The sequence below is a fragment of the Mesorhizobium sp. SP-1A genome (assembly GCF_032460275.1).
GTDB lineage: Bacteria > Pseudomonadota > Alphaproteobacteria > Rhizobiales > Rhizobiaceae > Mesorhizobium.
The window spans coordinates 1,129,154-1,183,986 of the sequence record NZ_JAVXZD010000002.1 but is presented as its reverse complement, the minus strand read 5'-3'; the positions used below and the strand labels follow the sequence as shown (position 1 = coordinate 1,183,986).

Below are 54,833 nucleotides of genomic sequence, written 5' to 3'. Positions count from 1 at the left end.
TTTGATGTTGGCTTCCTCGATCAGAACCTTGTCGTAGTCACGATCATCAATCGTGAGCGCCAAGCGATCTTTCAGCTCTTCATATTCTTCGCCGGAATTGCCGATCTCTGCCTTCTGACGGGCGATATCAGTCTTGGTTCGCTCAACCGCTTTCAGCGCAGAAGCCAAAGCCGCCTTGGCAGCCTGCGCTTCTTTCCGAACGCTCTCTACCTTGGTCCTTGCAAGAGCAAGCGCAATTTCGGCGTCGGCCTTAGCCTTGATTGCCGGAGCCGCTTCCGCCTCTGCCTTGGCAAGCGCCGCCTCAACAAGCTGCAGAGCCAGCATTGCCTGCTTGACCTGTTCCTCATTGGCTTCAAAGTTCGCCTGTCCAGTCGCAAGCCGACCTTCAACCGCGTTCCAACGAACAAGCAGAACGGCGGCCTCTGCCGCACGGATCATCCCGTCGATATCGCGGCGACGCTTTGCCTGTCGCGCCTGACGACGAAGAGAGCCAAGCTGATCATTCAGATTTTTTTCCAGATCGTCAGCGCGTTCAAGGTTCTGTTCGGTTCCCTTGAGCCGAAGCTCGGCCTCATGTCGACGCGACGACAGACCAGCCACGCCCGCAGCCTCTTCGAGGATATTGCGTCGCTCAGTTGGCTTTGCGTTGATGATCGCCGCAACCTTGCCTTGGCTAACGAGAGCAGACGAGCCAGCGCCAACGCCAGCATCCTTGAAAAGCACCTGCACGTCTTTGGCGCGAGCTGCCTTGGCGTTGACCTTATAGGAGCTACCCTCACCACGGCTGATCCGACGCGAAACCTCAAGACGAGCGTCGCCATTAAATTCGACCGGAGCCTTGCGAGCGGAGTTATCGATGGAAATCGTAACCTCTGCAGATGCCCTCGGCATTCGCTTGTCTGTACCGCCGAAAATGACGTCGTCCATACCGTCCGCGCGCATGCGCTTTGCGGAAGTCTCACCCATTGCCCAACGAAGAGCTTCTATCAGGTTCGACTTCCCGCAACCATTCGGACCAACAATGCCCGTTATCCCTTTGCCGATTGGAATCTCGACAGGGTCAGCGAAGCTCTTGAAGCCCACTATCTTAAGCGCATCAATATCCACGCAGATCTACCGCCCAATTAGATGCTTATTTCTTGCTTCGTGCAGCGTTGATGAATCCAAGCAACTGGTCATAAGCGTCCTCACCAGCGCCACGCATCACAGCGTCATTCTGAAGGACGTAGACAAACGGAGTACCCGTGACGCCAGCTTTCTCGGCGAGGCTCAAATTCTCCTGCACCAGCTTGGTGGCCTTCTTCATGATTTCACTGTTCTGGTTTGAAGCTTCAGCCAAAACAGCCATGGCATCCGTCGCACCCAGGACCTCAGACAATTTCACTTCGAGAATGTCGTCGGTAAGAGAACCCTGATTGGCCATCAAAGCATCATGAAATTCGCCGTATTTTCCAGGAAACATCTGCCAAACGATGTTTGAAAGAAGAGCGGCAGATCGGCTACTTTCAGCCAAAATCGGGATTTCGCGATGAGAAACGCGGATATCCTTGTTTTCCTCGACAATCCGTCGCATGGCTGGGTCCAGACGTTTGCAATAACCGCAATTCACGTCAAAGAAATAGACCAGCTCAACGGCCGCTTGTTCCGCACCAACAAACGGTCTCCCGGCAGACGCGGCGATTTCATCACGGGCGACAACCGCCTGACCATCCTGCTTCTGACGTTCAAGAGCCTGCTGCTGCTCGACATGCTTATTGATCGCATCGAGAACAAAGCCCGGATCACGAGCAATCTCAGCTCGAATAATCTCGATGACAGCTTTTTCATCCAAGACCTTCGTATCCGATGCCTTTGCCTGAGCACCCAGCAGGATTAAAGCACCTGCTACCGACACAAACGAAACGTCTGCAAGAGCGCGCAAAGAAGGCATTCTGATTTTGCGTTTAATGTTCATTCCGATTAGCTCCAGTTCTCTTATCTACAATATTGCGTGCTCAGTTATGAGAATGCAAATTTTTAAACACCAGTTTAGTCAGCACTGAGATTAAACCAATAAAAAAGCCCTCCCAGAAAAACTGGAAGGGCTTTGGAATCCGTGAGGATCGAATTAGCCGTTGACGGAATCCGCCAGCGACTTTGCAGGCTTGAACTTCACGACGGTCTTCGCCGGAACCTGGATCGTGTCACCCGTAGCCGGATTGCGAGCTTCGCGTGCAGGCTTGTTCTGAGTGGAGAAAATACCCACATCGCTGATGGTCACCTTGCCGTTGGCCGCGAGCGCATCCTTGATACCTTCAGCAGTCGCATCCACGACCTTTTTAACATCGACCTTCGTCATGCCAGTCTTCGCGGCGACAGCTTCGATCAATTCAGCATGCTTCATAAAACAACTCCTATTTGTTGGTCAGGATTATTTTGATTCCACAAAAACAATAACCCTGCAACAAGGATTTTTCTTATTAATCAGAAGTTGTCAACCATTTTTCTACATCGAGAGCAGCCATGCAACCCATAGCGGCTGCGGTCACTGCTTGACGGTAATGACGATCCGCAACGTCTCCTGCTGCATATACACCGGGAATCGCTGTTCTTGTGGAACCCGGTGATACAGCAATGTAGCCATAATCATCAAGATCGACGTGCCCATGGAAAGGCGCTGTCATCGGATCATGCCCGATTGCAACAAACATCCCGTCGACTTTCAGGTTGCGGCGAGCACCGCCATCGACCTTATCGATGACAATGTGAGTGATCGGGTCCATAACGCCCGCACCGCCAGCAACCTCCTTAACTACTGAATTCCAATGATAAATTATGTTCCTCCGCCCCTTGAGGCGCTCCTGCAGAATCCTTTCAGCCTTCAGACTGTCACGACGATGGATGAAGTGCACTTCCTTGCAGATTGACGAGAGATAGAGAGCCTCCTCAACCGCCGTATTGCCACCCCCGACCACTGCAACTGATTGACCGCGATAGAAGTAGCCATCACAGGTCGCGCAGGCCGAAACACCGCGTCCACGATAAGTCTCTTCACCTTCAACACCCAGCCAGCGAGCCGTCGCGCCAGTCGCGATAATGACAGCTTTTGCCTGATAGTCGCGCAAGTCGCCCCGCAGGATCAGCGGCTTTCCGGTGAAGTCCACGCCCATGATGAGATCGTTCTCGATTCGCGTACCTACTGCGAGCGCCTGTTGTCCCATTGATTCCATCAGAGACGGGCCGTCGACAGCCTCAGGGAACCCAGGGAAGTTCTCGACCGAGCCAGCGATAGTCATCTGACCACCTAATTGTTCCCCGGTGATCAGAAGTGGCTTAAGACCTGCACGCGCTGCATAAATTGCGGCCGTCCAGCCCGCTGCACCAGAACCTATGATAATAAGATTTTCGATTTCCATTTATTTCTCCAAAGAAAAAAGACCATGCATGATGGTCTTGTATTTTAATTAAACGGACAAGCGATCACATGCTCAACCCGCTCGAATATTCATCTTCAGGTCCTGTGTAAACCTCAGGCAATTCAGGGGCATAGGTATCAAAATCATGATTCCATTTCTTCATTCTTTCGATGGCCTCAGAGGCAAGTATCGGCTGGAAATCCCACGCATCTACGCCGACGTCAATTGAGCGGCCGACACCAGGCAATTTCCCATGAGTGTGACCATACAGGTGGAATGCACCTCTATACATCTTATCCCAAGACCGCTCTGGATAGTGCCCAAGAATGAATATCTGCCCATCAACTTTCAGTTCGCGCCGATGAGCCACCTGAGACGACCACCCCAGACGCAACACATGCTTATTGTCATGATTGCCGACAATCAGGTGCTTGCGACCTTTCAGCTTGTTGAATATGTGTGCGAGATATTTTGGGTCATTAGACCCACTGAAATCACCAATAAAATAGGCATCATCCGAACGCTCAACGCGATCATTATGACGCCTGATCATTAACTCATCCATCTCTTCGGCGGACTCAAATGGCCTTTTACACAGGTCAATAATGCCATGATGACCAAAATGATGGTCCGCCGAATAGAATATTGTCATTTCGTCTCCAAAATCCGCTTCGCAATTGGCACCATGGTGCTGCCGTCGAAGGCATCACCAAAGCGCTCTTTCAGTGCCTTGTTGACCATGCCAATCGCAGATTTTGCCTTCGGATCGTCCAAACCAGCCACGATTTCCTCGACGGCCTTCTCGACTTCACCGACTGGCACAGCAGCAGGCAGGTATGTTGCCAAGATTGCGATCTCGTTCTGAATAGAACCAGTGTCACGGCCATACTTCGTGAGGTCAACAAGCGTCTGCTCCGCGTTTTTCACGAATTTCTTAACTACAGCCATGGTTTCAGCATCAGTCGTCTCGCGATTACCGGCATCTTTACCGACGCGGGCGGCTTCGCCGACGAGCGTATTCAGAAGCATAATCTTCGCATTGTCAGTGCGAGCCTTACGAGCCTCAACGAGGTCAGAGCGGATTTTTTCCAAAAGCGACATCTTACTTTTCCTTTCTATGAAGGCGACCTAAATGCCATAGCAATCTAACTTTGAAAAGCTATTTATTCCTGTGGTTCGATATTTATTCATTTCAAGCCAAGCCTGATCGAAAACAAAAATGAGAACTCGGGCTACCCCCTTGCTCCTTCTTCTGCGATATATGGTTTAACGGAGACCTCCATGAACGAAGACATCAGACACTGGCCCCACACTGAACAATTTAGCGTAATGGATATTGAAGGTGACGGTCACCTTTACAACAGGCCCGTCGAAATCTCGGTCCTGGACTACGATAGGGGTCAGATCGTCGGCCGCCACTATTGGCTGATCAATCCAGAAAGGCCAATTCAGCCATATGTCCGCAAACACATCCACGGCATCACCGACAGGATGGTGAAATCTTGCCCGACCTTTGCCGATATCGCGAATGAGTTCAGAGCGGCTATCGAAGGTAAGACGCTTGCGGGGCATGCCATCAAGAATGACATGCGTATCTTGGCGTCCGTCATGTCGGAACCTCACCTGCTACCAGCGCGCATGGTCGACACAGCTACGCTCGCCAAGCTGACTTTACAAACCAACACCAAAGTCAGCCTTGAGAAGGCCTGCATCGTCTTAGGCATCAGGGTTCCTGACGAATACAGAAGCCCCCGCCCGCAGTTTCACGCAGCCGAAGAGGACGCCTATGCCACTGGCCAGCTTCTCCTCGAACTTCCCAAGCTCCTTCCAGACAACCCTTCAATCGTGAAGCAAGTCTCGCACAACGTCATGGTGAAGACCCAACTCAATCCAAAGCGTGATCGTAACATTGAAACCGAGACTTCATACGGAATGAAGCCATGACCGAGCCGAAATCCTTTGTCACCGACCGTACAAAGCTGTGGGCAAAGCGCTCGGCTGTTCACTATCTTGGAACCTACTCATCGAGCGTTGAAAACCTGCGCCAAACGGTGGAGAAGAGGGCGCTTCGCAAGTACGAGGGCATTAGTGAGGATGAGGCACAGGACCTCGCCAACCATGCTGTCGACTTCTGCATCCAGAACCAGTTCATCAGCGACGAGAGTTACGCAGACACCAAAACGGCCGCAGGAATCCGCAAAGGATACTCTCGCGCGCGCATCCAGATGAAGCTTGAACAAAAGGGCGTCGACCGCGAGATTGCCGTCACTGCACTCCAAGACGTCGACGACCTGCAGAACGCCATCATCTTCGCCAAGCGCAAACGACTTGGCCCATGGCGAACCAAGGAACTGGACATCAAACAGAAGCAGCGTGAGCTTAGCTCGTTTGCCCGCAACATGTTTCCAGGTGGGGTCGCCAGCAAAGTGATCCACATGGACCTGGACGAGGCCGAGGAGATTCTTCAACCAAGCGAACCACGGCCCTAATTAAAGAAAAACCATTTCTCCAAATTAATTTGTCCACAAATTACCATTTTCCCTTGATTTCCCGCATAAATCCCACATTTAATATGTGCGGCATGAATGAACTCACTTTGTTCATGGAGAGAAAGGGCACAAATGGAATTTTTCACGAACCCGAGCTTCGCACCGTTTGCGATCTCTTTTTACATCCTTGCTGGCCTACTCGCGATTGAAGTTTTAATGGCAGTTTCTGGCGTCGGTGGATCGTCGTTTATCGATGACTTTATGCCGGAAATTCCAGAACCGCCAGCTGGCGTGTTCTCGTTTATCGGGGCATTGCATTATTTCGGGATTGGCAAAGTTCCCGTCCTTATGCTTGTGGCGATCTTCTCTGGATTTTTTGCTGCGTCTGGCCTCGTAATCCAATCCCTGGCAATCAATATCCTCGGAATTGCTCTTCCTGTCTGGGTTGCAGTTATTGCCAGTATTCCAGTAGCCCTGTCTCTAACACGTCCGACAAGCAAGGCACTTGGAAAGCTCTTGCACTCTGAAAAGGGGCACGCGACCTCCAGACAGTCATTAATTGGCCGCGTCGCAACGATTACCGATGGCACTGCATCAATCACAACTTCAGCCTCCGCAAAGGTTTACGATGCCGAGGGATCGGCCATCGACATTTACGTAAAAACCTCGAAGGAAGAGCACCTGTTCACCAAAGGTGACAATGTTCTAATCATCTCCATAATCGACGGTTTTTACCTGGTTTCACATTCCGATTAATCCGCAACAATTAAACACCCTGAAAGGAAATAATTATGGGTCTTATGGTAACCATCGCTCTAGTTGCAGTGGTTGGAGTGATTGGCACTCTGGTCCTTGCACTGATAATGACGCGTTTCTACAAGCGTGCTTCGAACGAAACTGCTTTTGTCCGCACTGGCATGGGCGGTGAAAAGGTCGTCCTTCGCGGCGGCGCAATCGTTTTCCCGATTTTTCAGGAATACACCCCAATTAATATGCGGCCTATGAAAATCGTCGTTGATCGTCGAGAAGAAAGCGCCCTCTACACGAAGGATCTTCTCAAGGCAGACGCCACCATCGAGTTTCACGTTCGCGTGGGCCGCGAAGCTGAATACGTCAGCAAGGCCGCCTCTCTTGGCCGCCTGACCGAAGACTCCAACGCCCTCAGCAATCTCATCGAAGGCAAGCTTATCGGCGCAATTCGCTCCGTTGCCGCTCAGATGGACCTGAATGATCTGCATCAGTCTCGCGCCAAATTTAATAGCGAAGTTCGGGAAGCAGTCTCGGCCGAGCTAGAGAAGAACGGCCTCGAACTAGAATCCGTTCAGTTGACCAACCTCAACCAGACCGCAAAGCAGTTCTTCGACCCCAACAATTCGATGGACGCTGAAGGCCTCACCAAGCTTACCGAACTGACGCAGGAACGCCTCAAAACGCGCAATGAAATCGAGAATAATACCAAGGTTCAGATGAAGCGCACCGAGGTCCAAGCCAACAAGGAAGCTCTCGCCATTGCCCGCGACGGTGAAATCGCCGCCATCGAGCAGAAGAAGGAGCTGGACGAACAGCGCGCCAAGACTGAATCCCTGATCGCCATCACGCGCTTCGAAGAAGAGCGGAAATCCCAAGAAGCTGAGATCGCTCGAAACAAGGCGATTGAAGACGCGACCATCGCCAAGGATCGTGACATCGAACTTGCGAAGCAGGATCGCGCCATCAAGCTGCACGAAAAGTCGCAGGAAGAAGCTGCGGCAAAGGCCAAGGCTGAAGAAGCTCGTGCCAAGCAGGTTCAGGCGACCGAATCCGTCGAAACGACGCGACTGACCGAAATCGCCAAGCGCGAAAAGGAAATCGCAGTTATTGCCGCTGAAAAGGTAGCTGAAGAGGACTCGGTTGGCGTTCGCGTCAAGGCTGCTGCCGAAAAGGCCGCCGCAATCGACAACGCGGAAGCCATTCGCACCACCACTGCTGCCGAAGCCGACCGCATCACCAAGCTCGCGGAGGCAAACAAGGCCACGGCTCTCGCTGAAGCCGAAGGCCTCAACGAGAAGAACAAGGCTGAAAACGGCCTCTCGCCTGAAGCAATGGTCCTTCGTCAGCGCCTCGCCACCATCGAGCGCCTGCCTGAGATCATCACGGCAACCGTCAAGCCGCTCGAAAACATCGAAAGCATTCGCATTCTCGATGCAGGCGGCATTGCTGGCGGTGGCTCTACGGGTGAGGGCACTGCACCTGGTGGTGTCGACGGCATTGTCAATGCTGCACTCAAGTACAGCACGCACAAGCCACTCCTTGAGCAGGTTCTGGGCGACCTCAGCCTTGGAAAGAACCTCGGTGAATTGACTCGCACTGGTGGTGGGATTGCGGACGCCTTCAAGACCACCGTTCCGGCAGCTGAACCTGTCGGTCCAACGACCGAAAAGTAAACAATCGAAACAAAATAGGCCGCTGAATAGCGGCCTATTTTTCTTTCAGTCGAAGTCACACATGTACTAACGCAATCCGTCCAGCAACGACTTCCTTGCATCAGCATTCTTTTGAACCATATCCCAATCCACTTCTAGGATACTCCGCCGCCTCATTTCTACTGCCGATTTAAATCCAAAATCAGCAAGCTCATTGAGATCCGAATAAATCCTTGCTTCTGCTGCATACCTATCCAAACCGGAGATCAAGAGTGTCTCAGCGAAACCTTCAAACATCTCTTTGTGAAACACCGGATGTTGGTGAACCATAAAGAACAAGGCCGCCATTGGATTGTCACGCTTCGGGCCAATAGATTTTATCTGGAGGTTATCAACAACCTCCGTCTGCACTGCGATTTCACTCTCCCCACGGCTCTTCGTAGCGAAGAGAATATCGTCTTTATGCACTGACCCTTCTGCAAGGGCAGGGGTTCCATTCGGCACTCGGTTTGCGAACCAGACAGCCTGCTCTCTGTCGGTGGTCCACGAGTAGTCATCATATGGCGTCTCCATGGACGTTCCACGATATATCTGAACCCGCTCTGGAAGCTCGCGATAGAATTCCTGATCTGCCTTCGCAAGCAGCGGCATAACGCGCCTAGCATGGATGTCATACTCATCGATCAGGCTATCGATCAGTGGACGATGGAGATCGTTACCTTCACTATCCACCCACACGCGGACAAAGGTCTTCAGAAACAGCCTATCTGGTAGCTGGCTCCAGACATCATCCAACGCCTGCCAGCGCTCAGACTTATCCAACCTTCTCCAAATTGCCCTGACGATATTGTCCGCTTTCGACATCCTTCAGTCCAACAAACTACCAAACTAACAAATTAGCAGGGTGATAAACTGCGAGGAGCATAAGACACAAGCCATCACCCGCATTGGCTGAATCAATTCCAGCATGACGGCTTCGGCCGAAGAGCAATGCCTTCAGCAGTCAGAGTAGGTCTCGTTGAACTTTTCCTCGTCCATCGGATCGCCAATTCTCATCATCTGGATCACCGACGCATCGAAAATAGCGTCCTCACGCTTTTTCCAGACGTATCCTCCACCCGTTTCGTATACATGAGGCGGGATGTCGATTGAGAAGACGCCGTCATCGAGCAGCGCAACTACGAAGACGTGGTTCTCGCCAATTGTGGTATGAACCGTCGTGCTGGATTGAACACCCGCGCCATCAAGGACTTCCAGCATCCTGGACGCGATATCCTGGCAAATGCCGCCAGCGCCCAAAACGTCATCAAGCCCATCTTCGTCCTGAAGCCACTCGTCATAGACGGACTTGGCGGCAGCGGCCAAATCCTCAAACCTACTCTCGATGTCACAGGACGATGGGAACTTACCGATTTCCAACTTGAATGTCATGGCGCTTCAGAACTTTGGGGCAGGGGACTTGCCAAAGAACAGAGCCGTCACTGCCTCGATATGGCTATCTTCAAAACCAGCTATTCTCATTGCACGTTCATTGAGTTCAGGCTCTCCTTCCTTCCAAGGAAAGTTCTTGGTCAGCTCCACACCGAAACCAGACACGAATATCCGACCCTCACAACGAAGACCACGAGACGGCTCTGTGAACGACTCCGTCATTCCAAAATATGGCGTTCCACCTCTCTTCAGGATTTCGATAAACTCCGAAATGTCATCAATCGGGTCACCGCAATATTCCAGATCAATTTCTGCGGTTCCACCAACTTCCTCAGGTTCCCCTGAAACCTGGGCACCGCACTCAGAAGCGGCTACTTCAAGTGCAGCTCTAACATTCCCATCCGCTGGAACGATATATAGGACAGTGGCTCTGGCCATATTCAAACTCCTTGCCTGCAAAACTCATAGTGGTTCTCCGCTTCGAAAACAACAAGTTCACCAGGACGTACCTTCTTTCGCTATGAGATATTCCAAAAACCAAAGGCAGATTCTTTTCTGCGCAAATTTGTATTGTGATAATTTAAATTCAAACGATGTTGACAATTGCAATCATTAAACCCAATATGCACCAAATTTTAATGTCATGTAGCAACAAGAAAAAGGAGATATATATGACAAAGACCGTATCGCATCTTCTCCATGATTATGGAGTCGCAAAATTTGGCGAGCTTTGGACACCTCGCAAGCCCGATGACTGGCTTGATGGAGACGAAGGCAAGACATTGCGCGACCTTATTTCGAGCAATGATGCCAGCAATCCTGAGACAGCTCGCCTGCTCAACAAGCTCGGTGTTTCGCTTTTCTGCGACAAGTGGCGTCCAGAAAGTGCTGTTTCGATACTCGGCGAAGACGGGGCCGCAATGGTCCGCGAGTTCCTCGAAGCTGATGCTGCGCCGACGATGCGCATGTGAGGTCAGATGACTGATCTCACAACCGCTGAAACCAAAATCACCTTGGATATCGCCCCTTTCACCATGGAGCACGGCGCTTCGGTGATCAATCTATGCAGGCATCACAACGGCAAACTTGAGGCTGACCGCCTAGGGATTGCCGATCTTGTGACAGAGTACGATACGGTCGTATTGAAGTTTCCAGACGCGATCTGTTCAGTTTCCCCAACCTACTGCAGGGGCCTCCTAGAAGACGCACTCAAGGTTGTTGGCACGATGGAGAACCTGCGAAAGAAGGTCCTCTACGACTGCTCACCAATAGTGATGAGGTGGATGGAGATTGGACTTCGGAATCTCAATAGCGGGCGACCATCTTAGGTCGCCCTTTCCTTATAATAGCTCCGAGACCCACCCCCTCGTGACTACTTGCCATTTCATCTTTACATCTCTCAATAAATAACAAAGACTTGAGTTTTATTCCATTGGTCACTTGTGGGGAATTATGGACAGTCCAGTTAATTACGTTAAATACGACAAGCTGAAATCTGTCGGATTACGCGCAACAAATCACCTCGACGTCAGAGGGCGCAGGATTGTCATCCACCATGAAACTCCGGTGCAAATCAACAACGCGCCCATGCTCATCTACAAGGACATCTACATTGGCGCATATTCATTCATGCGCTCCGGCATCGTCAAACACGTCAGGAAAATTGGTCGATATTGCAGCATCGGACCAAACGTTACGATTGGGGAGGGGGAGCACCCGACCACATGGCTAACATCATCCCCTGTTGCCTATTACGACCTCTTCAAATGGGACCCGAAAGAGCAGGGTCTCCTCAAAAAGCGGGCAGTGAAGCAAACGCCTGAGAACGATAAATCTGTGACGCACGGCCTGACAACCATTGGCAACGACGTCTGGATCGGCGCGAACGCTGTAATCCGACGCGGAGTCACCATTGGCGATGGCGCGATTGTTGCGTCCGGCGCTGTGGTGTCGAAAGACGTTGAACCCTACACCGTCGTTGGCGGCATACCTGCCAAGATCATTCGGAAAAAATTTGACGACAAAATCGTCGAAGACATGATGCGAGTTAAATGGTGGGAATTTAATGTCAACGACCTCGCTGGCATTCCCTTTGATAACCCAGCCACTTGTCTTCAGATGATCGAAGAACGTGAAGCCAAGGGCGAGTTGAAGCGCTGGCCAGAAAAGTTTGGAACCGTTGCTCTGTCATCCAAGGACAGAGCCGAGATCATCAAGAAAGCACCAGGGCGATAACCCGTCGTACACCACGTATTGCAGGGTAGGGGCCATCATATCCCCTACCCTGCAAGCGGCGCTGAAACCCACCCACTTGCTGTAGCCTCCATAAGCACGCACTTCCGTAGTCATGGACATCAACCAGAGAGCGGATGCAGCTCCTGCACCAACTTCTGCGCCCGCGAGATTTCGACGTGCGTATAAATCTCGGTTGTTTTCAGATTCTCATGCCCAAGCATGAGCTGAATTGCCCTAAGGTCCGCACCATTGGCCAACAGATGGGTCGCGAAGGCATGCCTCAGAACGTGTGGTGTCACGTCATGTGGTCGCGGAAGCCCAGCTGCTACAGCCGTTTCCTGTATGTCACGATAGGCCGCCGAGCGATTTGTTGGCTTGCTACCATCTCGAACTGAATGAAAAAGCCACTTTGGCGAAGCGACACCCAACTCCTTAGCCATCTTTCGCCATTTGTGCATCGCTTCGACAGCTCGATGGCCAAGTGGGACCATGCGCTCCTTGTCCCCCTTACCCTTGACGATCAATGCCCTGCCATTGCCAGTCAGGACGTTAGCCGTGAGCTTCACGGCCTCACTGATCCGCATTCCAGACGAATACAAGGTCTCAAAGAGCGCAGCGCGCCGTGCATAACCAGCAAGGCGGTAAAGCGACAAGGAACCGTCATCGGCCATTGCATGCGCCGTGTTCAGAAATCTCTCCACCTCACCAACGCTAAGCACCATTGGGATTTTCCCCTCGCGCTTTGCAGGTTCGATTTGAGAGGCAGGATTGTCTGTTGCGTGCCCTTCCAAATAGATAAAATTGTGCAGCGTTCTAACGACAGCTCTTCGAAGATTTATCGTGTTCTCAGCGTATCCCTTCCCATCGAGATAACCCATGTAGGCCACGATATCGGCATGCGAAACGTCTGAAAGGCTTTTGGATTGACGGCCTAACCAAGCCAGATAACAGTCGAGAGCGAAACGATAGGTTTCCAACGACGAGGCCGCCACATCGCGGGTAGCCAGGTCTTCCAGCCAGTTCTCGGCAAGAAGTTCATTTTTGGTCAATCACTCACTCACAGCGGACAAATCGTCCGGCCAGCCTAATGGCTAAACCTTTAGGAAACTGTGAATGAAATAGCTTGCCCCACCGTGAACGAGCCTCGAATTCACCGCCTCTCACGCCAAAGGGTAGGGTAGGGAGACCCCTACTCCACCCGCTTGATGTACTCCTGAATTTTTTCCTGAGAGATCAAGGGCATAGAACAAATAGAATAAAGGAACAAAAAAAACGGTGCTATCCCAACGAACCCTTTGGAAAAGCTCCTCACTCCATCCTCGCCAAACATAATAGACGGAAGTTGCAGGCTTAAACTTACCACCATCAAACCGAATAGGCCGAATCGCGTAACTCTGTACATCCTGTTCGAAATAGCCCTTCGGGCGTATTTCTCATAAACAGGAACGGTCATCTCCCTCAAACTCGGTGCATAGGCCTGCCAAAAGAAAATCGCGACCATAGAGGACAGCACGACGAAAGTGATGTCATTGAACAGCACCAAATCTTCAGAACCAAAATCTGAAAAAGATGTCCGAGAGGCAAACCAAGTGGCTGAAATCGAGAACGCCAAGGCCACCAGGAGGATGAAACCGTAGCGAACACGGAATCTGTACTGCAGCCATCGTGCGAAGTCGTCGACGGCATCGATCATCGAATTGTCAGCAGAAATCAGGATTTTTCGTATCATTCGCGACCCATATCACAATCCAGCAAGCCATAGCGACCGCTTTCCGCGCGCTATCTTCAACCAATTTTAATGAGCGTGATGCTGGGTATGCGTGAGTTCAACCAGATCGGTGGAAACATGAACCTCCCAGCGGAGACGACCAGCAAAATAGGTTTTCAGGAAACCTTCGAACGTTTCAACGATCTTGTGCTCCGAAGGTCTGGACAACCGTTTACTCGATTTGACCGAGGCCTAATACACGACTGGGAGAGCTACAAACCCCGCCTGAGAGAACATGCGCTTGGGCTGCTTGCGGCCGATAGATGGCAAGAGAGCGACGTCGGATCGGGCAACATACTGAACAGCACCATCGCAGCAATTGAGATTGACCTCAAAGCCAAAGACCTCACCAACAATCTCGTCTCATGGCCCAACCGCTACGGCCATGCGAGCCGCGACCACCGCGCCTTGATAGATGCCAAAGTCACAGGGAAGGGCAGGAGAGAGCTAGAACGCGCCCTATTCGACCTCTACAGATCCAACCGCGATGATGGTGTCTTATTCGACGAGCTTTCCGAACTCACTGGTAGAAAGTACCCTCTTCTCGGCTATCTGTTCTTCCTCAAGAATATGGATCGTTACCTACCTATCCATCCAACCGGGTTCGACAGGTTTTTCAAAGCCACCGGAATCGAACTCACGACGCTGTCAAACTGCTCGTGGGAGAACTACACCGCGTTCAATCGCACAATCGATGGATTGAGAAGTCGGATCGAGCTTGCGGCTGGTATATCCGGCGTTCGTCCAATTGACGCCCATTCATTCGTTTGGGTCTTCTCGTACCTCCTTAAGGAAGACGCCGAAGGCAAGCTCAACCAGGTCGACCGCAACGACGTTCGCTACCTTGGTGCCAAGGAGAAATCCATCGCAGAGATCAAATACAGCGTCGGCCAGACCACCTTCAAATCGAACGGCCAAGTCGTCCAACGAACGGTCAAGAACAAGGAATTGCTACTCGACAGCTACGAACTCGACAGGCTCATTCGCGAGCTGTTCGAAGTCCAAGGTGACTGCTGCAACATCACCGGACTGCCATTCCAATTCCACGGGACGCACACCGATCCCAACATGCTGCCGTCATTGGACAGGATCGACAGCGACAAGCACTACGAGAGAGGCAATCTCCAGATCGTATGCCGCTTCATCAATTTCTGGAAACAGGCTTCGCCCAACGAGGAGTTCCGCAGACTGATCGCGGTTGTTCGCGGTGTTGAGCTGGAGTAGGCTACTGCTCCTTACAAGGCGCTCGAAGATGGTGCTCCAAGCCATTGGTCGGTATGGGATCAAGAGTTCGCAACAAAACAGTTATTATGCGACTAACTCTGATGGAGCCAGCTCTCTTCTCCCTCTCTCTTCATTCTCCGCCGTATGGCGATCTCGCTCCTCCTCGCCATGAGCAGACTCTGAATCAGAGGTACAGACGGTCGACGAAAAAGTTACTATCTCTGTCACGGCGAATGCCGAGCTGATAAGCCTCCTCGTATTTCACTTTGTTGAAGAAGACATCTCGGCCGTCGACCGTGATTCTCCCGACAGGATCGCGACGACTTGGATCTGCTATGTTCTCGAAGACAACCCGATGGCTGAGATATATATCCCCGTTTTCGGTTCGGATCGCTTTTGGCTTAAACACAGCATGAGGCGTGCTAGTGCTAGGATAGTGTTGATCAGGGTCTCTATATAACGAGATAGTCACGTCAACTCCTACACCAGAACCCGGCAACTCCAATGTTTTCGGAAGCACCTTGTATGCGTATCTCTCTGCGTAAATCCTGAACCCAAACTTTTCCCAGAATGGTATTGACGTTTCTGGCGCGCACTCGATGTCGAGAATGCATCGACGATCATCATCAATTTCCCGCTGCAAAGCAGCCTGCGCCAGAGCCTTGCCATAGCCCAACCCCCTGCGGTCAGGCCGCACTTCCAGAATACCGTTACGCGTCAAACCGTAGGCGATGAACGCGACAGGCACGTCGTTCTCAATCAGGGCCACCATCTCACCATCATCGTGAGCGTCCTTGATCACTGAACGGTTGCAGTAAAAGCCCTCGCCCGTTTCATCACGTTCAGCCTTCAGCCAATCCATGATCTGTTGGAAATCGCTTTCGGATGTATTTCGAAGGACTAATATCATTCTACCGCCAGGGACACGTAGGAGTCGTACTTAGCTAACTTCCTGCCAAGTTCAAACTGACAAGTCAAAGTCTCTTATGGCTCCATTCCCAGTTCTCCGTGGGGATAAGCCATTCACGGCCGCCGTTCCGCCAAATCGGCCAGGACGAGCATTTGATGACGTTCCGCTCCGCACCAGGTAGTCGATTCAACTCTGCTTGCACAACTTCAGCGTAGTCTGGGCGATCAACCCAAGCCTCCAGAATCATCTCAGGCAGGATTGGTTCATAAACCTGCACCTCGGCGTCGGGATATGTCGGCAGACTGTTGGGCATCCCCGATGGACGGCCGTCCTCTGTGAAAATCTCGCTAAATCCCCAAGGACCGCCCAGAAAGCCTCTGTGGTTTTTGATCTCCTTCTTCCCTGCGTTCCGGCAGAGGAAACGACACCTGTGAGTCCAAAGTATGCTGGGATCAAGCAGGATGATCACCCAATGAGGATGCCCAACCGATTGTTGCTTGGCCATAAACATCTTGGGGTAAACGGCGGAGATCGACAGAGAGATGGCCTGGTCTTTGAGGTCGCGCCGATGACCACTGCTCCCGTATGCATCGAGGCCGCGCTCGTTCAAAGCCGTCCGCGATAGAAGCCCGTGGGTTACGATACCGTGCAAATTCCATATTTGCGTGAAGTGTAAGAGGCCTTGAATGCCGCGCCGCACGGCCTCTCTCTGGATTTCGGCTGCACTCACTCGAAAGACTCGATCCATCGCCGAACAGCCTCGCTGCCAGCATTGATTTCAAGCATGCCGCGACCAATCCTCGACGGCTCGAAGTTGACGTCTGGGTGTTTCAACAGGTCGGAGGCCATAGACGCAACCGCGCGATTCAGGTCGCCCTCCTCCAAATATTCTAGCGCACGCTCTTTGCACCACTTCAGATGCTCAGTTCTCGAATTCACGATATCGACCCTACCCCTGCCGCACTTCACAAGCTTCAGGCCTATCACATCAGTTCCAGATGGTCACCATTTCTAGCCAATCAAGGATTTGCGAAATACCCCATCCCATTTTCGATTGGGCGCAAATTGGGCTATCCGACATCTGAGGTTGATGCAGGTTCCTGATTCAGCGCTCCATACCTGCCAAATGCAATTGCATCTGGCCCAGCAGAGGAAGCTCCACAGGCGTTGACAGGAATTACTCCCGTCCGTTCGGGCATAGCCTGCCCTACGTAGTCTAATCCATAATTGCGCAGATTAAGCGCTGCGTTAAAGTCGCGATCCGCGACATTTCCACACGAGCCGCACCGATAGGTGCGCTCGTGAAGGCGGAGACGGTCTTCTCCGCTTCTCGAATTTCCACAAGCAGAACATTTCTGAGTGGATGGTTCAAACCGTCCGACCTTGATGTGGTGCTTGCCTGCCCATTCAGCCTTGTAGCTGATCTGGCGTAATGCTTCTCCCCATCCTGCATCTGAGATGGATCGGGCAAGGCGTTTGTTTTTCACCATGCCCTTGATGTTGAGATCTTCGGTGACGACGATATTGGCACGGCGCACAAGCGCCGTTGTCGCCTGATGCAGAGCATCAGCGCGATAATCGGCCACCTTGGTGTGGATGACAGCCACACGAGCCGCCTGACGGCGTCGGTTGGCACTGCCCTTCTTCCGCCGCGCCAGGATACGCTGCGCACGTCGCAGCCGCTTCTGCGCCTTGCTCAATCTGCGTGGGTTGGCAACAACAACGCCGTCCGAACAGACCATCAGTGACTTAAGCCCAACATCAACGCCGATGACTGCATCGGCCGAGACAGATGATGCGTCTATCACATCAACGTTCTGCTCAACCTCGCACTGAACGACACACCACCATGTTCCAGCCCGTTGCGATACAGTCGCGGATAAAATCCGTCCTTCAGGTAAGCGTCCAGAACGGAATTTAACGCCCTGCTTCATCTTCGGCAGAACGACACGATTATTCTCGATACGCAGACCTTGGTTTACGACATAAAACGCTTCTCTCGAAACGCCACGTTTCTTGAAGCGCGGGAACCCCGCGCCTTCCTTGAAACATTTCTTCAAGGCCTGATCGAGATTCCTGCAGACCCGTTGCAATGAATTGGATGGTGCTTCAGCCATCCACGGATATTCCCGTTTAAGCCCAGGCAACAATTCCTGCATCTCAGCGCGGAAAATGAATTTCTTTTCCGCCTCATATTTCTTGTGCTGCAGGTCGAGCAGATAATTCCACAACCAGCGGCATGATCCAGCAAAACGAGCAAATGCATCCGCCTGTTCTACAGTCGGATATAGCTTCAGCCTGTATGCTTTCTGGATTAATGCCAATGCCAATGTTCTCGGTTTGTCCCAATTAAGAACTGAACTCATCAGTCAGTTCTGTCAATAGGTTAAAAACGTCCCGTCAACCTCCGATGTCGGATAGCCGCAAATTGTAGCTTGCCTTGATGTCAATCATCCTCATGAAATCACCAAAGATGGGAACATACGATGTCAAAGACTATTTCGCCTGAAGATTGGTTTTCTCTCACTCACGCAGAACAAGAGTGCATGTTCAAATCTCACGCGGAGAGTCTACCTTCAAACGAGATCGATAAAGATTACATTTTCATGTCCAACATCTACGGCCATGAAATTGAAGGCCCTTACGCGGAAGGAGAGGAAAAGGACGTCGAGAAGCTTGAAAAACTCTACGACGACGCAGTCATTCACGACTGTGGCTGGGCTGTGAGGTCCGTGTACACGAACCAGATTGGGTTCTTGGCACGCGAAGAGGCAAACGAGGGCTTCGAATTGACCAAAGAAGACACTCAGGCCTTTTTCGAGAAGCATGGTTGCACCCTGCAGTTTGTCCCCGATTGGCCCTGTTACTCAGGAACACACCCACTCGTTCTCTGCTACGTGCCGATGCACCGCATCGATAACGTCAGAGAGATAATGGACGCCATGTATGATATAGCCAACGCTCCCTCACCATCAATTTCGATGTAGGATTATCGCTCTCTTGCCTTAGGGACCGGACTGTTTTGTATTTTCGAGCGAGAGAGCCATATATCTAGCCGACGCGTGAATATCCACAATTCCACCTGATTTTCGCATTCTGAAATCTGGGCAATTTTCATTAATGCGAACATTTGATAGAAATATTCGTTGACGCAGTTTATTTTTTGTTTATTTTACAGCGCCAATCACAGGCTTGTGTTTTGATCTTTATTTCTCAACACACGGCCAGAAGGGGCAGAGCATGGTCCAATATTTTCTGATCGATCCCGGCAATGCAATGCCGAGATGGTGTCAGACGCACCGGAAAAATGATGGCAGCGGATTTCAATGGATGGACTTCAAACACCGTTTCATCGATCTGCAGACCAGCGCAGTTCTGGCAGTAGCTGAAGGCGAGACAATCGACGATGCACAAAAGTCTGTCCCAGAAGACATTGTTAAACTGGAACAGGACTTCGCGTCGATGTACCTGCTCGACCCCTGGTCCGAACAGGGCTGGCTGTCTCCGACAGGCAAATTCTACGGTTGTAAATACTACAACCACGATGACATTGCCTACGCTCTGCTGCGCACTTCCCCCTACGGGCTTGAGATGTCAGGATGGATCAGGGTCCACGAAGACTTCTACAAGACCGGAGGCCTACGGGACCGCGCTTCTCGCGCGCAAACTCGTGTTCTGCTGGATCTCGGCTTCATCAACCCTCCTGACGACCACAGGCGCATCAAGGGGTTCAAGGTCGACCGGAGCGCCCCTGCCCCGCGTTACGCAGTGAAGCCATCTGCAAGCGTCATGCTGAACCCGATAATCGCGGCCCACTTCAAGCCAAAGATGGAAGACCTCATGACGGACGTCAAAAACCGCCTGCGACAGGACGACACTCTGCGTGCGCTGTTCGATCTGTACCACGAAGACGTTCCCGACGTCGGGCCAGGAACGTGGATGTGGCTCTTCCATTGGGAGGACTTCGACATCGGTTGCCCTGAAGAGCCATCTGACATCCTGCGGTATAACGGCATCACACTGATCAAAACGTCATTTAGCACGCTGGAAATTGAGGCATGCTCCGAAGCCGGAATACATTTCGCTGACGGCGCAAAAGAACTGCTCGAATCCGAACTTCATCAAATGAGGAGGATGGCTGCCTAGCCACCTCCCCTTGCCATTTAAAGCGAAAGCGAACAGATATCAGACAATGAGTACATTTCTTACAGCAGACCCCCACTTCGGGCACGGGAACATCATCCGATATTGCAAACGCCCTTTTGCAGACGTGGACGAAATGAACAGGACGTTGATCGAGCGCTGGAATGCGCGCGTTAACAAGCGCGACACCGTCAAGATATTGGGCGACTTTGGCTTTCACCTCTCAGACAAGGAAGCCCTCGAAATCTTCAACGCGCTCAATGGGTCAAAAGAGCTGATCATCGGGAACCATGACCTTGATCGCAAGGGTAAGGTCATCCAGTCAGTTGCGCGCCTGCCATGGGCCAAGCCGCCGACACATTACAGCGAGATAAAGCACGACGGGCATAGGATCGTATTAAGCCATTACGCAGCTCTGACGTGGAACGGCTCTCACCACGGGTCATTCATGGCATTCGGACACAGTCACGACACGTTGCCGAGCCTGCCTGGCTCCATCGATGTCGGCGTCGATGCCCAGAACTACTACCCGATATCGGTCGAGGAGTTCGTCCGGCAAGCGAAGGAATCGCTACTCGACGCCCCTGCCCGAATAGCGAAGGTCAAGGAAATGCTCGATGGGATGACCTCTCGCATACTTGAGCGTGCCGCCAAGCTGAATGAAACCAAAGAGAACAAGGGCTGAAAACAAACGTTTCGGCCGTCGCTAGAGCGGCCGAAACTGCTCCCTGTCGATTTATTGAGACAATTTAACGATTCGCATAACTATTTGATTTCGCAAAATTTATTTCATTTAATTTCATTCCCTGCCTTCGATTTCTTCATAAAATCGATTGGGAATTATCTGGCATTTTAATTTGTTAATGCTGTATTCATCGTAATTTTGCTAGTGTACATTACACCGTCACAGGCAAATTCCACCTAAGGTTGGCATTTTCTGTTAAATCGACACTAAAATACGGAGGAAGCTATGAAAAAGGTCATTGCTACAGTTCTTTCAATTGCAGTTTTAGGTGGAAGCGTAAGCTCCTCTTTTGCCGATTCCAATCGGCGTCATGACAACCGCGACAAGGATCGCCAGATCGAGCAGATCGAAAAGAAGGCCCGCGACGACAAGAAGAAGAAGGAAAAGGAGGCGATTGCCGCTGGCATTATCGGTCTCGCAGCTGGTGCAATCATCGGCGGTACCATGCTCAACAACAACGCTCCGTCAGCGACAACTGTCAGCCCGATTTATCCGCCGCAGCCAACATACCACCCACAGCGCCCCTATTTTGATCGCTACGAGCATCAGCGTCATCGTTATCGTGATACCCGCTATTACAACAGCAAGCAGTGGGGCGCTCCATTCTCCCCTGAATGGTACCGATATTGTGCAAGCGAGCACCGCTCATTCGATCCGAAGACCGGAACTTATCGCGCTCGCAATGGTAAGATCCAATTCTGCGAAATCCCTGACCACATTCGCGGCCGCCGTTAATTAAACGGTCCTGAAACGAAAACAGCGCCCTGATCTGGATGATTTGGGCGCTGTTTTTATTTGGATTTCGGTTCGGTCAATCAGCGATCTTTTCACCACGCGCAAAAATTGCATTCGTGACGTCGCGAGCCTTCTTTGGTTCCATCAAACCAAGGACCGAACCAGCTGCAGACGGCGACATGCCGTCGATAATCTCAACCGCCATTTTGATATCCATGGTGTTGATGATTGCGGCAGCGTCTTTTGCTTTCATGTTGGCGTACATATTCGAAAGCTTCTCGATGTCGACCCGTTTACGCTTCGAAATCGTACCTACAGCAGCTTCAATATCCGTGCTGATACCCTTCAGCTCATCGACCTTCACATCAACACGAGCTTCGACTGCCTTTAGGTTCTCTTCCTTCTCGGCGGCGGCCTTCTCGCGTTCCAGAAGAACTTTTTCACGCTCGCTCATCTCAGCCGCAATTTCAGCGCGAATCTTCTCCTCAAGCGTCTGCTCCTCCCCCTCACCCGTTTTGACTTTAACGGCAGCAGGATCGAGTTCACCCGACTTAGCGCTAACGCTTTCGACCTCCATGACAGGTTCGACCTTTGGGGAAATCGAATCCGCCATCGCATACAGCTTTCCGAATGCGCCGAGGCCTCCCAGAACCAAAAACAGGACGATTGTTCTATTTTTCATTAGCAGACTTCCAATCCTGTTTTCTTAGTTCGCAACCGGGAACTTAACAATGTTAGCACCCTGATCGTCCGACATGGCTCTCGGAAGCCTGGCAGTCAAAGGCTTTTCCCGCATGACACCTTGCCTACGCGCAGGGGCGGGCTTCACCTTAGGCATGTCTTCGAGAGCAGGCTTAATCACCCTATGCAACTCCGCTGCGGCAGACACAACTTCCGTGATCTTCGAGCAGGTCCGGTCTGCAACCTTCGCAGCAGACTTCAATTCCGTCGTAATGCGCTCGCTATTTTCTGCCTCTGCTTCAGCCTCGGAAATAATTACGGACAGCTGATCACCAGCGTCCTGAGCACGCACCTTTTCCTTCTGCAGGCGAGCAGTTTCATTCTTCAGTTGCTCAAGCAGGACGCGACCTTCAGATACAGCGTTGACTGCACGGGCGTTTTCGAACGCCTGCTTTTCCTTGTCCTTCTTATAGCGACGCTCGAATACGTACAGCTGATAGCCGACGACTCCAATTGCGCCGAGGAGAGCCAGATTGGCAATTTCACCCATGTCAAACGCCATCATGCTCACTGACCTCCAATTTCACCGAGAACGCCCTTGGCATTCTTTTCCTGAACTTCATTGATGAGAACGCCCATACGCCCGTTAAACCTACCCACGCGGCCCTTTGCCAGGACACGCTCATTACTGACGAGCTTTGTCGTCTGATGGCCAATGGGGGGCAAAATCAGTTGGGTGCCACGCTTCCACTCTAGAATGGCCGCAAGAGGCATTTCCAGAGATCCGATAACGGCGTCGACAGACATTGGAGTTTCGGATGCCGATTGACGAAGGTCGTTCATCCAATGCTCTTCCGAGTCCACAACCTCCACGGCCAGCGTCGAAAGACTTTCACGGATCGGATCGAGCGCACTACGGGGAATGATCACCGTAACCTGCCCCTCGACTCCGTCGCAGACGACCTCCTGCCTCAGAACCGTCACTGGAGTGACCGAAGACAAGACAGTCGCAAAACTTGGCCTGATGTCGGTGCTTTCGATTTTCGGCGTGATCTTGAGGACAGAAGTAAATGCCTCAGCGACCGCCATCAGCATTCGCTCCAAGACGGATTTTGCAATTCCTCGGTCAATAGTCGTAAACGGCGATTTTTCATTCACCGCATTTTCTGACCGCCCTCCGAGCATGTAATGGATAATGCGCTTCGTCAGTGCCCCGTCCATAGCTATGAAAATCGAACTACGCATTTCCGGAACTGAGGCCACTCCAGTGACGCAGTATGAAGGAAGACTGGCCACAGCGTCACTATATCGAACGGTATGAACGCCATGCTCATTCACGGTCAATGGTGGAAGCGTGCCTTGGCGAGCATTCAAAGGGAGAAGAATGGAAAGACGCTCCGAAATGCTGCTCAACATCGGCATGTTATTCGCCGACGACAGAGCCGATCCCGAAATCGACGCCAAAGCCGCTGCCCCGCGAGCCTTAATTGGCTTTATCGTTTTATTGGACGATGAACTCACGGATGTAAATCTCCTTAACATTATCTACGCCGAGTGCGTGGCGTGCACCCGAAAGCAGATGCGACTTTAAATAATCCAAACCAGCGACGCCTTCCAAATCGGACTTTTCGACTGTTCTCAGATAGCTAACTACGGCGTCACGGAGAACTTCATCTGTCGAATTATCGCTATTAGATTCTTGATTTACAACCACAGAAAGCGAGATTTTCAACAATGATCCGCTGGCCAGGTTGGTCATCATATCGTCGATTCTGAGAGTCTTGATCTCATAGACCGCAGCTTTCTCATGGGTTAGGTACATATATGCACCAAGTCCCACGCCCGCTGCGCCCACAAAAATACCCGCCATCAACAATGCTGTTTTTAGGTTCGCCACTACATTACCTATCTATTTTGAATTTCGGCACATTTCCTCAATCGGATTTATGCTAACTTATTGTTCGAATTCCGTTCAATAGCCAATGATAATTCCTTGCGCCATCTCAAATTCCTGTTCAAAATAAGCGTCTACGAAGGGAATTATGCGATTTTTTATATTCTCGCATTGCAAGGTCGACCTGAACCTGCTTAAAGGAACGAACTGAATAACGTCCGGGAGTCAATTTTGGCAAAATTAATCAACAATCTGAAATCGCTTGGAACCAAGCGCCTGATCGCAATGGGCGTGGTTTTCCTGGCCGTCATGATGTTGCTATCTGCCGTCACATATTTTGCGACGCGCCCAGATATGACAACTCTTTACGCAGGCATGGACCCTGCTGACGCCGGACAGGCTATCGCTGCGCTTGAAGGCGCAAATATCCCTGTTCAAGCGACAAACAACGGAACGGCCCTGCTCGTCCCGAAAAACATGAAGGACAATGCCCGCATCGTTCTTGCTCAGAAAGGTCTGCCAGCGACACCCGGCGTTGGGTATGAGCTTTTTGATAAGGCGGACGGGTTTGGCCTCACCACGTTCATGCAGCGCGTTAATCGCCTTCGAGCCATGGAGGGCGAACTTGGACGTACGATCTCCAGCCTTGAAGGCGTCGAAAGCGCTCGCGTTCATCTTGTTCTTCCAGATCGCGAGTCATTCTCCCGCACTGCTCCCGATCCGTCCGCTTCTGTCGTTGTTCACATGAAGGGTGGCCGCACCCTCGAAACAACTCAGGCTCGCGCCATCCGTCACCTCGTAGCAGCCGCAGTTCCCGCTCTAAAGCCAACCTCCGTCACTATCGCCGACGCGGCAGGCAATGTCATATTGACCGAAGGTGAAGCACCAAAAGCTGGTGCGGAAGCTCGCACTTCCATCGAGACAAAAATCCAGAAAAGCGTTGAGGACCTTCTCGTTGCGCGCCTGGGGAATGGAAATGTCCGCGTTAGCGTGACTGCAGAAATCGAGACCGCTCGTGAAGTTCGTCGTCGGCAGGAATTCGACCCGAATGGCCGAGTTGTTCGATCAACACAAACCGTTGAAGACAAGCAGCGCGCTTCTGACAACAGCGGCGACAACGCGACATCCGTTCAGCAAAACATTCCGAATGCCGACCTTTTATCAGGCGGTCCAACCACTCCCTCTGCGTCGACCTCTGACCGCAACGAAGAAACCGTGAATTATGAAATCACCAATGAAGTGGTTGAACGCGTTCTAGAGCCTGGTGATCTACGCAAGGTCGCTGTTGCAGTTCTCGTTAACGGCTCTTATTCAACTGCCGAAGATGGCGCTCGCTCATATCAGCCGCGTACCGCTGAAGAACTAAAGAGCTTGGAAAATCTAATTAAGACTGCGATGGGGTTTAATGAAACTCGCGGCGATCAGGTATCCATCGAAAGCCTGCAGTTTGCAGAAATTCCGACCGATGACACTCCTCTAACCCGTTCTACAACCGAAATTCTTGCCGAGAACTCGGGCACGATCATCATGTGGACCATTATTGCACTGGTGATTATCCTTATTTTTGTCTTCGTCGTTCGCCCGCTTATGGCAATGATTACCGCAGAAAAAGCAATTGCGGAGACCGCAGTTGACCCTGTCATTGACATGCCTGCACCGACCTCTGATGAACCTGCCGTTCTGGTGAATGTTTCTACCAACGCAGATCAGATTGCTCGCGATGACGCCCTGAATAATCTTCAGGAAGCTGTCGATGAAAACATCGAACAGGCTGTCGCAGTCCTGCGGTCATGGATTCAGGAAGGCTGACCATGACCGCCAACACCGAAACGTCCAACTTGGAGAACACCATGTCTGAAAACGAAAACAACACCAAAACCAACCTTTCACCGTTCGACGAAATCCAGCCAGTCGACGGCCCTGATGGCACCGCTCGCGAAGCTGCCATGAGTGTGCCCGTCAATGTCGAAGTGGTGGTTGGCCGAAGCAAGATCACCGTTGCCGAAATCATGGACACTCGTCGCGGCAAGGTCCTTGAACTGGACAGCAAGGCTGGCGATCTTGTCGACATCACTGTCAACGGCAAGGTTCTCGCCCGTGGCGAACTGAACGTCTTCGATGACGGCCGTGTCGGCGTCACGTTCGTAGAAATCCTGTGAGGCTTTCGTGCAGAAAACCCTTCTGATTGGCGTAATTCTACTTCTGGCGGCACTGGTTGGCCTCAACGAGGCCGCAGCCCAGAGCATTACGTTCGATATGGGCACTGGCGAGGGTGGCAACACCCTTACTGGCCGCGTCATTCAAGGTTTCATGATTATTGGCATCCTGAGCGTTGCGCCTGGGATCGTCATCATGTGCACCAGCTTTACGCGCATTGTCGTGGTTCTCTCGCTCGTTCGAACGAGCCTTGGCCTGCAGAACTCTCCGCCGAATATGGTCATGACGTCGCTAGCGATGTTCCTGACGTTTTTCATCATGCAACCACACCTCCAACAGGCATGGGATAATGGCCTGCGCCCGCTGATTGATGACGAAATTTCGCAAGAAGCTGCAATCGATCAGTTTATCGAACCGTTCAAGAAATTCATGTTGGCAAACGCTCGCGACAAGGACCTTGAACTGTTCGAAGGCCTTGCCGCTGGCAATAAGGCTGTATTCGACAAGAACGTCAAATCGAATTCCGATGACAAGGCCACACCTGCTGCCGCCGAGAAAAAGGCGGAAATAAAGGCAGACGACGTGTCTATGCGCGTTCTTATTCCCGCTTTCATGATCTCTGAGCTTAAAAGAGCATTTGAGATCGGATTCATGCTCATGATTCCGTTTCTGGTAATTGACGTCGTTGTCTCGACACTACTGATGTCGATGGGCATGATGATGCTTCCTCCAGTAATGATCTCTCTTCCATTCAAGATCGTGTTCTTTGTTCTGGTAGACGGCTGGTATCTGGTCGCAGGTTCTCTCGCGAGGTCATATGTCTAGAGAAAATAAACCTCTCAACAGGCTGGTCGAGGTTCTGGAAAATGCTGGCGAGAAAGACATGCCACCAGTCAGAGCCATAGCCGCAGTAGCCGCCGCAATTACAGTTATTGTCGAGAATGACAGCAAGAAGTCCGAAGGAAATCGTAAATGAGCGCAATCAAGGTAAATGAATCTGTCAGCACCGCTCGGAATTTCTCCGCACTGTCAGGCGTCGATAAATCTGCTATTATTCTGCTTATTCTCGGCGAAGAGCGCACCGATCAGATTTTTCAGAGCATGGAAGAAGCTGACATTATTGCAGCGACACGAGCCATGGCCGCAATCGGCAAGGTACCCACGCATCTAATCAAGGAAGCATGCGAAACCTTCAGCGCGAAGCTGGTCGAAGGCGAAGTCATGGTCGGCTCGCTCGCCACCGTTGAGCGCATCCTCAAGAAGTCGATGTCGGAGGACAGAATCTCCTCGATCATGGACGAACTGAAGGCTCCTGCGGGCAAGACAACATGGGAAAAGCTATCGTCCATCAATGCTGGAACCATCGCCGCATTCCTTGAGACTGAAGGCGCGCAAACTGCTGCCGTCGTTCTGACGAGGCTGCCCACGGACTATGCCGCCAAGGTTGTTGAGTCATTCAGCAATACGTTCAATGAAGAAGTCATCGAGCGTGTCATGGACCTCGACTCTGTTCCGCGCGACACCCTCAATGAGATCGAGGCCGTACTGCAGAGCGAATTCATGCAGACCCTCGGTCGTGGCGCGGTAGGCTCCGACTCTACGCTACTGCTCGCAGAGATCTTCAACCGTACCAGCAGCGAGTTCACTGAGCGCACTCTGGCCAAGATCAGCGAAAAACGGCCAGAACAGGTCTCTTCAATTCAGAGCCGCATGTTCACGTTCAATGACATCGTCAATCTGGACGCCATCACGGCAGATCGCATTATCTCGTCGGTCGACCAGATTACTGTCATTACCGCCCTCAAGGGTGCGCCGCAAAAACTCGTCGATCATATCGTTGCCGCCGCAGGCCAGCGCAAAGGCAGCTTGATCAAGGATGAACTCTCAATCCTTGGCTCTAAGCGCAGGAAGGACATCAAGGCCGCTCAGAACGAAATCCTGAAGGCCGCCAAGAAGCTGGAAGCCGAGGGCGAAATCACGCTCAAGGTTGAGAGCGAAGACGATCAGCTGGTTAATTGATAGGAGCCAAAGTGACGAGACAATTCGAAACAATTAGCTCAATCGTCCAAGCACCCAGCGCCTTCAAATCCCGGAGCACTCCACCTTCGGGATTAGAAGGAACTGTCGACGCTTTCTATAATGGCATCGTTATTATCAAGACACGTCTGGGAGAAATTATTCTCAGACTGCTGGACGGCGATCATGTTCAATCCGGAACCAAAGTTCATCTGTTTCACGAAAAGAACAGCGACTTGGTCAAAATTTCGGCTACGCGTCGGACAGCGACCACATCGCTATCTTCGACCTCCAATCTGAAAGATGAGGCCCGCGTTCGCCACGTAGCAACCACAATCTACCATCCGAAGCCTGCTCAAGTTGACGAGATCAAAGGCCATCACACGGCAGCGGAAGCAACATTGGCTAGCGCTATTGCATCTTCGTCAAAAGAGAATGCATTCGACGTCGCACGTTCGATCTGTCTAATACCGGACATGGATCGTGATCGTGGCATGATCTCCATCATGACGTTTCTGCTGGTAAGCCTAACTCGGGGAAAATCAAACGCATGGTTTGGCGGTGGAACAACGAATGCTGGAGAGACCCCCTGGGATCACGTCATGATGGAACGCATCATCGACGGTCCTGATACAAAGAAATGGAAAACACGCCAATTTCCCATCAATCTGCACGATGAGACGCTCTGGGCGATCTTTGCCACCCCTGTGGAGAACATAGGCCCCGTTTCCCGCTTTATCGTTGAAGTGGCAACCAGCTCGTTTGGCATAGTTCAGGTTAAAGCATTCGGCCAAGGAAGCACGTGCGAGATTGTTATCACGTCTCATACTGGCTTCAATGACGATCTGAAGGTTCAGTGCCGCTCGGCCATCATGACCGTCGCCGAAGAGATCGACGCCGAAATCGAGGTCAGTTTTGTCAGCGATCCAATGATGCTGGCGAACTTATCTCAAGCGAGACGAACCAGCTTTGAAGCGTAAAAAAAGGCGGCCATCGAGCCGCCTTTTTGTTTCCCTTTCACATTCCAGGCGCACTCGGCGCTGAATCAATTAATCCCGCTTTTCCCCAAGCATCGAGACCGACCTTGTACGGGTCGTCGATATTTTCAAAACAGAAACCGATCATTTCGTCATATTCTTTATTGAGCGTAGATGGAAGGCCTGGCACATAATCCTCTGCGCGCGTGTCTGGATGAAATCCGGTTCCGATTTCTACGCTAACCCATCGCAACCAGTATTCTGCGTATTCTGCCGCCAATGTGGCTTCGCCGCGAATTTCCACCTCATAAGCCTCGTGACCGTTAAAAGCAGGAGCCTTAAAGATCACTGTGGAATTCAGGTCCTTCGCGTCTGCCTGAATTACTTCCAGGTAGCTCGTTTTCGACTTGTAAACGGCCGAGCCGTCCGCCATAACGGTCTTCTTCAAAAACGGCAGATGCATAACTTCCTCATCGGCAACAGGTTGATGGCAGCAAACTACCACTCACATCGGCAAGGGACCACACGCCCCTTGGGCCACCTACTGGTAACGCATCTTGCTGGCCATCGCCAGGACACTAGGATCGATATGAACCACCTGACGGCCTCTCAACTGCCCCTGAAAGAGCTGAATGGTAGGATTGGATGCTATTGCGTTATCCCTATCACCCAGCACTGCGAAGCGCTGCACGATTGACTTCACTTTTTTGGGGTCCTGCAGATCTTTGATCGGAATCCGCTTCTCAAGAAGATCGGCCAGCTTGTCGATATCACCAAGCCGCGCCTCTGGCGGAAGGCCGAGTGCAGTGATCACCACTTCGGACAAGGCTTTATCCGCTAGCACCGAGTACCAGTCCTTCATTGAAGAGGCCTTACGCTCAAAATAGAGGCCGAGACGAACATTAGCGTCTGCATTCCCCTTCTCTTCTTCAAACGAAAGCACCTCGAACTTTTGCACCAATTTAGCCATGAAATCGGCGTTGCCAAAATTACCATTCTTACCATCAGCAAAGCCCATGTCATTGACGAATTCTTTGATTCGTGAGTCCACGAAGCTATTGGCAAATGCCTTTGGATCTTTTGTACCTTCAACGAGTAACTTCTTGATGTAAGCTGGGTACGGCTTGTCATCCATACCATAGGCCTTCAAGACAAAATTAAAGACCTGTCTGTTGTTAATGAAGTCGTCGATATTTTTGATCTTCGGCGCATTCTCGCGAATTTCCTTCAGGTCCCTCGCGATCATTGGCGACGATTTAAAGTTCTTCAGCTGGCTATCGTATGAATTCCATACGATTTGAAGGTTCATTAACGTCGACATCGTGCTCCTCCTTTAGGGATTCCCCATTTTGTTTGATCAGCTGCGCCTCATATTCCAATACCGGACGCAAGGCGGCCAAAGATTTATAGAAATCCCCTGCCGAAAATTGATTCATTGAGCTGAATATATTGTCCTTCATGTCGGAACGTCCAAATGCGCCGTACAGCTCGGCAGCTAAATTGAACGTCTGCTCTTTCAGATCGCCATTTTCTCCCTCACCCTCAATCAAACATTTTTGAATGAGGAAATAGAGCTTCTTGACCGCAGTATCGACCCGCCCTTCAACCATGACGTCTTTACCACGCAGAACATTTGCCTGATTAGCAATTGTCAGCGTCGCGCGCCTGTCGCCGTTCTGAATAACCGCACCGTTGACGACTATCTTTTCATTTGCGTTCAGACGAATTTTTAAGGGCATATCAAGCTCCCGCCTGAGCTGTCGTAGCCTCACCGGACAAACCAGCGATAACCCTACGATTTAAATCGATCAGATCCTGCACATCAGCCTGTCCTGTGAGAACCGAAATCGTATGGCGCTCGACCCACAGGCTTAGAGACACCAGATGCGCACGAAGTGCTACTGGCAGAGAATTACCTTCAGAACCGGTATCATTGCGCACAGCAACCCAAAGGCGTTGATTTTTAACGAGATAATCTTTCAAAAATGAAGATTTACACCCCTCTGGTGCGTGCCGTTCCAGACCTTTTGTAATTGCCGAGAAAATCTTCGCCTCAGCATCTTTTGGAGACTGGATATCTCGCATCGTTTGTTTATAGGCCTCAATACCGTGCATTATTATCTCCAGATACCGTTTACGGATGAGAATTTCCATTTATCTTAGGCACATTACGAACCGGCAGGAACCCCCATATAAAAAAAAGAGCAGGCTTTTGCCTGCTCTTTTCCGTTATCCGGTGTGAACCGCTATTAGCGGAACAGGGACAGGATCGACTGCGGAGCCTGGTTGGCAATGGAGAGAGCCTGCGTAGCAAGCTGCTCCTGAACCTGGAGAGCCGAAAGACGAGCTGCTTCCTTGTTCATGTCAGCGTCGACGAGCGCGCCAACACCGGAGTCGAACTTGTCGACCAGCTTGCTGTTGAAGTTCTTATGGTTGTCGATACGCTTTTCGACCATACCGAAGTTTGCTTCAGCTTCAGTGATCTTGGCCATTTCGCCTTCGACAGTCGTCATCAGAGCGTCAAGAGCGGCAGCGTCTGCGGCGGCTGAAACGTCGATGCCACCGAGAGCCGTCGAGACAGCAGCAGCGTCAAACTTGTCAAAGGTGAAGTTGGTGGTCTTGAAGGTACCGCCTTCACGAGTCACACCGGTGACAACCGTCACGGTATCAGTGCCGTCGATCATCGACTGACCGAAGTACGAAGTCTGAGAGATGGTGGAATCGAACTGGCTAACCAGATCAGCAATATCCTTCTGGATTAGAGAGCGGTCAACCGACTCGTTAGCCTGAGCAAGCGAAACCTTTTCCATAATCTGCTTGGCGATCTTACCAAGTTCCTCAGTACCCTGACGAGCGACCGAAACAGAAGCGCCAGTGATTGAGAGGTTTTCAGAAAGAGCATTAAAAGACGCGCTGTCACCACGCATTGTCTGGGCGATGGAGTAGTAAGCAGCGTTGTCCTTTGCGCTCTGAACCTTCAGACCAGTCGAAACGCGACCCTGCGTCTCAGTCAGGTTGCTCTGAACCGTCTTCAGGGTCTGGAGAGCGGTCATCGAAGCGTTGTTAGTGATAATAGAAGCCATTGGTGAATTTCCTTTTTCTCAGGGCTAAATTGACGTGACTTTCTGCCACCGGAGTTGTGTTGAGGAACAACTATTTATGACGCTAAATTAAAGACATTAAGTTCAAGTTCAGATTTTCATAATTTATCCGACCAAGTTTTTGTCACGATATGCCCCACACACCGTTTCTTTGTAAATATTTTTTGTAATTAACGATATTAATGCTCAAAAAAATAATGGGCCGGATGTTAACCCTCATCCGACCCATTATCGTTTACTTCAGAATATTCAGACAGCCGCGCCGAAACCGACAATCGTCTTATCCCGAGCGTCAACTTTTCTAGCCAAACGATTGTACATACCCTCACTCCCATTGTCCGACGCAGACCTGCGGATCAACGAATTGACATGGTCGAGCGCATTTTTTGCACCCTGAAGGGATTCCGAGTTCCTAAGAGCAGCAGTGCGTAGTCTCTCAAGAGCCACCTCCACTGCCTTCGCCTCTGGAGTTTCACTCTTCAATGAGAGGCCATGATCAACGGCTTCTGCGGTCGCAAGCTTGATCTTACTTTCCATTTCCCGTTTCTGCTCAAAGAAACCCTCCAGGGCGAGTGGACCACCCTGCTCAAGAACATCACTTTCCTTGTTAAAAAGATCCGCGGCCGCTTCTATAGCAGAAATAATTGACTTCACTCGATCATCAAGAACTAGCTCGCTGGTTTTCTTGCCGCTCCGCTTAATTGGTTTTTTCATCGGTCGAGTTCCTTATAAATTTTTTCGGCCAGCCCTATGCCACCCGATTTCGCTACACCCTTGGCCATTTCGTCTACCATCAACGATTGCCAGATTTTTTCAGACTGACCACCGCCTGCCATCGATGGCCCCTTCACACCCTTAAACATCTGCGAAAAGGATTGAGACAGCATGACAGCTTCAAACTGCTCCGCAGCATTTTTGGCGGCCAATTTGCGGGAGTTTACCTGCCCCACATCCTGGTTTCCGCCGACTACTTGGACAGGATTGATCTCCATTACAGGATCTCCAGATCAGCACTCATTGCCCCAGAAGCCTTGATCGCCTGAAGGATCGCAATCATATCGCGAGGCTTCACGCCAAGCTGATTGAGACCATCAACCAGGTCTTTGAGCATGACAGGGCCGTTCACGATACTGAAACCGCCCTGCACTTCCTTCATTTCGACGTCAGTCTGAGGAACAACGACGGTCTCCCCGTCCGACAAAGGCTCTGGCTGAACAACAGCCGCGTTCTCGCTAACCTTCACAGTCAATCCACCCTGCGAGATTGCTATGCGCCCGATGCGCACGTTTTCTCCAATAATTATCGTGCCAGTGCGATCATCCACAACGACTTTCGCCTTGGCATCCGGCTTCACCTGCACGTTTTCTATCATTGCAATGAGATCGGCCGCAGAGGTCGAACCTCGATTTACGGCGACAGTCGTGTTGTCGATTATTTGAGCAGCCTTCTTTCGCAAACGAGAATTAACCGCCTGCTCAATTCGCTTCGCTGTCGTGAAATCTGGATTCTTTAGAATGAGCTTCACATCAGTCATATCGCTCAATGCGAATTCAATTTCCTTTTCGATGATCGCACCATTGGCCACACGAGCGACTGTCGGAATATTCTTCGTCACAGTCTCAGCAGCGCCTGACGCCTGATCGCCGCCAGCGACAAGGGAGCCTTGAGCAACTGCATACACCTCGCCATCTGCAGCCAATAGCGGTGTCACAAGCAACACACCACCCGAAAGACTGGTCGCATCGCCTAGAGACGAGACCGTAACGTCCAGCGTGCTCCCCTGACGTGCAAACGGCGGAAGCGTGGCCGTAACCGTGACCGCAGCAACGTTTCGGGTCTTCAATCCGTTCCCACGAACACTAACGCCAAGGCGCTCAAGCATGCCGCGCAAGCTCTGATCCGTGAACGGGGAATTTTGGCTCTTATCGCCTGTCCCATTCAAACCCACGACCAGACCATATCCAACCAGCTGGTTACTCCGGACACCTTCTACGTCGACCAAATCCTTCAGTCGGGACTGAGAATTAGCCGGGGTGCTGACCGCGATAAGCGACGCACAAGCGACCGCAATAATTCGGCTGAAACGCATATTTTCTTCCCATCTGTTACGCCGGTGAAAGTTCACGATAACATAAACCTAACGGCGGGCAACACTGCTTATATATCCACATCAATGCCAGGGTAAAAATGCGGATAGACATATATTCTCTACAAAAATCTCATAGCTTTGCAGTCGCCGCAAGATTTTCAACGAAGAGCATCCGTAATGTCTCCTCGCGCGTGATCACGTCCCTTGATGATATTTCCATCTCATCAGCCGAATCCATCGATGATGTCGGCTTGTTATGCGTCGGAGCGAACCTGCATCAGATCATCGATGAAGTTAAATCCGCCAAAATATCCGTCCCTATCATTGCAATGACCGAGAAATCGGATATTAAAGAAGATATCGCACTTCTCGATGATGGATATGACGATGTAATTCGAACGCACTGTGACGTCGAAGAAATTGCAGCACGATTTCGCTCTATTGCCCGCCGCGCCACGGGCAACTCGTCGAACAAAGTCAAACACGGTCGCCTTGTTACCTTTCTTGACGGTCGTGACCCTGAAGTAGACGGTGTCCGGGTGAAACTCACTCACATCGAACACACTATCCTCGACGCAATATCGCGCCGAGCTGGAAGCATCATCTCCCGTGAAAAATTATTCGAAAGAATTTACCCGGATGGTGACAAACAGCCATTCGACAAGGTGCTCGATGTGCATATTTTCAATCTGAGGTCAAAGCTCAAAAAAGCAAGCGGCGGATATTCCTTTATCGAGACCCTGCCTCAACGAGGCTATCGACTAATCGATTAAACGCCCTGCTGATCCAGATTCAAGGCAACAAAAAACCCCTGATTTTCCCAGGGGTTTTTTAGTGAACTCAGCTTCAGATCATCATGGACGCTAGTGACAGGCTGGCCATTTTTGTTGTGAGCACCAAACTCGCCTGCAACTGTGTTTCGAGAATGCTCATCTTAGCATTTGCCTCGATCATGTTCACTGTTTCGAAGCCGACAATACGCTCGTTCATGATCTTGATCGCGCTATCGTGTGCCTTGATCTGCTGATCAGCGTCTTTCTGGAAGCCACCAAGCTCTGCCTGATCCTGACGCATTTTAACCGAACCCGATGAAACAGCATCAAAAGCTGCTCCAACGACCACAGCATAGGCTTCTGGCGTCATCGAATCGAGATCAAGGCTGGCAATCATATAGATGCCCTTCAAGATGTTCTTGAAACCTTCGTCATTAGCCTGCTTGCCGTAATTCAGCACACGATCATGGTCAATTCGGCCGCCAACACGGGCGTTCGGATTGCCAGCAGCATCGTTGGCGGGCGTGCCATTATAGAAGGTGCCCTCAAAACGAAGATCGGCGGGGATGGAAGGATCATTGTTGAATGCGGCGTTAATCGCATCCACCAGTGCCTGTGCAGATGTGGCGTCCGTTGGCGGCGTATTTGCGGCCAACTGCTGCATTGCACCTATAGGCGAGCGTCCGGTGGCCGGATTGACCTTGTCCGGGTCCTGAATTGGCGGCTTGGAGGCATCGACGCCTGAGAAGAGGAAACGATCACCAACGGAAACGTTCAACTGCTGCTGAACCCGCGACAAGACCGATAGAGCCTCATTCTTCATGATGCTAGCGAACTGAGAGTCGCCCTGCATCGTGGCGAGCTTACCAACGAAATCCCTAGCCACTTCATCGATGCCATCATAAGACGAGGCCATTGTGTCCATACGGATATTGACCAGCGTGATGTTGTTCTTGAACTCACCGATCTGGTCAAACAGGTTGCGAAGCGTGATATTTTCGCCGAGACGTGTTCCAACGGAAGCAGCGACATCGGCCTTATTGCCCGAACCAATTTCACCCGACAGCTTGGCAATCTCAGCCTGTGCGACCGAAACCATAGATCTAGTTCTATAGGCCATGCCCAGAGTAGATACGGAATTCATTTTTTCTCCTAAGCGATTGACAGCAGTTGGTCGAGCATGTCCTGAACTGACTTCAGAACAGCGGCCGACGCCTGATAACTCTGCTGAACGGTTTGCACTTTCATCAATTCGTCGTCGACATTGACGCCGTCACGATTCATTCGAGTTTCCTGCAATGTAGACAGGGATATCTTCGAAATTCTCAGCGAACTGTCGGTCGAGGTCCTTTCGTACTGCTGCGCAGAAACGAGCGAGACAGCAAAATCCTCAAGCTTCGAGTTGTTAGGCAACTTCTCTGAAGAACCGAAAGTCATGGTTGTCGAGAAAGCTGAAACAAAGGCTGACACCTGAGTTGCGTCCGCATTCGGCAACGGTGCAGTTGCTCCAATACCAGCGGAAATGCGCCACACATCACCACCTTGCGAAGGAATAACGGCTGAGTTGACCTTGATCCGGCCTGCCAGCCCCGCATTATTGGCCGCGTTGTAAGGATTACCACTGTCGGTAAATAGACCAGCTTGACCAGGCGCAAGCGAGCCGTCAGCCGCTTCGAACTGACGAATAATACCAGATGCCAGATCGTCCAGTTGCTTCATGAACTCCGGCATGACGTTGTCACGGACATCAAACAAGCCTGCCAGTGCACCCGACTTAATGCCGCTCGGATTGCCATCCTTGGGCGTCAGCAATGTTCCGTCGCTGGTCCTGAGATCCCCACGAGATGTGAAATCGAGTGTGACGGCCGAGCCATCGAGCAAGGTTGCCCCACCACGCGTCAAAACGACCATTTCACCATTATCACGGAGGTAAGTCGTAATACCGATCTCGCTGGAAATTCGGTCGGCGATCATGTCCCGCTCATCCATCAGATCACCAACAGCGGCTACATTATTGCCAGAGCCAGCAATCGTCTTGTTGAGCGCTTCTAGACGCTTCAGATCAGCATTGATGACGTCGACACGAGCCTTAATCTGACCGTCCGCATCGCCCACCATTCTCTGCGCTTCGTTGTTCAGAGAATTGATCTGTGTTGCGAGTTTTTCCGCTGCACGAACGACATTAAGCTGATCAACCTGCGAACCAGGCGACCCTTCAAGCGTCTGCAGAGCAATCTTGAAGCTATTCAGAACGCTGGAAACCGAGCTTTCATCCTGAGGCTGACCAATCTTCAAGGACCAAGTCTTCATGTATTCAGCCTTCATGGAGAGCGCAGAGTGCTCTCCAGCCGAAATGCGCACGTCACGGATCAGCTTCTCGTCCACATCGCGGGTCACATCAACTTGCAGGCCAAGATTATGGCCTGCAACGATACGAGACGAGATAACCGCATTTTTGCGTACGTAATGAGAAACCTGAACGTTCTCAATGTTTCGGGACAAGATTCCGTATTGCGTTTGACTGGCTTTTAATCCGCTATAAGCCGAGTTTAAAGCTAATGATAATGACATGCCTACCTACCCGTCTTAGCGCTTCAGCCTCGTTGTTTCTTCGAGCATTTCGTCCGACGTCTGGACGACCTTTGCGTTGACGCTATAGGCACGCTGCGTGACGATCATGTCTGTCAGCTCCTCCGCGATATCAACGTTCGAACCTTCGAGAGCACCACCAGCAATCGCACCAGCGCTACCCTTACCAGCATCGTTCAAGCGCGCATCGCCAGATGAAGCCGAGACATTAAAGGTATTGCCGTCAGCACGAGACAAGCCATCCGGGTTCACAACTGTTGCCACCGGAATCTGCCAGAGCGCTCGACGAGCGTTATTGGAGAAGATGCCAATCAGCTTGCCGTCTTCCGTAATCTCGAATGACTGCAGAACGCCAGCGCTTGAACCATTCTTGACCGTCTTGGGAGCGTACTCGCCAGCAAACTGCGTTACGCCGTCGAATTCGCCTGGTGCACCAAACTTGATCGTCATCGGCTGAGCACCTCCGCTGGCAGTTCCGTTCAATGTCACCTGACCAGTTGCGGTATCGAAAGCGAAGCCGCCTGAGGTCGAAACGACGTTGGAATAATTCAGAGGAGCGCCAGCGCCTGGATTTGTTGCGCTGAATTCAACATCGACTGAGCCATACTCAGCGCCAGTGGCGTCTGTAACACGCATGGTCCAATTGTTTTCCGTGGTCGTCGGCTGCCATTCAATGAAAAGACGCTGAGCGTTGCCGAGTGCGTCGTAATACTCGACCGAAGAACGGAATGGATCGGCCGGAGCGCCAGCACCTGTCTGAGCTGATGGCACGTTACCAGTAAACTTGATTTCGGTCGTAGCTACGGCCGACATCCCAGCAGCGGCGGTATTCACACGCTGGAGGCCGTTGAGGCTCTCATAGTCAACGTTCCCGACACTTCCATCAGGGCCAATAGGCCAGCCCATCAGATAATAACCAGCAACGTTTTTGAGGTTGCCTTGCTCATCAGGACGGAAAGAACCAGCACGCGTCAGTGCCTTAGAGGTTCCAGCCACATCTTTTGAGACTACGAAAAAGCCATCGCCTGAAATAGCCATGTCAGTCGCGGCCGAACCTGCCTGAACCAGGCCGAGCTTCGAAACTTCAGTGCGAGACGACGAAGACACGCCGCCAGCCTGATACGAGCTACCGCCATTTTGACCAATAACCATCGAACTGAAGTTCACAGTCGAACGCTTGTAACCAACCGTCTGTGAGTTTGCGATGTTGTCAGAAATCGCACCCATTCGTGAACTCTGAGCGGCCAAACCGGAGACACCCGCACGCATTGCGCTCTGTACACTCATCAAATACTCCTTAGAAATTTTGTCGAGTAAATCTAATCACTCGTGATTAAGTTTAAGTTCAGTTCTTTCTCAGCAGGGTAACACTGATACGCCGATTTCTCGGATCGTTTGGCTCATCTTTGACCAGATGGTCTCGATCAGCCAAACCCTCAACTCGACTTATTCTATCGACATTTACCCCTGCTGCCACAAGAATTCTTCTTGCAGAGTTAGCTCTTCCCGAAGACAAATCCCAATTGTCAAAGCTAGCATTATTTTTATAGCCCAGACTATCGGTATGGCCCGTAATCGCTACATTGTTTGGAACATCAGCGACTGCTTCTCCAATCGCCTTGATGATTTCAGTTGCAGCGGCCGAAACACCCGTCGACCCAACCGGAAACATCGAAATCTTGTCACGATCCGTAATCTGAATTCTCAGGCCTTCATCCGTGATCTCAATGATTACGCTTTCAGCCAACTGCTGCATATCAACCGCCGCAGACATTTTCTTCTGAATTTCATCCATCACTTCGGACAGGATTTCATTTTCAGCCTCTATCGCCTTTGCTTTCTCAAGAGCCTCCTTAACGGCTTCTTCTTTTTCCAGCATTTCTTGCTGAGAAATCGTACGCGGTTCGCCAGATTCCAGCTCAGCCGCAGTCCCCTTCACAAATGGGGAATTTTGAGCGCCCTCGGTATCGACAGCCTTACCCGCAAGCATGCCATCAGACGCCGATTGGGTTTCCTTGAAGGCCATTGGATTAAACCAATTGGCGATACCCTGGCGCTGCTCCTTCGTCGTGATGCTGACGAGCCAAAGCAACAGAAACAAGGCCATCATCGCAGTCATGAAGTCAGCGAATGCGATCTTCCAGGACCCGCCGTGATGCGCGTGATCGTGAGAATTATGACGCTTTTTCTTGATGATGACCTTTTCACTCATTAGCTTACAGCCCTCACCTTCGAGGTCGCCTCCTCAACATCAAAGAAGCTTGGACGAACATCGGTACTAATAACCTTACGACCATACTCGACGCAAACCGCGCTTGGATAATTTTGAAGATATGCGGTTAGAGTAGCGCGAACGCAGGTGTAAAAATTCGCTTCGGCATCACGACGCTTCTGTAGCACAGTCGACATCGGACCAAGAACGCAATAGCAGAGGAAAATACCCGTCGCGGTACCAACAAGCGCGCCGCCGATCATCATTCCGAGAACAGCAGGTTCGGCGTCAATGTGACCCATGGTTTTAACAATACCCATGATTGCCGCGATAATGCCGAGCGCTGGAAACGCATCTGCGATGGTCTGGATCGCACGCGGCGTGGTATTCAACTCATGTCTGAGTGTCTCGATTTCCTCTTCCATCAACTCGGTAACTTCGTGCGGGCTTTTCGTTCCAAGCGCAACGAGACGCAGATAGTCACATATGAAAATGATGATCTTCCTATCTTCCAACAGGCGAGGAAACTGCTTAAAGAATGGAGACTGTTCGGGATTATCGATGTCGGACTCAAGCTTCTTAATGCCGCCCTGCCCTTGAACCTGCCGAACGATCAGATAAAGCAGCGAGAGAAGTTCCAGATAATCCGCCTTCTTGCGGCTGACTTTTTTCACGCCAGGCAGAAACGAAGTCACCGTATCTTTCAAAACCGACACAGGATTACTGATGATGTAAGCGCCAATAGCTCCACCAACAATGATTACATATTCAAACGGCTGAAATAGAATCTTGAGATTGCCACCCATGGAGGCAAAGCCACCGGCGATACAGGCTACCGCTACCAGCAAGCCAATTATAATTTTCATTCAGATTCTCCATCCGACGCGTTATTAAACGGCAAGACCACGCCTGAGTTTATGTTCGTTTATAAAATGGTAACGGGGTCACAACCCCGTCGCAACTGCTCTTTGAAAATACCTATTATTTTTGCTCTTTGAATGAGCGAACAATATCATCGGCTTCGCTCAAGGACTGATTAATCGACTTTATGCTCACCTTGCCCTTTGATGGAGCATTTTTCTCGTCGGCCCCCTCATCAAGAAGCCAAGTCGGCTCACTTTTTTGAATCTCGGGTGCGTTATCCTCGGGCTTTTTCTGCTTTTCTGCTTCCGCCATTCGCTTCTCTTCCTCAGCCTTTTCAGCCAAGGCTATTTCCTCAATCAGCTTATCCAATTCGAGAGAAATTTCAGCCTTCCTCTCGACATTAGGCTCAATCTTCTCAAGCGAGCGAAGCGCATTAATTTTATCAGCACCTGTGACATTATCGGCCAAAATACGCAGAGCGCGACGTTCTACAACATCATTAGTCCTGATATTCACAATGTCGGTAGCCGCAGCTGCAATCTCATTTTTTGAAAATGCACTTCCCTTAATCCCTGCTTCCAGCAATTCAAGCTTGGCTCTCCCTGAAACACCGCCAAGAACCGACGTCGATGCCAATTCAAACGCCGACTTTGCTTTATCAGTCTCGCCTGCCAGCTTATGAACATACCCCTTGATCAACGGAAGAACGGAGGGGTTCAGAGAACCAGACGCATTCAAGCGATCAGCGACCGCGATAAGGGCGTCCGACGACCTCTTATCAACAAGCGGAGCAAAATGACGGATCACCAACGCCGCCAATGGGTCTGGCCATTTGGAGACCTCATCGACGGCAACAAACACTGAATAGGCTGGCTTCTCGCCAGAAATGCCAGCACGTGCGACTTCCATTGCCTTCCAATCCACAGGGAAAGCTGCCCCACGAACGATAGACGACTGGACCTCTTTGCCAATCAACACATCGGCGACCGAGAGAAGACGACCAGCCTCCGCGATCTCACCAGCTTCAGTCGCCTTATCCCTAGCGAAGGCAATTTCAGCCACCGCCAAGTCAGGTCGCCCCTCAGACATAAGCCGCCGCGCTGCGGCCGTATGGAAACGGAAGCCTTCGATGCCCTCTTCCCAATCACTGTTGGCAAAACCGAGAGCCGCAAACCCACGAACCACGTCTCCAGACGCCTCAGCAGGTTTGTCGACCTGAGGCGTCTTGGCCTGCTTTTCGACCTCAAGAATCTCAAGTCCCTTGACCGTCTGCTGAACGTTTTCCTTGATCTGTGAATAATCCAGTTTTTCTGGCACTGGAGCAGCAGCGGCGGCTGGCAATTTTTTACTCGGTGTATTTTTGCGATACACGGGCTTAGTGGGTTTCGCGGGTTTGCGCTTCTTTCCAGGTCGAACAGACGGAATGGGAGCCTTACTTGGCAGAGAGGCGGCCGCCTGACGGGCCTTGCGTTTATTCACCACTTTGGAATTCTGGGCGCTCTTCACGCTCACAAGATAGCCGGGATCGCGATCTGCATTTCCTGCATAAACCCCACTGGTCGATAGGCTTAATACTACAAAACTCGCAATTAGAAGCGCTGATCGAGGGAATTTGCCTTGCATTTAGAACCGCTCCGGTCAAAAATTTATCTATATCGATATATTCTGCATTCGTTCATTAATTGGCAAGGCTATAATAATGTGCGTCTGCGTTCCTCCCACAGGAGTTTGCAAAATCTATGGATAATGTCGGCTACGTTTCCCTCTCAGCAGAGGTATCTCTGCGTCGCAACCTCGACGTCGTTGCGAACAACATCGCGAATATGAATACGGTGGGCTACAAAGCCGACCGCATGATTTTTGCCGAAGTCGTTAATAAATCTGCAGGGACAAAAAACACGTCCCCAACCTCTTTCGTTCAGGACAAGCATACATGGACTGATTTCTCTGCCGGACCTCTTCGTCAAACTGGGTCAAACCTGAACGTTGCCATCACAGGAGAAGGCTTCCTCGGCGTCGAAACCGAAAATGGCATTCAATATACTCGGGACGGTCATTTCCTTGTCAGCAATGAAGGTATCCTCGTCAATCTCGATGGCAACCCAGTCCTCAACATGGATGGCGGACAAATCCAGCTACCTGCAGGCGCAAATGACGTTACCATCAGCAAGAATGGCACGATCACCAATAATGGCGTTGTCGTTGCCCGACTTGGCGTTTTCACCTCTGAAAATCCACAGGCAATGAAAAAGGTCGGTAGCGTTGGCTTCACCAGCGACGCCGATCTCGCACCGAACATGAACGCTCAGTTGCTGTCAGGCATGTTGGAAGACGCCAACATCAACAGCATCTCGGAAATGACCCGCATGATCAGCATTTCCAAGGCCTATGACGAAGCTAACAACCTCAGTGAAACGGCAGACGGCCTCCGCAAAGACGCGGTCGCCCGCCTTGGCCGCGTATAAAGGAGATCAGACATGAAAGCACTCGCTATCGCCGCTACTGGCATGACCGCCCAGCAGACCAATGTTGAAGTCATCGCCAACAACATCGCCAACCTGAGCACGACAGGCTTCAAGCGCGCCCGCGCTGAATTTTCCGATCTCATGTACCAGGCACACCGTCGTCAGGGCGTAACCGCCACCGAAGGCGGAAACGTCGTTCCAGCTGGTGTCGAGATCGGCCTCGGCGTAAAGCCGACTTCCGTTGTCCGCATCATGTCGCAGGGCAATCTGCAACTGACCAGCAATCCGTTGGACATCGCCCTTGAAGGTCGCGGCTTCCTGCGTGTCACTCTCGCGGACGGCACAGACGCCTACACGCGCGCTGGCAGCCTCGGAAAGACGCCAGAAGGCCTCATCGTCACCAGCGATGGCCATGAAGTCGCCCCTGGCATCTCGATCCCAGAAAACACCCGCGAGCTAACGATCAACCGTGGTGGCGAAGTTATCGTCCTCCTCGATGGCGAAACTGAACCACAGACCATCGGCCGCCTTGAACTCGCAACCTTCGTCAATGAAGCTGGTCTCGAAGCACTCGGTGACAACTTGTTCCGTGTCACGGGCGCATCCGGCAACCCAATTCAAGGCTTTCCAGGCGATGCTGGTTACGCAACCGTCCGTCAGGGATATGTCGAATCGTCCAACGTCGACAGTGTGACGGAAATCACATCGCTTATCACCGCGCAGCGCGCCTATGAAATGAACAGCAAGGTCATTGAGACTGCTGATCAGATGGGCCGCACCGTTTCGAGCATGAGGTAATCGTCTTGAAGCGCTTAGTTGCATTCATGCTACTTGCTATGACCTCGGTGGCATCCGCCGAGGTCAGTTCTTCTGATGTCGCGGCAGCACTCGAAGCGCGCTACGGCCCACTGGCCCCAAACACATCCCTCGCTGTTTCGGTAAACAGTGTCGGTCCTTACAACGGCAAGAAGACCGCACATGAGGACGGGCTTCCACAAAACTTCCTCGCGATCATCTGGGACCAGAAATCCGACCGTTTTGCCGCGCTGGTGGAAGACCAGTCCGGCACACCTATGCGCATCGCAGGCGTGGCGGTCGTGGAAACGAAAGTTCCTGTCCTTAAATCGCGAATGAACATCGGGGATATCATTTCCGAACGCGATATCGAATATGTGAATATGTCATCGAACAACAGAACTTTGAGTGTTATCGAAACCTCCGATTCATTGATCGGAAAGGAAATTATTCGCTCAATCACTCCTGGGCGACCAATCCCTACAGAGAATGTCGCGGCCCCGACCGTCGTAAAAAGGAATCAGGAAGTCCAGATTATTTACAAAAAAGGTGGACTTGAGCTTATTTCGAAGGGAAAATCACTTTCAAACGCGGCTGTTGGTGATACCGTAAAAATAGTCCGCAAGGACGCTGCTCGCACCCTTGAAGGAATTGCAGTGTCCGAAGGTGTAGTTGAAATCAATTCCGGAGTATCAAATTGAAATCCCTGAAAATCCTTTCCTGCGTTCTCGTTGCAGCGGCAGTCAGTGGTTGTTCGACCTCTCGCATGGGGGCTAGCCCTGATCTCAGCCCAATGTCCGACCTCAGCTCGCGTCAGGCAGAGACTGTATCCATGCCAATGCCGGAACCAAAGGTGACGAAGCGCAACAAAAACTCACTCTGGCAGGGCGGATCGACGACATTCTTCCGAGATCAGCGCGCCGCACAGCCAGGTGACATTCTCACCGTTCTCGTCGACATTCGTGATGAAGCTCGCCTGAAAAACGAAACTTCGCGCAATCGCCAGGCCAACGAGAAGATCGCCGCTCCCAATCTACTCGGTATCGGCAACAAGGCCGCACCGCTTGATCTCAATGAAGGCATCGGCTTGACCAGCCAGAGCAACACGACTGGCAAGGGTGAAGTTAAGCGCGATGAAAAAATCCGCCTTAAGGTCGCGGCTGTTGTTACGCAGAAATTGCCGAATGGAAATCTGGTTATTCGCGGCAAACAGCAAATTCGCGTAAATTCAGAGCTACGCGACCTGACCGTCACCGGCGTAATTAGACCCCAAGACATCGATGGGCAAAATACTGTAAGTTATGATCAAATCGCTGAAGCCCGCATCTCGTATGGCGGCAAAGGCGTGATTTCAGACGCGCAGACGCCACGATACGGTCAACGAGCTGTGGATGTGGTTCTGCCTTGGTAACAAGGGAAAACCACATGAAGAAAAAACTTATCCGCTACGGATCTATGATTGCTATGGCCACATTTGGCCTTTGGAGCGGCTCGACGGCCGCTCTTCACATTGAAGATCACGCGAAACTTTCTACTCCAGAGACCGAACACGTAAAAGTCGATCTCCCTGTGCTTGTCACGTCCATCGCTAAATCCGGCGAGCCTCCGATCATCGTGCGTGCCACTTATTCCGTATCGGTCCCGGTGACGTCTCAAGCCAATCCTGCGCTCAACGACATGCTCTCCGACGCCCTTCTCAAGGCAACAATCGAGACTTTCACAAATCCTAGCAAGGAATTGCTGCGCGTCCCTGAGATTGCTGCAAATAAGATTGTGAACCTCACCAATGACAAACTCGTTGATGTTGTTATTGATGAACTTCATGTGTCCAACTTGGCTGTCTATAAATACAGCAGAAAATGAGAATAGAAATGTCACATTCTTATTCTCTTGATGAAACCGATTATCCTAGCGCTACAATTTCAGATGACGCTTCTGGCGAAGTTGTCGCGACATTTCACGCCTCGGATTACGGAAATTATAGAGATAATCCTGCGTTCCAGACTTTTATCGAAGGCATCATTGCCACCAAGGGAACGCTCTGGAACCCGCACCGCGCATCCTACGAGATTCAAGACGGTGAAAAAGAGGCGGACTTTCGACCGAATGCTTAAAACCAGTTGAAAAAAATAAGGCCTCAGAGTTTTCTGAGGCCTTATTTTTTAGCTCGATGGTTGCTGATCTTTCAGCAGCGGCCTTCGCGCCGCCACCACCATATCAGAATCGACAGCAGTTCCGTTTTCATAAACCAGCACTGAAACACCGTTTTCGGTGATCACTTCCTTCACGACACCCCGCATCGACACGACAGACTGGACATCCTTGCCGTCACTATCGACGGCCTTGATTTTGATCTTGTAGTTGCCATTCGCAACCAACTGCCCATCGTCTCCACGGCCGTCCCAAGTGAACTCCTGCTCACCGTTTTCAGCGCTTCCTTCAACAGTCCTGACGACCTCACCCTTGTCATTGCTGATGACAATTTCGACCTTGTCGGAACCAACAGTCACATAGCGAAAATCGGTTGGATTGCCCTTAAAGGCAAAAACATCCAGCTTCGCCTCGACGTCCATCCCGATATAGGACAGGTCTGCTCGTGACATCACGGCCGACATCACGCCACTCATCGATGCAAGCTGCTTATTGGTTTCGGTCTGCTGCTCCAACTGAGAGAACGTCGCAAGCTGGGAGACATACTGCGTCGGGTCCATAGGCTGAAGTGGGTCCTGGTTCCGAATTTGAGCGATCATAAGCTTCAGGAACATGTCCTTGTCCTTATCGATTGCCGCTCTATCCGAAACAGAAGTCGACCCTTGGTTGGTTATGGACGGAATCTGACTAATAGCATCTGTTGCCATGATATTCTCCTTATACTCTGATGTTCAAAATGCCGCCGCGACCTTCGATTGCTCGCCGTGGAACATCAGAAACTTCACTATTATTTTTCCCACCCGCACGAGGCTGGTTTGAATTTCCGTCGAATGCCTGATGTCCTGCATCCGCATCTCCTGACGAAGATTTTAAAGCCAAACTGATTGAGTTCGACCGCACGTCGATGCCTGATTCGATCAGGGATCTTTCCAGCGACCGAATGTCAGAGCGAACCATTTCGAGGGTCTCTGAGCGATCTACCACGACGCGAACCATCGTCAGGCCATTCTTTTTGGCCAGCGTCACTTCGACATTCCCAAGATGCTCGGGGGTAAGTTTGATAACGACCTTACCGCCCTGCTTGGTTGCGACCTTCAACATTCCGTTTGAAAGCTGCTCAACAACTGTCCTCTCTGTAACGGCAGTCGACGACGACACCTGGCGCTCCGTGACGATCTCCTTCAGGACAGTTGTCACCCCAGCGGAAAATGATGAAGGCACCGTCTCGGATCGCAATTGCGCCGAAGGCTGCCTATCACCATCTGCCGCCAAACTCTGAACGCCTGTAGCCTGTTGGACACTTGAGACCTTCAGCCCGTCACCGCCCTTCACAGCGACACTCTGGCCAACGAGGACCGCTGGATCTTCTCCAGAAGACTTCGAGTTCGGCGTCACAACGCGCTTCATCTCGGGTAAAGCAAACTGCACCGCCGCAAACTCGATTTTGTCAGCTTTCATCGCAACAGGAGTGCCAGAAGCCGGAACCTCCACCTGCGGAATATCGAGAGGATAGGCAGGACGACGCGATCCTGTCGTAAAGTCCTGTACGGCTGCAGAAACTGTGACCTGATCACCTGCGACCTGTTTCGGCTGCACAGCAAGAGGCACATCCACGGCTACAGCCCCCAATACAGACTGGACTTCGTCACTCACAACATCGTCCACGTTGTCAGAAGCCGCCTCATCCACGGGAAGAACGCCCTCAGTCAAAACTCCAACGCCATCTACTAGCTCAGGAACTGTCTCACCTGTTGTTGGTGGTGACTGAACCGCCTCATTCAGCAGGTTGGTCACGCTATTCAGAATGCCAGAGAAACCTGATGGTGCTGATATCTTTGTGCCCGAAATCTGATCTAGGGTGTCCCCTGACATCAGGTGTTTTTGGAATGCCAACGGGTCAGTCTGGCCAGCGGCATCTCGCACTTGAGCGCCGGTGATCGTCTTCATGATATTTCCCGTTAATAAGGCTGTTGGATTCATATTATCCCCAGTAATCCGCATTTCTGTTTGAAAACACAGCGACTTAGCCGCATCAGACCCAAATTCCAAATACGTTTGAAACCTGTTTAATTCATAGATTGTAGCATCACTTAGGCCTTTGCAATCAAACAAAAAAGGTGGAATATATGTTTCTGCGCAATCATTTTAAGCTCGCCTCTGTCAAGGGCAATTTTTAGGAGAAATAAATGGATATTCGCGAGATTGGTGCGATTAAACTCAGCGCCCAGAGGATCGATTACCTCTCCGAAAAGCAGCGTATCATTGCGAAGAACATTTCCAATTCTGACACGCCTGGTTTTCGCGCTCTCGAAATGCGTCCATTTTCTGAAGTTCTCAAAGGTACATCAGCCTACCAGCCCGTAAAAACTCACCCAAATCACATCTCTGGTAGCAGCGGCTCTCGTTCGGCCAGCGTGGTGACCAACAAGACTTCTGCGATGAAGCCTAATGGGAATAATGTAAATCTCGAAGAACAGACGCTTTCGGCTTCCCAGACACAAATCGATCATTCGTTCGCGACATCGCTTTATAAGAAGGCGGCCAGCCTTGTTGTGATGTCCTCGAAGTAAAGGAAATCAGCATGGACCCGATCAGCGAAACCATGAAAATCGGCTCGGCTGGAATGAATGCGCAAGCAACCCGTCTGCGTGTCATTTCGGAAAACGTTGCGAACGCTCAATCGACAGGCAACAGTCCTGGTGCTGATCCGTATCGCCGCAAGACGATCACTTTCTCGCAGCATGTTGACCGCGCCTCTGGCGCTAATACCGTTCAGGTCAAGAAGATCGGCCGCGACATGTCGGCATTCCCGACTGAATACAACCCCTCACACCCCGCCGCAAACACGCAGGGCTACGTCAAGATGCCGAACATCAACTCGGTAATCGAAATGTCGGACATGCGCGAGGCGTCTCGTAGCTATGAGGCCAACGTCAACATGGTTGAACAGGCCAAAGCCATGCTCAATCGCACTATCGACCTCCTCAAGTAATCCAAAATCCAAAGGAAATCCAAATGGACGGAATTTCATCCATCTCTTCAGTCTCCCTGGAAACGTCACTCCCCGCTGAACGCGTATCGTCGACATCAGCTGTTGCCAAAACCTTTGGCGACTATGTCACCGACGCGGCCAAGGAAACGGTCGCAACCATTCGATCTGGTGAAACCGCCATGATCAACGGCCTTAGCGGCAAGGGAAGCATGCAGGACGCAGTGAACGCGATTATCGCGGCTGAATCCAGCCTTCAGGCGACCATGGCGATCCGTGACAAGGCGATAACCGCCTACAACGAAATCCTTCGTATGCCGATCTAAGAGGGTCTCCGATGAACGAAGCTGACGTTGTACAAGTTTTGAGCGATGGTCTCTGGACCGCACTTATAGCCGCTGCTCCCGTGATGGGTGTTGCGGTAGCTGTTGGTCTAACCATCGCACTCTTTCAGGCACTCACCTCCATCCAGGAAATGACCCTGACTTTCGTGCCGAAGGTGGCTGCAATCATCGTTGCGACCATTATGAGCCTGCCGTTCATTTTTCAGTCGCTATCCTCGCTCATGGACAGAATGATTGATGCAATTCTTGGCCTCTAAATTTAAAGAAGTCGCCATCGCGTTGATGATCCTGCCTTGTGCGGGATCATTTGCCTTTGCATCCGGACAGCAACTTTGCGATTCCGCCCTCAACAGCCAGGCGGCTAAATCAGGCCTTCCTACGTCACTTGCGCAGGCCCTCGCCTCAAATCTCTCGATTGGCCCAGGTGGGAAGATGTACCCTTTTGCTGTCCAGCATAACGGCAAGACATACGTCGAGAATTCCCCTGAAAATGCGCTGCGCCTCATTCGCCAGTTTAAGTCCGAAGGCGCACAGGAACTTCGCGTAGGATGCCTTGGCATCACAATCAATCGCGGACACGACGACCAATTCGTCTGGAATGCTCTTAATCCAAACTGGAACGTATCCAGCGCCATGTCTGGTATTAATTCAAGCGTCAAAACCGATATTGGTGCACCTCTCGCGGCTATCACCAATAATTCTGCACCACCAATTATTGAGGAGCAGGCCTCTCCCCCTCCGAGCGAATTCAAATTCGCCGAAACTCCACCTTCAGAAGACATTATTCTGGACAAAAATGTTGGAAACGAACGGTCGACAGCCGCCGCTGGTGCTGTAAAATCGACCTGGGGATTATTTAATAATAAAAAGCCTTCTCCGCTAACTAGTCCTTGAAATCCATAAATGCGGTGATATTGTGCGCCGACCTATATTCTGGAGTTAATTAATGGCGAACACGAACCCAAGTGGCGGAAAAACGGCGAAATCGCCGCTTTCGTCAATTGCCATGGACAACCGCGACGTCGCATTTGCAATCGGCGTGGCGACCATCCTGGCAATTCTCCTGCTACCCCTTCCAACGTTTATTCTCGACCTTGCGCTCACGCTCTCCTTCTCGGTAAGTGTGCTTATTCTCATGGTCGCTCTATGGATTCCGCAGGGATCTCATTTTTCGTCGTTCCCAACAGTTCTCCTTGTCGTCACAATGCTGCGACTGGCGCTGTCCGTTGCCACGACACGTGCCGTTCTAACACACGGGCATGAAGGACCTCACGCCGCTGGTGCGGTTATTCATGGCTTCAGTACGTTTATTATGTCCGGTAATTACGTTATCGGCTTCGTCATCTTCGTAATTCTCCTGCTCGTAAACTTCATCGTTATTACCAAGGGTTCTGGTCGTATCGCAGAAGTTTCAGCCCGATTTACGCTCGACGCCATTCCCGGCAAGCAGATGGCAATCGACGCCGACTTGGCGTCCGGTGCAATTACCGAAAAAGAAGCCAACAAGCGTCGTCGTGATCTCGAAGAGGAAAGCGGCTTTTATGGCGCGATGGACGGCGCATCGAAGTTCGTTCACGGTGACGCCATCGCCACTTTGATCATCACCTGTATCAACCTTATCGGCGGGATGGCCATTGGTATTGCCCAGCGCGGCCTTTCGGCTTCTGAGGCTGCGGCAACCTTCTCCGTTCTAACTGTGGGCGACGGTCTTGTAGCAACCTTCCCTGCTCTTCTCGTGTCACTCTCCGCAGGCCTTGTCATTTCGAAGGGTTCGACCCGAGGTTCTGCTGAAAAGGCCGTGTTTGCACAGCTCGGCGGTTACCCGAAAGCGCTCTTCGTTGCTGCTGGCTTCCTTGCAATCATTGGCATCGCCCCAGGCCTACCGCTCGTCCCATTCTGGTCGCTCGCCGCCACATTCGCCTTCATTGGCTGGGCCGTCCCTCGCTACCAGAACAATGTCGAAATTGAAGAAGGCATGACGCAGGCTCGCGAAGAGAAGCCAAAAACTGCCGAAGAAACCGTGCAGGATGTCCTTCAGCTTGAAGAAATCTCGCTTGAACTCGGCATGGCCCTAGTTCCATTGGCCTCACCCAGCGGTGGCAGCTTGCCTAATAAACTGCGCACACTTCGAGATCGTTTTGCCTCTGAATTTGGCTTCGTGCTTCCTACCATTCAGATCAAGGATTCGATGGAGCTTAACAATTTCGAATACAAGCTCCTTATCCATGGCCTCGAAGTAGCAAAGGGCGCTGTCTATCCGAGCATGAAGATGATGATGGCTCCTAACGGAAGCCCAATGCCGCCTCTGCCTGGAGAAGACACGACCGATCCGGTCTTTGGCATTCCAGCGAAATGGATCGACGTATCTCTCGTTGACGAAGCGGATGCCCTCGGTTGCACGGTCGCGTCTGCAGACGGTGTCTTGATCACCCACGTCTCGGAAGCGGTTAAGGAAAACATGAGCCAGCTCCTGACTTATTCCGCTGCAGAACGCCTGATCAACAACCTTTCGGCCGAATACGCGAAGCTTATGCGCGACAGCGTTCCAAGTGTCGTGTCGATGATCACAATCCAGCGCATTCTTCAGGAGCTGCTTTCTGAACGAGTTTCAATCCGCAACTTGCCGACCATTCTGGAAGCAATCGTAGAGGCCGCTAGCTTCACTCGAAACATCCCCGTGATGGTCGAACACGTTCGCCAGAAGATTGGGGGCGTGATCTGTGCGCCTCTCCTCGATGAAAACCGCACACTCAACATCATCACGGTCGTTATCGACTGGGAAAAAGAGCTGGCTGAAGCCGTTCAGATCGACGCCACCACTGGAGAGCGCTCATTCAACCTCGATCTTCAGCGCTCCAAGGCGTTCTTGCAGGCTACACGCGAGAAGATCGAAGCAAACAGTGGCGTTCACCCAATGCCACCAATCGTGGTCAACGAGATCGCCCGTCCATTCGTGAAGGCACTGGTCACCCGCATCAGCCCAGCCACCACGATCCTGAGCCACAGCGAGATTCCGTCGCGCATGCGAACCCGCGCAATCGACGTGGTCAGCTATGTGGATTAGGAGGTAGAATGTCTCTGGCCGCCGCAGCGGAGCTTCTGTCTCCGCTGTTTTACACCTACTTCCTGACATTCTGCCGGATTGGAGCAGCCTTCTTGCTGTTCCCTGCGTTCACAGATCATGTGCCACAGCAAGCCCGCCTTCTGTTTGCGCTCGCCGTATCACTGCCGATCTCCTTGATCGTCGGTGACGGCGTACAGATGGGCGAAGGATCACAGGTATTTTCTGCGATTATTACCAATGTGACCCTCGGCATCTATCTAGGCCTAGCGCCTCGCCTGTTTCTCTCCTCTATGCAGATGGCTGGCCAGGTCATTGGCCAGGTCTCCGGTCTCTACAACCCATTCAACATCAACGGCCTTGCATTTGAAGGATCGACAATCGTTTCGACCTTGATGGTCGTCGCGGGCACTGCCCTTATTTTTGCGGCCGACTTACACGTCACGTTCATCCAGGCACTGACTTCATCATTCTCAACCGTGGGTCTACATGGCGTGCTAGATTTTGAAATCATGAATAAAGGCGTGATCCTGATCATTTCGCAGGCATTTACGATGGCAATTTCGTTTGCAGCTCCATTCCTTGTGCTTGGTCTCGTATTCAACCTCGCACTCGGCGTCGCGAACAAGATGATGCAGGCACTCCCTGTATTCTTTGTCTTCTCTCCGATTTTGATGTTCCTCGGCATCCTGCTGATCGTCATCACCTTTGGTGCAATCGCAACGATGTACACCGAAGGCATGCGGCAAGTGATTGAAGGACTTTAATCTGTGTCAGATAAAACAGAAAAACCTTCAGAGAAGCGACTTCGCGATGAGATCAAGCGGGGCAACGTTGCTCAATCTCGCGAAGTCTCCATATTCACTGGCGTCATCGCCCTTATTGTCCTGATCGGGATCATCATTCCAAATTCCGTGGGATCAATTTCAGATTCTCTTATCCCGTTCGTAGACACACCTCACGATATTCCGGTTTCAAATTTTGGCGATGCATTAGCACTGGCCTGGTGGCTTACAAAGGCTATTGGCGCTGGTTTTACGGCCTTCATCATCGCAACAATGGCGCTAGGTCTGGTAGGTGCGGCCGCTCAGGGGAGGATTGTCGTTTCCTCGGAACGCATTCGGCCGAAATTCAATAAGATCAGTCCGATGGCTGGCATTAAGAGGCTCGTATCTCTAAACAATCTGATCGAGTTCATTAAAGGCATCGCTAAAATCAGCATGATTGCCTTGATCACCGCCGTTATTCTGATCCCACACTTTAAAAGCGCTGACCGAATGGTGGGACTTCCAGCTCAGACCGTCATGCCCGCAATCATGGTTCTTGCCCTGAAATTGCTTGGGGGAATGGCTCTTTTCTCCGGCGTTCTCGCCATCCTCGACCGCTTCTACAAGCGCTACGAGTGGGAAAAGCGGCTCATGATGACAAAGCAAGACGTCAAGGAAGAAATGAAACAGAACGACGGTGATCCGCACGTCAAGGCCAAACGTCGTGACAGAGCAAGAATGATGACCAAGCAGCGAATGATGTCTCGTGTTCCAACCGCCAGCTTCATCGTCACAAACCCTACGCACTACGCAGTCGCTCTTCGCTATGTGCCAGGCGAAACCGACGTTCCAATTTGCGTCGCCAAGGGTATCGACAACGTGGCCCTGAAAATCAGGGAAATCGCGACGGGCAAAGACATTCCCGTCATCGAGAACCCACCGCTGGCGCGAGCGCTTCATGCTACGTCAGAATTGGAAAAAGCAATCAATGAAGAGCACTTTGAGGCTGTTGCCCAGGTCGTCAACTTCGTCATGTCACTCAATGGGCGAGCTGGGACAATCAAATATCCTGGTGCAGGTGACTAACGAAAGAGGCCAAGAGATGGAATGCTTGGCCTTCGCTTTTTAAAAGGCTGGCTTTCTATTTTCGACCAGCGCCACGAGATCGGGAACATTGTCTAAAAGGGTTTTCAACCCGCGATGTAGCGGATCAGGAAACTCTCCATGCTCGAACCAACCGTAATCGCAGTTTTCCCAGTTGAGCTGCGGTTCAAACTCGTTCTCAACGATGGCGATATAGTTGTCGTATACGAAGCCGCTGGCTTCATCAACGAATCTGTAGGCGTGGATCATCTCGGCTTCGCCGTCAAACATTGTCTCTTCGAACAATTCGACAAGCGCACTTTCTTCAGGTGTCATCCCGCTTGGGAT

At 51.4% G+C, this 54,833-nt stretch carries 67 protein-coding genes and 1 pseudogene (2 of these 68 running past the window's edge); 33 read left to right on the top strand and 35 right to left on the bottom strand.

Translation table 11 applies throughout. The features are described from left to right. From smc to QU595_RS14915, 6 genes are all read right to left on the bottom strand, one after another. Positions 1-1,107 carry the beginning of a chromosome segregation protein SMC gene (gene smc / locus QU595_RS14940; protein WP_315923256.1) on the bottom strand. 2,310 nt of this gene lie to the left of the window's left edge, so the window shows 1,107 of its 3,417 coding nt (coding positions 1-1,107); its start codon is at positions 1,105-1,107; its stop codon lies beyond the left edge, outside the window. A gap of 25 nt (positions 1,108-1,132) precedes the next feature. Further along, entirely contained in the window at positions 1,133-1,954 is an 822-nt protein-coding gene (locus QU595_RS14935) for a DsbA family protein (RefSeq protein ID WP_315923254.1), read from the bottom strand. A 153-nt stretch (positions 1,955-2,107) separates the two neighbouring features. Beyond that, the gene (locus QU595_RS14930; protein WP_315923252.1) at positions 2,108-2,383 is read right to left on the bottom strand and encodes an HU family DNA-binding protein; all 276 of its coding nucleotides are present in this window, start codon (positions 2,381-2,383) and stop codon (positions 2,108-2,110) included. Positions 2,384-2,459: 76 nt separating this feature from the next. Next, positions 2,460-3,395 carry a thioredoxin-disulfide reductase gene (gene trxB, locus QU595_RS14925; protein WP_315923250.1) on the bottom strand — a complete coding sequence of 312 codons (936 nt, stop codon included), beginning with the start codon at positions 3,393-3,395 and terminating at the stop codon, positions 2,460-2,462. Between the two features lie 64 nt (positions 3,396-3,459). Beyond that, positions 3,460-4,047, bottom strand: coding sequence for a metallophosphoesterase (locus QU595_RS14920; protein ID WP_315923248.1), 588 nt, complete (start codon positions 4,045-4,047; stop codon positions 3,460-3,462). Continuing rightward, positions 4,044-4,496 (bottom strand): GatB/YqeY domain-containing protein, encoded by a 453-nt coding sequence (locus QU595_RS14915; RefSeq protein WP_315923247.1) that lies wholly within the window; start codon positions 4,494-4,496, stop codon positions 4,044-4,046. The genes QU595_RS14920 and QU595_RS14915 overlap by 4 nt, the downstream gene beginning before the upstream one ends. Before the next feature lie 180 nt (positions 4,497-4,676). Between QU595_RS14915 and QU595_RS14910 the strand changes: the two genes are divergently transcribed. The 4 genes from QU595_RS14910 to QU595_RS14895 all read left to right on the top strand — a co-directional run bounded on the left by QU595_RS14910 (position 4,677) and on the right by QU595_RS14895 (position 8,307). Then, positions 4,677-5,339, top strand: a complete 663-nt coding sequence (locus QU595_RS14910; protein ID WP_315923245.1) for a 3'-5' exonuclease — start codon at positions 4,677-4,679, stop codon at positions 5,337-5,339. Beyond that, a complete protein-coding gene (locus QU595_RS14905; protein WP_315923243.1) occupies positions 5,336-5,884 on the top strand; it encodes a regulatory protein RecX in 549 nt (182 codons plus the stop codon). Before QU595_RS14910 ends, QU595_RS14905 begins: the two co-directional genes overlap by 4 nt. A 132-nt stretch (positions 5,885-6,016) precedes the next feature. Beyond that, complete coding sequence (locus QU595_RS14900; protein ID WP_315923241.1) at positions 6,017-6,640, top strand: OB-fold-containig protein; 624 nt, start codon at positions 6,017-6,019, stop codon at positions 6,638-6,640. Between the two features lie 35 nt (positions 6,641-6,675). Further along, positions 6,676-8,307, top strand: a complete 1,632-nt coding sequence (locus QU595_RS14895) for a flotillin family protein (RefSeq protein WP_315923239.1) — start codon at positions 6,676-6,678, stop codon at positions 8,305-8,307. Positions 8,308-8,373: 66 nt separating this feature from the next. On the opposite strand, the gene QU595_RS14890 is transcribed toward QU595_RS14895, so the two are convergent. From QU595_RS14890 to QU595_RS14880, 3 genes are all read right to left on the bottom strand, one after another. Further along, entirely contained in the window at positions 8,374-9,150 is a 777-nt protein-coding gene (locus QU595_RS14890) for a hypothetical protein (protein ID WP_315923237.1), read from the bottom strand. Positions 9,151-9,282: 132 nt separating this feature from the next. Then, the gene (locus tag QU595_RS14885; RefSeq protein ID WP_315923235.1) at positions 9,283-9,717 is read right to left on the bottom strand and encodes a hypothetical protein; all 435 of its coding nucleotides are present in this window, start codon (positions 9,715-9,717) and stop codon (positions 9,283-9,285) included. A 6-nt stretch (positions 9,718-9,723) separates the two neighbouring features. Then, positions 9,724-10,155 carry a hypothetical protein gene (locus QU595_RS14880; protein WP_315923233.1) on the bottom strand — a complete coding sequence of 144 codons (432 nt, stop codon included), beginning with the start codon at positions 10,153-10,155 and terminating at the stop codon, positions 9,724-9,726. A 233-nt stretch (positions 10,156-10,388) separates the two neighbouring features. Here QU595_RS14880 and QU595_RS14875 point away from each other — a divergent pair, with 233 nt between their 5' ends. From QU595_RS14875 to QU595_RS30215, 3 genes and pseudogenes are all read left to right on the top strand, one after another. Continuing rightward, positions 10,389-10,688 (top strand): hypothetical protein, encoded by a 300-nt coding sequence (locus tag QU595_RS14875; RefSeq protein WP_315923231.1) that lies wholly within the window; start codon positions 10,389-10,391, stop codon positions 10,686-10,688. Between the two features lie 6 nt (positions 10,689-10,694). Beyond that, on the top strand, positions 10,695-11,045 hold the full coding sequence (locus tag QU595_RS14870; RefSeq protein WP_315923229.1) for a hypothetical protein: 351 nt from the start codon (positions 10,695-10,697) through the stop codon (positions 11,043-11,045). Positions 11,046-11,568: 523 nt separating this feature from the next. After that, a pseudogene (locus QU595_RS30215) lies at positions 11,569-11,740 on the top strand (DapH/DapD/GlmU-related protein); the annotation flags it as partial. A gap of 331 nt (positions 11,741-12,071) precedes the next feature. On the opposite strand, the gene QU595_RS14860 reads toward QU595_RS30215, so the two are convergent. Next, positions 12,072-13,001, bottom strand: a complete 930-nt coding sequence (locus tag QU595_RS14860; protein ID WP_315923225.1) for a tyrosine-type recombinase/integrase — start codon at positions 12,999-13,001, stop codon at positions 12,072-12,074. A 140-nt stretch (positions 13,002-13,141) separates the two neighbouring features. Further along, on the bottom strand, positions 13,142-13,645 hold the full coding sequence (locus tag QU595_RS14855; RefSeq protein ID WP_315923223.1) for a hypothetical protein: 504 nt from the start codon (positions 13,643-13,645) through the stop codon (positions 13,142-13,144). A gap of 105 nt (positions 13,646-13,750) precedes the next feature. On the opposite strand from QU595_RS14855, the gene QU595_RS14850 reads away from it, so the two are divergent. After that, positions 13,751-14,944 (top strand): hypothetical protein, encoded by a 1,194-nt coding sequence (locus QU595_RS14850; RefSeq protein WP_315923221.1) that lies wholly within the window; start codon positions 13,751-13,753, stop codon positions 14,942-14,944. A 184-nt stretch (positions 14,945-15,128) separates the two neighbouring features. Here the strand turns inward: QU595_RS14850 and QU595_RS14845 are convergent, their stop codons facing one another. The 3 genes from QU595_RS14845 to QU595_RS14835 all read right to left on the bottom strand — a co-directional run bounded on the left by QU595_RS14845 (position 15,129) and on the right by QU595_RS14835 (position 18,220). Beyond that, positions 15,129-15,806 carry a GNAT family N-acetyltransferase gene (locus QU595_RS14845; RefSeq protein WP_315923219.1) on the bottom strand — a complete coding sequence of 226 codons (678 nt, stop codon included), beginning with the start codon at positions 15,804-15,806 and terminating at the stop codon, positions 15,129-15,131. A gap of 112 nt (positions 15,807-15,918) precedes the next feature. Next, complete coding sequence (locus QU595_RS14840; protein ID WP_315923217.1) at positions 15,919-16,602, bottom strand: DarT ssDNA thymidine ADP-ribosyltransferase family protein; 684 nt, start codon at positions 16,600-16,602, stop codon at positions 15,919-15,921. 322 nt (positions 16,603-16,924) lie between these two features. Then, complete coding sequence (locus QU595_RS14835; RefSeq protein WP_315923215.1) at positions 16,925-18,220, bottom strand: transposase; 1,296 nt, start codon at positions 18,218-18,220, stop codon at positions 16,925-16,927. A 120-nt stretch (positions 18,221-18,340) separates the two neighbouring features. Between QU595_RS14835 and QU595_RS14830 the strand changes: the two genes are divergently transcribed. From QU595_RS14830 to QU595_RS14815, 4 genes are all read left to right on the top strand, one after another. After that, positions 18,341-18,841, top strand: coding sequence for a hypothetical protein (locus tag QU595_RS14830; protein ID WP_315923213.1), 501 nt, complete (start codon positions 18,341-18,343; stop codon positions 18,839-18,841). Between the two features lie 253 nt (positions 18,842-19,094). After that, positions 19,095-20,000 carry a hypothetical protein gene (locus QU595_RS14825; protein ID WP_315923211.1) on the top strand — a complete coding sequence of 302 codons (906 nt, stop codon included), beginning with the start codon at positions 19,095-19,097 and terminating at the stop codon, positions 19,998-20,000. Positions 20,001-20,133: 133 nt separating this feature from the next. Then, on the top strand, positions 20,134-20,682 hold the full coding sequence (locus QU595_RS14820; protein ID WP_315923209.1) for a metallophosphoesterase: 549 nt from the start codon (positions 20,134-20,136) through the stop codon (positions 20,680-20,682). Between the two features lie 285 nt (positions 20,683-20,967). Further along, the gene (locus QU595_RS14815) at positions 20,968-21,477 is read left to right on the top strand and encodes a BA14K family protein (RefSeq protein WP_315923207.1); all 510 of its coding nucleotides are present in this window, start codon (positions 20,968-20,970) and stop codon (positions 21,475-21,477) included. Between the two features lie 76 nt (positions 21,478-21,553). Here the strand turns inward: QU595_RS14815 and QU595_RS14810 are convergent, their stop codons facing one another. From QU595_RS14810 to fliL, 4 genes are read right to left on the bottom strand one after another with little or no spacing between them, the layout of a single operon-like run. Next, positions 21,554-22,159 (bottom strand): MotE family protein, encoded by a 606-nt coding sequence (locus tag QU595_RS14810; protein ID WP_315923205.1) that lies wholly within the window; start codon positions 22,157-22,159, stop codon positions 21,554-21,556. A 24-nt stretch (positions 22,160-22,183) separates the two neighbouring features. Then, on the bottom strand, positions 22,184-22,723 hold the full coding sequence (locus QU595_RS14805) for a hypothetical protein (protein ID WP_315923204.1): 540 nt from the start codon (positions 22,721-22,723) through the stop codon (positions 22,184-22,186). 2 nt (positions 22,724-22,725) lie between these two features. Continuing rightward, positions 22,726-23,679, bottom strand: coding sequence for a flagellar motor switch protein FliM (locus tag QU595_RS14800; protein ID WP_315923203.1), 954 nt, complete (start codon positions 23,677-23,679; stop codon positions 22,726-22,728). After that, positions 23,660-24,055: a flagellar basal body-associated FliL family protein gene (gene fliL / locus QU595_RS14795; RefSeq protein ID WP_315923201.1), complete on the bottom strand. Its 396-nt coding sequence runs from the start codon at positions 24,053-24,055 to the stop codon at positions 23,660-23,662. Before fliL ends, QU595_RS14800 begins: the two co-directional genes overlap by 20 nt. Positions 24,056-24,283: 228 nt before the next feature. Between fliL and fliF the strand changes: the two genes are divergently transcribed. From fliF to QU595_RS14765, 6 genes are read left to right on the top strand one after another with little or no spacing between them, the layout of a single operon-like run. Then, positions 24,284-25,861: a flagellar basal-body MS-ring/collar protein FliF gene (fliF, locus tag QU595_RS14790; RefSeq protein ID WP_315923199.1), complete on the top strand. Its 1,578-nt coding sequence runs from the start codon at positions 24,284-24,286 to the stop codon at positions 25,859-25,861. Between the two features lie 2 nt (positions 25,862-25,863). After that, on the top strand, positions 25,864-26,211 hold the full coding sequence (locus QU595_RS14785) for a FliM/FliN family flagellar motor switch protein (protein ID WP_315923197.1): 348 nt from the start codon (positions 25,864-25,866) through the stop codon (positions 26,209-26,211). A 7-nt stretch (positions 26,212-26,218) separates the two neighbouring features. Beyond that, the gene (locus tag QU595_RS14780) at positions 26,219-27,034 is read left to right on the top strand and encodes a flagellar type III secretion system pore protein FliP (RefSeq protein WP_315923195.1); all 816 of its coding nucleotides are present in this window, start codon (positions 26,219-26,221) and stop codon (positions 27,032-27,034) included. Continuing rightward, a complete protein-coding gene (locus QU595_RS14775) occupies positions 27,027-27,185 on the top strand; it encodes a hypothetical protein (RefSeq protein ID WP_315923193.1) in 159 nt (52 codons plus the stop codon). Before QU595_RS14780 ends, QU595_RS14775 begins: the two co-directional genes overlap by 8 nt. Continuing rightward, a complete protein-coding gene (locus QU595_RS14770; RefSeq protein ID WP_315923191.1) occupies positions 27,182-28,228 on the top strand; it encodes a flagellar motor switch protein FliG in 1,047 nt (348 codons plus the stop codon). The genes QU595_RS14775 and QU595_RS14770 overlap by 4 nt, the downstream gene beginning before the upstream one ends. Before the next feature lie 11 nt (positions 28,229-28,239). After that, positions 28,240-29,205: a hypothetical protein gene (locus QU595_RS14765; RefSeq protein WP_315923189.1), complete on the top strand. Its 966-nt coding sequence runs from the start codon at positions 28,240-28,242 to the stop codon at positions 29,203-29,205. A 37-nt stretch (positions 29,206-29,242) separates the two neighbouring features. Here QU595_RS14765 and QU595_RS14760 read toward each other — a convergent pair whose 3' ends face one another. The 8 genes from QU595_RS14760 to QU595_RS14725 all read right to left on the bottom strand — a co-directional run bounded on the left by QU595_RS14760 (position 29,243) and on the right by QU595_RS14725 (position 34,392). Further along, positions 29,243-29,665: a hypothetical protein gene (locus QU595_RS14760; protein ID WP_315923187.1), complete on the bottom strand. Its 423-nt coding sequence runs from the start codon at positions 29,663-29,665 to the stop codon at positions 29,243-29,245. A gap of 78 nt (positions 29,666-29,743) precedes the next feature. Beyond that, positions 29,744-30,523 (bottom strand): DUF1217 domain-containing protein, encoded by a 780-nt coding sequence (locus QU595_RS14755; protein WP_315923185.1) that lies wholly within the window; start codon positions 30,521-30,523, stop codon positions 29,744-29,746. Continuing rightward, positions 30,477-30,941 carry a flagellar biosynthesis repressor FlbT gene (locus tag QU595_RS14750; protein ID WP_315923183.1) on the bottom strand — a complete coding sequence of 155 codons (465 nt, stop codon included), beginning with the start codon at positions 30,939-30,941 and terminating at the stop codon, positions 30,477-30,479. The genes QU595_RS14755 and QU595_RS14750 overlap by 47 nt, the downstream gene beginning before the upstream one ends. Position 30,942: 1 nt before the next feature. Further along, positions 30,943-31,356: a flagellar biosynthesis regulator FlaF gene (locus QU595_RS14745; protein ID WP_315923181.1), complete on the bottom strand. Its 414-nt coding sequence runs from the start codon at positions 31,354-31,356 to the stop codon at positions 30,943-30,945. Positions 31,357-31,451: 95 nt separating this feature from the next. Further along, positions 31,452-32,285, bottom strand: coding sequence for a flagellin (locus QU595_RS14740; RefSeq protein ID WP_315923178.1), 834 nt, complete (start codon positions 32,283-32,285; stop codon positions 31,452-31,454). Between the two features lie 267 nt (positions 32,286-32,552). Continuing rightward, positions 32,553-33,017 carry a hypothetical protein gene (locus QU595_RS14735; protein ID WP_315923176.1) on the bottom strand — a complete coding sequence of 155 codons (465 nt, stop codon included), beginning with the start codon at positions 33,015-33,017 and terminating at the stop codon, positions 32,553-32,555. Further along, the gene (locus QU595_RS14730; RefSeq protein ID WP_315923174.1) at positions 33,014-33,295 is read right to left on the bottom strand and encodes a rod-binding protein; all 282 of its coding nucleotides are present in this window, start codon (positions 33,293-33,295) and stop codon (positions 33,014-33,016) included. The genes QU595_RS14735 and QU595_RS14730 overlap by 4 nt, the downstream gene beginning before the upstream one ends. Next, the gene (locus QU595_RS14725) at positions 33,295-34,392 is read right to left on the bottom strand and encodes a flagellar basal body P-ring protein FlgI (protein WP_315923172.1); all 1,098 of its coding nucleotides are present in this window, start codon (positions 34,390-34,392) and stop codon (positions 33,295-33,297) included. The genes QU595_RS14730 and QU595_RS14725 overlap by 1 nt, the downstream gene beginning before the upstream one ends. A gap of 98 nt (positions 34,393-34,490) precedes the next feature. On the opposite strand from QU595_RS14725, the gene QU595_RS14720 reads away from it, so the two are divergent. Next, positions 34,491-35,165 carry a response regulator transcription factor gene (locus QU595_RS14720; RefSeq protein ID WP_315923170.1) on the top strand — a complete coding sequence of 225 codons (675 nt, stop codon included), beginning with the start codon at positions 34,491-34,493 and terminating at the stop codon, positions 35,163-35,165. Between the two features lie 73 nt (positions 35,166-35,238). On the opposite strand, the gene QU595_RS14715 is transcribed toward QU595_RS14720, so the two are convergent. The 6 genes from QU595_RS14715 to QU595_RS14690 form a co-directional block, all read right to left on the bottom strand. After that, positions 35,239-36,309, bottom strand: coding sequence for a flagellin (locus QU595_RS14715; RefSeq protein WP_315923168.1), 1,071 nt, complete (start codon positions 36,307-36,309; stop codon positions 35,239-35,241). Positions 36,310-36,317: 8 nt separating this feature from the next. Beyond that, the gene (gene flgK, locus QU595_RS14710) at positions 36,318-37,736 is read right to left on the bottom strand and encodes a flagellar hook-associated protein FlgK (protein ID WP_315923166.1); all 1,419 of its coding nucleotides are present in this window, start codon (positions 37,734-37,736) and stop codon (positions 36,318-36,320) included. A gap of 15 nt (positions 37,737-37,751) precedes the next feature. Continuing rightward, positions 37,752-39,041 (bottom strand): flagellar hook protein FlgE, encoded by a 1,290-nt coding sequence (locus QU595_RS14705; protein ID WP_315923164.1) that lies wholly within the window; start codon positions 39,039-39,041, stop codon positions 37,752-37,754. Between the two features lie 58 nt (positions 39,042-39,099). Next, entirely contained in the window at positions 39,100-39,966 is an 867-nt protein-coding gene (locus QU595_RS14700) for a flagellar motor protein MotB (RefSeq protein WP_315923162.1), read from the bottom strand. Then, positions 39,966-40,832, bottom strand: coding sequence for a flagellar motor stator protein MotA (gene motA / locus QU595_RS14695; RefSeq protein ID WP_315923160.1), 867 nt, complete (start codon positions 40,830-40,832; stop codon positions 39,966-39,968). The genes QU595_RS14700 and motA overlap by 1 nt, the downstream gene beginning before the upstream one ends. A gap of 115 nt (positions 40,833-40,947) precedes the next feature. After that, complete coding sequence (locus tag QU595_RS14690; RefSeq protein ID WP_315923158.1) at positions 40,948-42,453, bottom strand: hypothetical protein; 1,506 nt, start codon at positions 42,451-42,453, stop codon at positions 40,948-40,950. Positions 42,454-42,569: 116 nt separating this feature from the next. Between QU595_RS14690 and flgF the strand changes: the two genes are divergently transcribed. Genes flgF through QU595_RS14660 form a run of 6 tightly spaced genes read left to right on the top strand, consistent with a single transcriptional unit; the run spans position 42,570 to position 46,204 of the window. Continuing rightward, positions 42,570-43,295 carry a flagellar basal-body rod protein FlgF gene (gene flgF / locus QU595_RS14685; protein ID WP_315923156.1) on the top strand — a complete coding sequence of 242 codons (726 nt, stop codon included), beginning with the start codon at positions 42,570-42,572 and terminating at the stop codon, positions 43,293-43,295. Positions 43,296-43,307: 12 nt separating this feature from the next. Then, positions 43,308-44,093: a flagellar basal-body rod protein FlgG gene (gene flgG / locus QU595_RS14680; protein WP_315923154.1), complete on the top strand. Its 786-nt coding sequence runs from the start codon at positions 43,308-43,310 to the stop codon at positions 44,091-44,093. A gap of 5 nt (positions 44,094-44,098) precedes the next feature. Further along, positions 44,099-44,791: a flagellar basal body P-ring formation chaperone FlgA gene (flgA, locus tag QU595_RS14675; RefSeq protein WP_315923152.1), complete on the top strand. Its 693-nt coding sequence runs from the start codon at positions 44,099-44,101 to the stop codon at positions 44,789-44,791. After that, entirely contained in the window at positions 44,788-45,501 is a 714-nt protein-coding gene (flgH, locus tag QU595_RS14670; RefSeq protein WP_315923150.1) for a flagellar basal body L-ring protein FlgH, read from the top strand. Before flgA ends, flgH begins: the two co-directional genes overlap by 4 nt. A 14-nt stretch (positions 45,502-45,515) precedes the next feature. Beyond that, positions 45,516-45,953: a hypothetical protein gene (locus QU595_RS14665; protein WP_315923148.1), complete on the top strand. Its 438-nt coding sequence runs from the start codon at positions 45,516-45,518 to the stop codon at positions 45,951-45,953. A gap of 8 nt (positions 45,954-45,961) precedes the next feature. Further along, the gene (locus tag QU595_RS14660) at positions 45,962-46,204 is read left to right on the top strand and encodes a hypothetical protein (RefSeq protein ID WP_315923146.1); all 243 of its coding nucleotides are present in this window, start codon (positions 45,962-45,964) and stop codon (positions 46,202-46,204) included. A gap of 48 nt (positions 46,205-46,252) precedes the next feature. Here QU595_RS14660 and QU595_RS14655 read toward each other — a convergent pair whose 3' ends face one another. Beyond that, positions 46,253-46,948 carry a flagellar hook assembly protein FlgD gene (locus QU595_RS14655; RefSeq protein WP_315923144.1) on the bottom strand — a complete coding sequence of 232 codons (696 nt, stop codon included), beginning with the start codon at positions 46,946-46,948 and terminating at the stop codon, positions 46,253-46,255. A gap of 10 nt (positions 46,949-46,958) precedes the next feature. Next, complete coding sequence (locus QU595_RS14650) at positions 46,959-48,188, bottom strand: flagellar hook-length control protein FliK (RefSeq protein ID WP_315923142.1); 1,230 nt, start codon at positions 48,186-48,188, stop codon at positions 46,959-46,961. Between the two features lie 239 nt (positions 48,189-48,427). On the opposite strand from QU595_RS14650, the gene flgB reads away from it, so the two are divergent. The 8 genes from flgB to QU595_RS14610 are packed head-to-tail and all read left to right on the top strand — an operon-like array spanning position 48,428 to position 54,488. Continuing rightward, positions 48,428-48,811 (top strand): flagellar basal body rod protein FlgB, encoded by a 384-nt coding sequence (flgB, locus tag QU595_RS14645; protein WP_315923140.1) that lies wholly within the window; start codon positions 48,428-48,430, stop codon positions 48,809-48,811. A gap of 11 nt (positions 48,812-48,822) precedes the next feature. Then, positions 48,823-49,233 (top strand): flagellar basal body rod protein FlgC, encoded by a 411-nt coding sequence (gene flgC, locus QU595_RS14640; protein ID WP_315923138.1) that lies wholly within the window; start codon positions 48,823-48,825, stop codon positions 49,231-49,233. 23 nt (positions 49,234-49,256) lie between these two features. Continuing rightward, positions 49,257-49,556 (top strand): flagellar hook-basal body complex protein FliE, encoded by a 300-nt coding sequence (locus tag QU595_RS14635; protein WP_315923136.1) that lies wholly within the window; start codon positions 49,257-49,259, stop codon positions 49,554-49,556. 11 nt (positions 49,557-49,567) lie between these two features. Beyond that, positions 49,568-49,831: a flagellar biosynthetic protein FliQ gene (locus tag QU595_RS14630; protein WP_315923134.1), complete on the top strand. Its 264-nt coding sequence runs from the start codon at positions 49,568-49,570 to the stop codon at positions 49,829-49,831. Next, positions 49,812-50,468: a hypothetical protein gene (locus QU595_RS14625; RefSeq protein ID WP_315923132.1), complete on the top strand. Its 657-nt coding sequence runs from the start codon at positions 49,812-49,814 to the stop codon at positions 50,466-50,468. Before QU595_RS14630 ends, QU595_RS14625 begins: the two co-directional genes overlap by 20 nt. Positions 50,469-50,520: 52 nt before the next feature. Next, positions 50,521-52,638, top strand: coding sequence for a flagellar biosynthesis protein FlhA (gene flhA, locus QU595_RS14620; RefSeq protein WP_315923130.1), 2,118 nt, complete (start codon positions 50,521-50,523; stop codon positions 52,636-52,638). Positions 52,639-52,646: 8 nt separating this feature from the next. Further along, complete coding sequence (locus QU595_RS14615; RefSeq protein WP_315923128.1) at positions 52,647-53,402, top strand: flagellar biosynthetic protein FliR; 756 nt, start codon at positions 52,647-52,649, stop codon at positions 53,400-53,402. Positions 53,403-53,405: 3 nt separating this feature from the next. Then, on the top strand, positions 53,406-54,488 hold the full coding sequence (locus QU595_RS14610; protein WP_315923126.1) for a flagellar type III secretion system protein FlhB: 1,083 nt from the start codon (positions 53,406-53,408) through the stop codon (positions 54,486-54,488). A gap of 39 nt (positions 54,489-54,527) precedes the next feature. Here the strand turns inward: QU595_RS14610 and QU595_RS14605 are convergent, their stop codons facing one another. Next, positions 54,528-54,833, bottom strand: partial view of an NUDIX hydrolase gene (locus QU595_RS14605; protein WP_315923124.1) — the 3' portion only. The gene runs 174 nt beyond the window's last position; only the last 306 of its 480 coding nucleotides appear in the window; the start codon falls outside the window, past its right edge; the stop codon is at positions 54,528-54,530.

What these genes read in the sequence shown, in the direction of transcription:
- QU595_RS14815 (WP_315923207.1), top strand. Translation starts at nt 20,968, where the DNA reads ATGAAAAAGGTCATTGCTACAGTTCTTTCAATTGCAGTTTTAGGTGGA.
- QU595_RS14705 (WP_315923164.1), bottom strand. Translation starts at nt 39,041, where the DNA reads ATGAGTGTACAGAGCGCAATGCGTGCGGGTGTCTCCGGTTTGGCCGCT.
- QU595_RS14785 (WP_315923197.1), top strand. Translation starts at nt 25,864, where the DNA reads ATGACCGCCAACACCGAAACGTCCAACTTGGAGAACACCATGTCTGAA.
- QU595_RS14745 (WP_315923181.1), bottom strand. Translation starts at nt 31,356, where the DNA reads ATGGAAATTCTCATCCGTAAACGGTATCTGGAGATAATAATGCACGGT.
- QU595_RS14650 (WP_315923142.1), bottom strand. Translation starts at nt 48,188, where the DNA reads ATGAAGACGATCACCGGCGCTCAAGTGCGAGATGCCGCTGGCCAGACT.
- flgK (WP_315923166.1), bottom strand. Translation starts at nt 37,736, where the DNA reads ATGTCATTATCATTAGCTTTAAACTCGGCTTATAGCGGATTAAAAGCC.
- QU595_RS14660 (WP_315923146.1), top strand. Translation starts at nt 45,962, where the DNA reads ATGTCACATTCTTATTCTCTTGATGAAACCGATTATCCTAGCGCTACA.
- QU595_RS14655 (WP_315923144.1), bottom strand. Translation starts at nt 46,948, where the DNA reads ATGGCAACAGATGCTATTAGTCAGATTCCGTCCATAACCAACCAAGGG.
- QU595_RS14810 (WP_315923205.1), bottom strand. Translation starts at nt 22,159, where the DNA reads ATGAAAAATAGAACAATCGTCCTGTTTTTGGTTCTGGGAGGCCTCGGC.
- QU595_RS14750 (WP_315923183.1), bottom strand. Translation starts at nt 30,941, where the DNA reads ATGCCCTTAAAAATTCGTCTGAACGCAAATGAAAAGATAGTCGTCAAC.
- QU595_RS14885 (WP_315923235.1), bottom strand. Translation starts at nt 9,717, where the DNA reads ATGACATTCAAGTTGGAAATCGGTAAGTTCCCATCGTCCTGTGACATC.
- QU595_RS14665 (WP_315923148.1), top strand. Translation starts at nt 45,516, where the DNA reads ATGAAGAAAAAACTTATCCGCTACGGATCTATGATTGCTATGGCCACA.
- QU595_RS14850 (WP_315923221.1), top strand. Translation starts at nt 13,751, where the DNA reads ATGAGCGTGATGCTGGGTATGCGTGAGTTCAACCAGATCGGTGGAAAC.
- QU595_RS14875 (WP_315923231.1), top strand. Translation starts at nt 10,389, where the DNA reads ATGACAAAGACCGTATCGCATCTTCTCCATGATTATGGAGTCGCAAAA.
- QU595_RS14920 (WP_315923248.1), bottom strand. Translation starts at nt 4,047, where the DNA reads ATGACAATATTCTATTCGGCGGACCATCATTTTGGTCATCATGGCATT.
- trxB (WP_315923250.1), bottom strand. Translation starts at nt 3,395, where the DNA reads ATGGAAATCGAAAATCTTATTATCATAGGTTCTGGTGCAGCGGGCTGG.
- QU595_RS14830 (WP_315923213.1), top strand. Translation starts at nt 18,341, where the DNA reads ATGTCAAAGACTATTTCGCCTGAAGATTGGTTTTCTCTCACTCACGCA.
- QU595_RS14700 (WP_315923162.1), bottom strand. Translation starts at nt 39,966, where the DNA reads ATGAGTGAAAAGGTCATCATCAAGAAAAAGCGTCATAATTCTCACGAT.
- QU595_RS14900 (WP_315923241.1), top strand. Translation starts at nt 6,017, where the DNA reads ATGGAATTTTTCACGAACCCGAGCTTCGCACCGTTTGCGATCTCTTTT.
- QU595_RS14840 (WP_315923217.1), bottom strand. Translation starts at nt 16,602, where the DNA reads ATGGATCGAGTCTTTCGAGTGAGTGCAGCCGAAATCCAGAGAGAGGCC.
- flgB (WP_315923140.1), top strand. Translation starts at nt 48,428, where the DNA reads ATGGATATTCGCGAGATTGGTGCGATTAAACTCAGCGCCCAGAGGATC.
- QU595_RS14635 (WP_315923136.1), top strand. Translation starts at nt 49,257, where the DNA reads ATGGACGGAATTTCATCCATCTCTTCAGTCTCCCTGGAAACGTCACTC.
- QU595_RS14930 (WP_315923252.1), bottom strand. Translation starts at nt 2,383, where the DNA reads ATGAAGCATGCTGAATTGATCGAAGCTGTCGCCGCGAAGACTGGCATG.
- QU595_RS14730 (WP_315923174.1), bottom strand. Translation starts at nt 33,295, where the DNA reads ATGGAGATCAATCCTGTCCAAGTAGTCGGCGGAAACCAGGATGTGGGG.
- flgF (WP_315923156.1), top strand. Translation starts at nt 42,570, where the DNA reads ATGGATAATGTCGGCTACGTTTCCCTCTCAGCAGAGGTATCTCTGCGT.
- QU595_RS14760 (WP_315923187.1), bottom strand. Translation starts at nt 29,665, where the DNA reads ATGCATCTGCCGTTTTTGAAGAAGACCGTTATGGCGGACGGCTCGGCC.
- motA (WP_315923160.1), bottom strand. Translation starts at nt 40,832, where the DNA reads ATGAAAATTATAATTGGCTTGCTGGTAGCGGTAGCCTGTATCGCCGGT.
- QU595_RS14935 (WP_315923254.1), bottom strand. Translation starts at nt 1,954, where the DNA reads ATGAACATTAAACGCAAAATCAGAATGCCTTCTTTGCGCGCTCTTGCA.
- QU595_RS14835 (WP_315923215.1), bottom strand. Translation starts at nt 18,220, where the DNA reads ATGAGTTCAGTTCTTAATTGGGACAAACCGAGAACATTGGCATTGGCA.
- QU595_RS14805 (WP_315923204.1), bottom strand. Translation starts at nt 22,723, where the DNA reads ATGATGGCGTTTGACATGGGTGAAATTGCCAATCTGGCTCTCCTCGGC.
- QU595_RS14870 (WP_315923229.1), top strand. Translation starts at nt 10,695, where the DNA reads ATGACTGATCTCACAACCGCTGAAACCAAAATCACCTTGGATATCGCC.
- QU595_RS14825 (WP_315923211.1), top strand. Translation starts at nt 19,095, where the DNA reads ATGGTCCAATATTTTCTGATCGATCCCGGCAATGCAATGCCGAGATGG.
- QU595_RS14880 (WP_315923233.1), bottom strand. Translation starts at nt 10,155, where the DNA reads ATGGCCAGAGCCACTGTCCTATATATCGTTCCAGCGGATGGGAATGTT.
- QU595_RS14910 (WP_315923245.1), top strand. Translation starts at nt 4,677, where the DNA reads ATGAACGAAGACATCAGACACTGGCCCCACACTGAACAATTTAGCGTA.
- QU595_RS14855 (WP_315923223.1), bottom strand. Translation starts at nt 13,645, where the DNA reads ATGATCGATGCCGTCGACGACTTCGCACGATGGCTGCAGTACAGATTC.
- QU595_RS14845 (WP_315923219.1), bottom strand. Translation starts at nt 15,806, where the DNA reads ATGGATTGGCTGAAGGCTGAACGTGATGAAACGGGCGAGGGCTTTTAC.
- QU595_RS14725 (WP_315923172.1), bottom strand. Translation starts at nt 34,392, where the DNA reads ATGCGTTTCAGCCGAATTATTGCGGTCGCTTGTGCGTCGCTTATCGCG.
- QU595_RS14715 (WP_315923168.1), bottom strand. Translation starts at nt 36,309, where the DNA reads ATGAATTCCGTATCTACTCTGGGCATGGCCTATAGAACTAGATCTATG.
- QU595_RS14770 (WP_315923191.1), top strand. Translation starts at nt 27,182, where the DNA reads ATGAGCGCAATCAAGGTAAATGAATCTGTCAGCACCGCTCGGAATTTC.
- flhA (WP_315923130.1), top strand. Translation starts at nt 50,521, where the DNA reads ATGGCGAACACGAACCCAAGTGGCGGAAAAACGGCGAAATCGCCGCTT.
- QU595_RS14890 (WP_315923237.1), bottom strand. Translation starts at nt 9,150, where the DNA reads ATGTCGAAAGCGGACAATATCGTCAGGGCAATTTGGAGAAGGTTGGAT.
- flgG (WP_315923154.1), top strand. Translation starts at nt 43,308, where the DNA reads ATGAAAGCACTCGCTATCGCCGCTACTGGCATGACCGCCCAGCAGACC.
- QU595_RS14630 (WP_315923134.1), top strand. Translation starts at nt 49,568, where the DNA reads ATGAACGAAGCTGACGTTGTACAAGTTTTGAGCGATGGTCTCTGGACC.
- QU595_RS14735 (WP_315923176.1), bottom strand. Translation starts at nt 33,017, where the DNA reads ATGAAAAAACCAATTAAGCGGAGCGGCAAGAAAACCAGCGAGCTAGTT.
- QU595_RS14755 (WP_315923185.1), bottom strand. Translation starts at nt 30,523, where the DNA reads ATGTCGACGTTAATGAACCTTCAAATCGTATGGAATTCATACGATAGC.
- QU595_RS14915 (WP_315923247.1), bottom strand. Translation starts at nt 4,496, where the DNA reads ATGTCGCTTTTGGAAAAAATCCGCTCTGACCTCGTTGAGGCTCGTAAG.
- QU595_RS14615 (WP_315923128.1), top strand. Translation starts at nt 52,647, where the DNA reads ATGTCTCTGGCCGCCGCAGCGGAGCTTCTGTCTCCGCTGTTTTACACC.
- QU595_RS14690 (WP_315923158.1), bottom strand. Translation starts at nt 42,453, where the DNA reads ATGCAAGGCAAATTCCCTCGATCAGCGCTTCTAATTGCGAGTTTTGTA.
- QU595_RS14895 (WP_315923239.1), top strand. Translation starts at nt 6,676, where the DNA reads ATGGGTCTTATGGTAACCATCGCTCTAGTTGCAGTGGTTGGAGTGATT.
- QU595_RS14720 (WP_315923170.1), top strand. Translation starts at nt 34,491, where the DNA reads ATGCGGATAGACATATATTCTCTACAAAAATCTCATAGCTTTGCAGTC.
- QU595_RS14820 (WP_315923209.1), top strand. Translation starts at nt 20,134, where the DNA reads ATGAACAGGACGTTGATCGAGCGCTGGAATGCGCGCGTTAACAAGCGC.
- flgC (WP_315923138.1), top strand. Translation starts at nt 48,823, where the DNA reads ATGGACCCGATCAGCGAAACCATGAAAATCGGCTCGGCTGGAATGAAT.
- QU595_RS14740 (WP_315923178.1), bottom strand. Translation starts at nt 32,285, where the DNA reads ATGGCTTCTATTATCACTAACAACGCTTCGATGACCGCTCTCCAGACC.
- QU595_RS14905 (WP_315923243.1), top strand. Translation starts at nt 5,336, where the DNA reads ATGACCGAGCCGAAATCCTTTGTCACCGACCGTACAAAGCTGTGGGCA.
- QU595_RS14775 (WP_315923193.1), top strand. Translation starts at nt 27,027, where the DNA reads ATGTCTAGAGAAAATAAACCTCTCAACAGGCTGGTCGAGGTTCTGGAA.
- QU595_RS14625 (WP_315923132.1), top strand. Translation starts at nt 49,812, where the DNA reads ATGCAATTCTTGGCCTCTAAATTTAAAGAAGTCGCCATCGCGTTGATG.